This is a genomic window from Candidatus Nanopelagicales bacterium (assembly GCA_030700225.1).
Classification (GTDB): domain Bacteria; phylum Actinomycetota; class Actinomycetes; order S36-B12.
This window is the reverse complement of record JAUYJT010000061.1, coordinates 57,672-108,049: the sequence shown is the minus strand read 5'-3', so window position 1 is coordinate 108,049 and position 50,378 is coordinate 57,672. Positions and strand designations below refer to the sequence as shown.

Annotated in this window: 46 protein-coding genes; 15 read left to right on the top strand and 31 right to left on the bottom strand. The window is 65.2% G+C overall.

Annotated features, from left to right (window positions below; translation table 11 throughout):
* Positions 1-769 (top strand): DUF222 domain-containing protein (locus tag Q8P38_09965; protein ID MDP4014928.1); only part of this gene is annotated, 769 nt, incomplete at its 5' end.
* Between the two features lie 98 nt (positions 770-867).
* Here the strand turns inward: Q8P38_09965 and smc are convergent.
* From smc to Q8P38_09900, 13 genes are all read right to left on the bottom strand, one after another.
* Complete coding sequence (gene smc / locus Q8P38_09960; GenBank protein MDP4014927.1) at positions 868-4,416, bottom strand: chromosome segregation protein SMC; 3,549 nt, start codon at positions 4,414-4,416, stop codon at positions 868-870.
* A gap of 97 nt (positions 4,417-4,513) precedes the next feature.
* Positions 4,514-4,687, bottom strand: coding sequence for a hypothetical protein (locus tag Q8P38_09955; GenBank protein ID MDP4014926.1), 174 nt, complete (start codon positions 4,685-4,687; stop codon positions 4,514-4,516).
* Between the two features lie 98 nt (positions 4,688-4,785).
* Positions 4,786-5,556 (bottom strand): ribonuclease III, encoded by a 771-nt coding sequence (gene rnc / locus Q8P38_09950; GenBank protein MDP4014925.1) that lies wholly within the window; start codon positions 5,554-5,556, stop codon positions 4,786-4,788.
* Positions 5,508-5,681 carry a 50S ribosomal protein L32 gene (gene rpmF, locus Q8P38_09945; GenBank protein MDP4014924.1) on the bottom strand — a complete coding sequence of 58 codons (174 nt, stop codon included), beginning with the start codon at positions 5,679-5,681 and terminating at the stop codon, positions 5,508-5,510. Before rpmF ends, rnc begins: the two co-directional genes overlap by 49 nt.
* Before the next feature lies 1 nt (position 5,682).
* Entirely contained in the window at positions 5,683-6,273 is a 591-nt protein-coding gene (locus tag Q8P38_09940; protein MDP4014923.1) for a DUF177 domain-containing protein, read from the bottom strand.
* Entirely contained in the window at positions 6,273-6,770 is a 498-nt protein-coding gene (locus Q8P38_09935; protein ID MDP4014922.1) for a hypothetical protein, read from the bottom strand. The genes Q8P38_09940 and Q8P38_09935 overlap by 1 nt, the downstream gene beginning before the upstream one ends.
* A 9-nt stretch (positions 6,771-6,779) precedes the next feature.
* Positions 6,780-7,265 (bottom strand): pantetheine-phosphate adenylyltransferase, encoded by a 486-nt coding sequence (gene coaD, locus Q8P38_09930; GenBank protein ID MDP4014921.1) that lies wholly within the window; start codon positions 7,263-7,265, stop codon positions 6,780-6,782.
* Positions 7,259-7,852 carry a 16S rRNA (guanine(966)-N(2))-methyltransferase RsmD gene (rsmD, locus tag Q8P38_09925; GenBank protein ID MDP4014920.1) on the bottom strand — a complete coding sequence of 198 codons (594 nt, stop codon included), beginning with the start codon at positions 7,850-7,852 and terminating at the stop codon, positions 7,259-7,261. The genes coaD and rsmD overlap by 7 nt, the downstream gene beginning before the upstream one ends.
* Positions 7,849-10,047: an ATP-dependent DNA helicase RecG gene (locus tag Q8P38_09920; protein ID MDP4014919.1), complete on the bottom strand. Its 2,199-nt coding sequence runs from the start codon at positions 10,045-10,047 to the stop codon at positions 7,849-7,851. The genes rsmD and Q8P38_09920 overlap by 4 nt, the downstream gene beginning before the upstream one ends.
* Positions 10,048-10,162: 115 nt before the next feature.
* Complete coding sequence (locus tag Q8P38_09915) at positions 10,163-13,147, bottom strand: DEAD/DEAH box helicase family protein (protein MDP4014918.1); 2,985 nt, start codon at positions 13,145-13,147, stop codon at positions 10,163-10,165.
* A gap of 19 nt (positions 13,148-13,166) precedes the next feature.
* Positions 13,167-14,351 carry a DNA methyltransferase gene (locus Q8P38_09910; GenBank protein MDP4014917.1) on the bottom strand — a complete coding sequence of 395 codons (1,185 nt, stop codon included), beginning with the start codon at positions 14,349-14,351 and terminating at the stop codon, positions 13,167-13,169.
* 15 nt (positions 14,352-14,366) lie between these two features.
* On the bottom strand, positions 14,367-15,152 hold the full coding sequence (locus tag Q8P38_09905) for a site-specific DNA-methyltransferase (protein MDP4014916.1): 786 nt from the start codon (positions 15,150-15,152) through the stop codon (positions 14,367-14,369).
* Positions 15,153-15,264: 112 nt separating this feature from the next.
* A complete protein-coding gene (locus Q8P38_09900; protein MDP4014915.1) occupies positions 15,265-16,881 on the bottom strand; it encodes a DAK2 domain-containing protein in 1,617 nt (538 codons plus the stop codon).
* Between the two features lie 150 nt (positions 16,882-17,031).
* Between Q8P38_09900 and rpmB the strand changes: the two genes are divergently transcribed.
* Complete coding sequence (gene rpmB, locus Q8P38_09895; protein MDP4014914.1) at positions 17,032-17,220, top strand: 50S ribosomal protein L28; 189 nt, start codon at positions 17,032-17,034, stop codon at positions 17,218-17,220.
* 46 nt (positions 17,221-17,266) lie between these two features.
* Here rpmB and Q8P38_09890 read toward each other — a convergent pair whose 3' ends face one another.
* From Q8P38_09890 to Q8P38_09870, 5 genes are all read right to left on the bottom strand, one after another.
* Positions 17,267-18,223, bottom strand: coding sequence for a thiamine-phosphate kinase (locus Q8P38_09890; protein ID MDP4014913.1), 957 nt, complete (start codon positions 18,221-18,223; stop codon positions 17,267-17,269).
* 81 nt (positions 18,224-18,304) lie between these two features.
* Entirely contained in the window at positions 18,305-19,411 is a 1,107-nt protein-coding gene (locus Q8P38_09885; protein MDP4014912.1) for a D-alanine--D-alanine ligase family protein, read from the bottom strand.
* A 21-nt stretch (positions 19,412-19,432) separates the two neighbouring features.
* Positions 19,433-20,119, bottom strand: coding sequence for a histidine phosphatase family protein (locus Q8P38_09880; GenBank protein MDP4014911.1), 687 nt, complete (start codon positions 20,117-20,119; stop codon positions 19,433-19,435).
* Positions 20,120-20,144: 25 nt separating this feature from the next.
* Positions 20,145-21,155 carry an NAD(P)H-dependent glycerol-3-phosphate dehydrogenase gene (locus tag Q8P38_09875; protein ID MDP4014910.1) on the bottom strand — a complete coding sequence of 337 codons (1,011 nt, stop codon included), beginning with the start codon at positions 21,153-21,155 and terminating at the stop codon, positions 20,145-20,147.
* A 29-nt stretch (positions 21,156-21,184) separates the two neighbouring features.
* Positions 21,185-22,072, bottom strand: a complete 888-nt coding sequence (locus Q8P38_09870) for a lysophospholipid acyltransferase family protein (protein ID MDP4014909.1) — start codon at positions 22,070-22,072, stop codon at positions 21,185-21,187.
* A 119-nt stretch (positions 22,073-22,191) separates the two neighbouring features.
* Between Q8P38_09870 and cofC the strand changes: the two genes are divergently transcribed.
* Positions 22,192-22,842, top strand: coding sequence for a 2-phospho-L-lactate guanylyltransferase (gene cofC, locus Q8P38_09865; GenBank protein MDP4014908.1), 651 nt, complete (start codon positions 22,192-22,194; stop codon positions 22,840-22,842).
* Between the two features lie 7 nt (positions 22,843-22,849).
* Here cofC and Q8P38_09860 read toward each other — a convergent pair whose 3' ends face one another.
* The 3 genes from Q8P38_09860 to leuC are packed head-to-tail and all read right to left on the bottom strand — an operon-like array spanning position 22,850 to position 25,301.
* Complete coding sequence (locus Q8P38_09860) at positions 22,850-23,242, bottom strand: HU family DNA-binding protein (protein MDP4014907.1); 393 nt, start codon at positions 23,240-23,242, stop codon at positions 22,850-22,852.
* A gap of 21 nt (positions 23,243-23,263) precedes the next feature.
* Positions 23,264-23,884, bottom strand: a complete 621-nt coding sequence (gene leuD, locus Q8P38_09855) for a 3-isopropylmalate dehydratase small subunit (GenBank protein MDP4014906.1) — start codon at positions 23,882-23,884, stop codon at positions 23,264-23,266.
* Positions 23,885-23,894: 10 nt separating this feature from the next.
* On the bottom strand, positions 23,895-25,301 hold the full coding sequence (gene leuC / locus Q8P38_09850; GenBank protein MDP4014905.1) for a 3-isopropylmalate dehydratase large subunit: 1,407 nt from the start codon (positions 25,299-25,301) through the stop codon (positions 23,895-23,897).
* Positions 25,302-25,402: 101 nt separating this feature from the next.
* On the opposite strand from leuC, the gene Q8P38_09845 reads away from it, so the two are divergent.
* From Q8P38_09845 to Q8P38_09835, 3 genes are all read left to right on the top strand, one after another.
* Positions 25,403-26,113: an IclR family transcriptional regulator gene (locus Q8P38_09845; protein ID MDP4014904.1), complete on the top strand. Its 711-nt coding sequence runs from the start codon at positions 25,403-25,405 to the stop codon at positions 26,111-26,113.
* 96 nt (positions 26,114-26,209) lie between these two features.
* Entirely contained in the window at positions 26,210-27,148 is a 939-nt protein-coding gene (locus tag Q8P38_09840) for a WecB/TagA/CpsF family glycosyltransferase (protein MDP4014903.1), read from the top strand.
* A gap of 38 nt (positions 27,149-27,186) precedes the next feature.
* Positions 27,187-28,419, top strand: a complete 1,233-nt coding sequence (locus tag Q8P38_09835) for a hypothetical protein (GenBank protein MDP4014902.1) — start codon at positions 27,187-27,189, stop codon at positions 28,417-28,419.
* Here Q8P38_09835 and Q8P38_09830 read toward each other — a convergent pair.
* Positions 28,352-29,779, bottom strand: coding sequence for an O-antigen ligase family protein (locus Q8P38_09830; GenBank protein ID MDP4014901.1), 1,428 nt, complete (start codon positions 29,777-29,779; stop codon positions 28,352-28,354). The genes Q8P38_09835 and Q8P38_09830 overlap by 68 nt on opposite strands.
* Positions 29,780-30,150: 371 nt before the next feature.
* Between Q8P38_09830 and Q8P38_09825 the strand changes: the two genes are divergently transcribed.
* From Q8P38_09825 to Q8P38_09815, 3 genes are read left to right on the top strand one after another with little or no spacing between them, the layout of a single operon-like run.
* The gene (locus Q8P38_09825; protein MDP4014900.1) at positions 30,151-30,807 is read left to right on the top strand and encodes a hypothetical protein; all 657 of its coding nucleotides are present in this window, start codon (positions 30,151-30,153) and stop codon (positions 30,805-30,807) included.
* Positions 30,804-32,966 (top strand): cysteine peptidase family C39 domain-containing protein, encoded by a 2,163-nt coding sequence (locus tag Q8P38_09820; GenBank protein MDP4014899.1) that lies wholly within the window; start codon positions 30,804-30,806, stop codon positions 32,964-32,966. Before Q8P38_09825 ends, Q8P38_09820 begins: the two co-directional genes overlap by 4 nt.
* Entirely contained in the window at positions 32,963-35,464 is a 2,502-nt protein-coding gene (locus Q8P38_09815; GenBank protein MDP4014898.1) for an ATP-binding cassette domain-containing protein, read from the top strand. Before Q8P38_09820 ends, Q8P38_09815 begins: the two co-directional genes overlap by 4 nt.
* A 6-nt stretch (positions 35,465-35,470) precedes the next feature.
* On the opposite strand, the gene lanM is transcribed toward Q8P38_09815, so the two are convergent.
* The 5 genes from lanM to gcvT form a co-directional block, all read right to left on the bottom strand.
* Entirely contained in the window at positions 35,471-38,743 is a 3,273-nt protein-coding gene (gene lanM / locus Q8P38_09810) for a type 2 lanthipeptide synthetase LanM (GenBank protein MDP4014897.1), read from the bottom strand.
* On the bottom strand, positions 38,740-39,030 hold the full coding sequence (locus Q8P38_09805; protein MDP4014896.1) for a Nif11-like leader peptide family RiPP precursor: 291 nt from the start codon (positions 39,028-39,030) through the stop codon (positions 38,740-38,742). Before Q8P38_09805 ends, lanM begins: the two co-directional genes overlap by 4 nt.
* 211 nt (positions 39,031-39,241) lie before the next feature.
* A complete protein-coding gene (locus tag Q8P38_09800; GenBank protein ID MDP4014895.1) occupies positions 39,242-39,400 on the bottom strand; it encodes a hypothetical protein in 159 nt (52 codons plus the stop codon).
* A gap of 58 nt (positions 39,401-39,458) precedes the next feature.
* Positions 39,459-39,737: a Nif11-like leader peptide family RiPP precursor gene (locus tag Q8P38_09795; protein MDP4014894.1), complete on the bottom strand. Its 279-nt coding sequence runs from the start codon at positions 39,735-39,737 to the stop codon at positions 39,459-39,461.
* Between the two features lie 123 nt (positions 39,738-39,860).
* Positions 39,861-40,967 (bottom strand): glycine cleavage system aminomethyltransferase GcvT, encoded by a 1,107-nt coding sequence (gene gcvT / locus Q8P38_09790; protein MDP4014893.1) that lies wholly within the window; start codon positions 40,965-40,967, stop codon positions 39,861-39,863.
* An 83-nt stretch (positions 40,968-41,050) separates the two neighbouring features.
* Between gcvT and Q8P38_09785 the strand changes: the two genes are divergently transcribed.
* From Q8P38_09785 to Q8P38_09760, 6 genes are all read left to right on the top strand, one after another.
* Complete coding sequence (locus Q8P38_09785; protein ID MDP4014892.1) at positions 41,051-42,535, top strand: leucyl aminopeptidase; 1,485 nt, start codon at positions 41,051-41,053, stop codon at positions 42,533-42,535.
* A gap of 104 nt (positions 42,536-42,639) precedes the next feature.
* Entirely contained in the window at positions 42,640-44,037 is a 1,398-nt protein-coding gene (gene lpdA, locus Q8P38_09780; protein MDP4014891.1) for a dihydrolipoyl dehydrogenase, read from the top strand.
* A 107-nt stretch (positions 44,038-44,144) separates the two neighbouring features.
* Positions 44,145-45,803: a 2-oxoglutarate dehydrogenase, E2 component, dihydrolipoamide succinyltransferase gene (gene sucB / locus Q8P38_09775; GenBank protein ID MDP4014890.1), complete on the top strand. Its 1,659-nt coding sequence runs from the start codon at positions 44,145-44,147 to the stop codon at positions 45,801-45,803.
* A complete protein-coding gene (gene lipB, locus Q8P38_09770; GenBank protein MDP4014889.1) occupies positions 45,800-46,537 on the top strand; it encodes a lipoyl(octanoyl) transferase LipB in 738 nt (245 codons plus the stop codon). Before sucB ends, lipB begins: the two co-directional genes overlap by 4 nt.
* An 8-nt stretch (positions 46,538-46,545) precedes the next feature.
* Entirely contained in the window at positions 46,546-47,481 is a 936-nt protein-coding gene (gene lipA, locus Q8P38_09765) for a lipoyl synthase (protein ID MDP4014888.1), read from the top strand.
* A complete protein-coding gene (locus Q8P38_09760; protein ID MDP4014887.1) occupies positions 47,465-48,157 on the top strand; it encodes a DUF4191 domain-containing protein in 693 nt (230 codons plus the stop codon). The genes lipA and Q8P38_09760 overlap by 17 nt, the downstream gene beginning before the upstream one ends.
* 78 nt (positions 48,158-48,235) lie before the next feature.
* Here the strand turns inward: Q8P38_09760 and Q8P38_09755 are convergent, their stop codons facing one another.
* The 4 genes from Q8P38_09755 to Q8P38_09740 form a co-directional block, all read right to left on the bottom strand.
* Positions 48,236-48,385, bottom strand: coding sequence for a hypothetical protein (locus Q8P38_09755; GenBank protein ID MDP4014886.1), 150 nt, complete (start codon positions 48,383-48,385; stop codon positions 48,236-48,238).
* Positions 48,382-49,500: a nucleotidyltransferase domain-containing protein gene (locus Q8P38_09750; protein ID MDP4014885.1), complete on the bottom strand. Its 1,119-nt coding sequence runs from the start codon at positions 49,498-49,500 to the stop codon at positions 48,382-48,384. Before Q8P38_09750 ends, Q8P38_09755 begins: the two co-directional genes overlap by 4 nt.
* 182 nt (positions 49,501-49,682) lie before the next feature.
* Positions 49,683-49,997 carry a putative addiction module antidote protein gene (locus tag Q8P38_09745; GenBank protein ID MDP4014884.1) on the bottom strand — a complete coding sequence of 105 codons (315 nt, stop codon included), beginning with the start codon at positions 49,995-49,997 and terminating at the stop codon, positions 49,683-49,685.
* Positions 49,981-50,319 carry a type II toxin-antitoxin system RelE/ParE family toxin gene (locus Q8P38_09740; GenBank protein ID MDP4014883.1) on the bottom strand — a complete coding sequence of 113 codons (339 nt, stop codon included), beginning with the start codon at positions 50,317-50,319 and terminating at the stop codon, positions 49,981-49,983. Before Q8P38_09740 ends, Q8P38_09745 begins: the two co-directional genes overlap by 17 nt.
* Positions 50,320-50,378: the final 59 nt, after the last annotated feature.

Below are 50,378 nucleotides of genomic sequence, written 5' to 3'. Positions count from 1 at the left end.
CCGCCGCGTGGAGTTACGAGACGAACAAGACGGCATGTGTGAACTACTCGCCCTACTACCCCAGGAAGAAGGCGGCAGGATCTGGCGGCGCCTAACCGCGATCGCCAAAGGCATGTCCAGTGACGGCACAGGGCGTCGCATCGACCAAATCCGCGCCGACACCCTCACCGACCTAATCCTGAACAACCCCACGGGCTCCGCCGCTGGTTCCGCCGCTGCCGCTGGTTCCGCCGCTGCCGCTGGTTCCGCCGCCGCCACCGGTGTTGAGGTGAACGTCGTCGTTGGTTTGGACACGCTGCTGGGACTGGCCGAGGACCCTGGCGAGGTCACTGGTTTGGGTCCGGTCCCGGCCACCGTGGCTCGTGAGCTGGCCGCCGACGGAACGTGGAGGGCCTGGGTCAGGGATGCGGCGTCGTCGACGGTGACGGCGACTGGTTCTCGCACCTATACCCCGGGTGCGGCGTTGGCTCGGTTGGTTCGGGCCCGTGAACCGTATTGCCGCCATCCTGGCTGTCGCCGCCAGTCCCAGGTTTGCGATCTTGATCACGCCATCGCGTGGCCCAAGGGGGCTACCACAGCGCGGAACCTGGGGCCGTTGTGTCGGAGGCATCACGGCTTGAAGACCCACCACGGATGGGACCTCGACCCAGGCCTCGACCCAGACTCCAAGATAGGGCAAGACGGCAACGAGGCAGCGGTCGGCTGGACATGGCGAACACCAGCCGGAATCACCATCACCGACAAACCCCCGCCGCTACTACTGGAGTAGCGCCACTACGGGAGTAGCCGGGGTGGGTGCCCGAGGCCGCGCCCCTCCCCCTTCCCGCTTCGCGGGTGGGGGGACCCCCACCCAAATCCGAAGGGCCGCTAGAGCAGAACCTTCTCGCGCAGGCGCTGGGAGATCACCTGGCTGACTCCGTCATCCCGCATGGCCACTCCGTACAACGCGTCCGCCGCCTCCATCGTGCGACGCTGGTGGGTGACGACGATCAACTGACTGTCCTGCCGCAACTCGTCGATCACGTCGAGTAGTCGGCCCAGATTCACGTCATCAAGAGCAGCCTCGACTTCGTCCAACACATAGAACGGGCTCGGGCGAGCCTTGAACAGCGCGATCAGAAAGGCAACCGCTGTCAGGGACCGCTCGCCACCGGACAACAGAGACAGGCGCTTGACTCTCTTCCCCGCGGGACGGGCCTCAACCTCGACGCCAGTGGCGAGCATGTCGTCTGGGTCCGACAGAATCAGCCGCCCTTCACCGCCGGGGAACAGCCGGGAAAAGACGCGCTCGAACTCCCGGGCAGTGTCCGCGAATGCCTCGGCGAACACCTGCTGCACCCGATCATCGACGTCCTTGACGATCGTCAGCAGGTCTCTGCGTGAACTCCGCAGATCATCGAGCTGATCCGACAGGAATTGCTGTCGCTCCTCCAGGGCGGCGAATTCCTCCAGCGCGAGCGGATTCACCCGACCCAGCAACGCCAGTGACCGCTCCGCCGAAGCAAGTCGGCGCTCCTGCTCGGCCCGGACGTACCTGTAGGCCTCTGGCGGGGGACGATCATCCGCGGCTGGGCCTGGCTCAGGAAGACTGGGTGAAACAAGCACGTCGGGCCCGTATTCGCCCAGCAGAACATCGGTCGGAACGCCGAAATCCTCCATCGACTTGTCGCCGATCTGCTGAATTCGGATTCGCTGCTCGGCGCGCACCATCTCATCGCGGTGGACTGAATCTGTTAGCCGCTCCAGCTCGGCGGCGGCCTCTCTGATCCGCCTGCGCAGCTCGGCAAGAGTCTTGTCCCGCTCCAAACGACCCTGCTCGGCTCGAGTGCGCTCCGCGGCCGCCACGCCCACGAGACCGTCGGCCAGGTCGGCACCGATCTCAGCGGCAGCGAGCACCGCCTGGGCAATCTCGGCTTGCCTCATGCGGCGAAGGCCACGCACCTCGGCCTCGCGCCGGGCCTCGCGCTCACGTTGGGCCGATGCCCGTAGTCGTTCAACTTGGGCTCGCAGCGCACGAACGCGCTCTTCCCCCATCCTCAAGGCGAGCCGGGCGTCCGTCTCGGCAGAACGGGCAGTGGCCAAGGCTGCGGCCATCTCATCCCGATCGCCGATCGGCAAGTCAACATCCGGCACGGCGGATCGCAGTTCCTCCAGCCTCTGTGAGATCTCAGACAGCTTCACTCGGTCGTGCTCCAAAGCCCGTTCGATTGTGGAACTCGACTCGCTCAACCTCGCCTCATCAGCTCGGGCCGCCTTCACCTGGCCAGCCAGCGCCGCCAACCGGTCCGCGGCGGCAGCCATCGCCGCATCGGACGCGTTGAGCTCCGCCAGGGCCGAGTCCAGGTCCCGCTGGGCCTCCGCCGCCTTGTCCTCTGCTGCCTCGGTCTTGAATCGCAACCGGTGAACCTGGGCCTCGAGATCAGCCGCGACCTTCTCAGCCTCATCCCGCTGAGCGACGAGCTGGATGACGGACGTTTCCCCAGGCGCTCCCGACCTCAGCTGATCTCTGGACACCAGGTCCCCGGCGGCGGTCGCGGCGCGAACGACGGTGCCTCGGCTGACGAGTTCGACGGCCTGGTCCAGTGTCTCGGCGAACGCCGTGTCCCGAAGCAGACCCCCCAAGGCCGCGCGCGCGGGCTCGGCGATGTCAACGAAATCTGTCAGCCACCCAGCGCCACTGCCCAAGTCCCCCGCGGAACCGCCGCCTGCTACCAAATCCTCGCCTGGCACCAGGAACTTCACCGCCGAGTCCGGCGTGGCCGCGGCGATCCGCGCCGCTATCTGAAGTGTGTCGGCCAATACACCGCCAGCAAGGTCCCCCAGTGCCGCCGCCAGAGCTCGTTCGTAACCTGGCCGCGGGCGGATCAGATCCGACAGGGACCCATGAACGCCCGAATCATCGAACACCCAATCCGGCGTCGCATCAGATGAGCGGACGGCGGCGCCCAGGGCCTCCACGCGGGCAGCGGCCGCAGCGCGCAACCGCACGATCTCGGCTTCCTCCGCTCGCAGATCAGACAGTTCGCGATCGGCCTTGTCCCGGTTCACGGCAGCTGCCTCGTACCTCGCGTCCAGCCCCACTTCGCCGTCACTAAGACCAACGACCTCTTGCTCCAGGCGCGCGAACTTGGCCGAAGCCTCCTCAGCCAGCCCACCCGCCTCCAGAACAGCGGGACGGGCCAGGGCGAGTTCCGACTCGCGGGCCTCCAGCCTTGGGCGGATCGCGCCGACTTCCCCGGCAACTCGCGCCAGCTTCTCGCGACGGTCGGACTCGGCTACGCGCGAGGAGTCCAGGCGCCGCTCCAATTCCGCCATCTCCGCTTCGCAGCGCAGCCGGACGGCCGAGCGCTCGGCGAGTTCCTCGACGTGCCGACGAACGCTCGACTCCATGTCCGCGTCCTCGCGTTCAAGTTCACCAGCCTCAGCCTCCATCGCTTCTGGATCGGTACCACCCCGCAAGGCGCTGCCGTCCACCAAGTTCCGGGACCTCTCCCGCGCGACGGACGCAACAGAACGGAAGCGTTCCGCGGTTCCAGACAGCCCGAACCACAATTCCTGTACGTCTGACAGCTCGCGTGCCACAGCTTCGGCTCCCGACTCCAGCTCGGCCTCGCGCGCCTGGTCCGCCAGGAGCAGCGCCTCGATCTCCCCTCGGCGCTCACGAACCACTGCCTCGTCGGCCTGTTCCAGCTCCAGCTGGGACCGCATCTGGTGCAGGTCGTCGGCGAGCAGCCGCAGCCGGGCGTCCCTGGCATCGGCCTGCACAACCACAGCGCGCCGCGCCACCTCAGCCTGTCGGCCCAGGGGCTTGAGCTGCCGTCTCAGTTCGGCTGTGAGATCCGCCAAGCGGTTCATCTTGTCGTTCAAAGCGTCAAGCTTGCGAAGCGCCTTATCCTTGCGGCGCCGGTGCTTGATGACGCCGGCAGCCTCCTCGATGAAGCCCCTCCGGTCCTCGGCAGTGGCGTGAAGAATCGCGTCGAGTTGACCCTGCCCCACCACGACGTGCATCCCGCGGCCGATTCCGGAGTCGGACAGCAACTCCTGAACGTCCAGCAACCGGCACGGGGAACCGTTGATCGAGTACTCCGACCCGCCCGACCGGAACATGATCCGGGAGATGGTCACTTCGGCGTAGTCGATCGGCAACGCCCCGTCGCAGTTGTCGATGGTGAGGCTGACCTCCGCACGTCCAAGCGGAGCCCTGCCAGAGGTGCCGGCGAAGATGACGTCTTCCATCTTCCCGCCGCGCAGGCTCTTCGGACCCTGCTCGCCCATTACCCATGACAGCGCGTCGACGACGTTCGACTTACCTGAACCGTTCGGCCCGACCACGCACGTCACGCCGGGCTCAAGCACCAGGGTCGTTGGCGGCGCGAAGGACTTGAAGCCCTTCATCGTCAGGCTCTTCAGATGCAAGCTGAACTCCTCGGACAGGAATCATCGCCGATCACGGGTGACGGCAGCAGGCTAACCCGCGGTGTCCGCTTGCCGCGTTCGGCGCGCCAGCAGAAGCTCAGGCAACTACGACTTCGCGCAGCTCTGACTCAAGATCATCGAACCGGACTTCATCAGCTCTGAGCCGCGCCACTTCCGACTCCAGCTCACGCACGCGACGTCGAAGGCTCGCGATTTCCGCCGCGAGACGAGTTTCAGATCTTCCCATATGCCCGAAGAGAGCCTTGGCCATGTGTCATCCCCTCCGTCCCCGACGGAATACAGAACGTCAGAACCCCAGATGGAGAGTCTCTCACTTCCTGGTGCCGACGTGAAGCCCCCGCGCGCTACTCAATCGCCGTCGCCCGAAGTCCCAGCCCCAGAAAGTTCGGAAAACGTCAGCCGGGCCGCCTGCTGCTCCGCGTCCTTCTTCGTGCGCCCCTCGCCATGGCCATGCAGACCATCGGCGAGTTGGACCTGCGCCGAGAAGAGCTTGTCGTGATCTGGGCCCTCCGCCCGCAGCACGTATTCCGGAGCTCCAAGGCCGAGTCGCGCCGCCAACTCCTGCAGACTCGTCTTCCAGTCCAGCGCGGCTCCAAGCGCCTCTGTCTCTTCCATCATCGGGTCGATTAGGCGGCGGATCATCGCGGCCGCGACTTCCAGGCCCTGATCGATGTAGACGGCCCCCATGACGGCCTCCATGGTGTCCGCGAGAATCGACGTCTTGGCGGCGCCGCCCGTCGCCGACTCTCCCTTGCCAAGCAAGATGAATTCGCCGAGTTGGAGGCTCTCGGCGAGGCAGGCCAGGGCCTTGGCGTTCACCAAAGCTGATCTCATCTTGGCGAGCCGTCCTTCGGGAGCCTCGGGGTTGCGGCGGTACAGCGCGTCCGTCACCACGATGCTCAGCACAGCGTCTCCGAGGAACTCCAACCTCTCGTTGGGCCGCAAACCCCCGCGTTCATACGCGTAGGAGCGGTGAGTGAGCGCCTCGTTCAGGACCTCGGGCGCGATATTCACACCGAGCCGGTCGCACAGCTCGGAAGTGTTCGAACCCGGCTGTACGCCCACGCCGATCACACGTTCAGGACTGGACGCTTCTTGTACGTACCGCAGGTCGGACATGCGGTGTGAGGGAGCTTGGCCGAGCCACAACGGTCACACGCTGTCAAAGTCACCGGCGCGGCCTTCCACTGCGAGCGCCGGGCATGCGTGTTCGCGCGGGACTGTCTCCTCTTAGGTACGGCCACGTCAGTCACTCTCCTTCACCTGGGAGCCAGCCTCCGGCAACCCAGCCAGCGCCGACCACCTTGGATCGATCTTGGTGTGTCGGTGCTGCGGGTCATCCGCGAGCTTGAAACCGCACTCGGCGCAGAGCCCAGCGCAGTCCGGCCGACACAACGGAGTCAAGGGTAGTGCCAGCACTACCGCATCGTGAAACGCTGGTCGAACGTCCATCAAGTCACCGTGCATCTCGGCGACGTCTTCGGCCTCGTCGTCACCGGCGCCATCGCCGACGCCGGGGTAAGTGAAGAACTGCCTGAACGAGATCTCCTGGTCCCATTTCAAGGGCTCCAGGCATCGAACACACTCCCCGCGCGCCCCAACTACGCCGTCGGCCGTGACGAGGATTCCGTCCAGGACCGACTCCAGCAGTATCCTCAGCCGGGCCAGCGCGCCAGGCTCAACCCAAGCGACGTCGTTGCCCACCTTCTCCGGCACTGGGAATTCCGCTGTGCGCACGTCCGAAGAGCCGGGTTGACGCGTCAGGCTCCTGCTGTCGATCACCAAGGGGTCGTTGGCATCGGCCTCGGTGCGCTGCCTCACCGTCCGGCCCGCCACTAGCGTTCTCCAGATTCCGCTCGATCGGCCAACCGACGGCGCCCATGGGCGATCGCCTCAAGAGTCTGGCTCAGGGTCGCCTCGAACGCGGCCAGCTTCCCATCCACGTAGGCGTCCACTTCGGCCCGCTTGTTCGCGGATTCGCGGCTCGCCGCGGCGAGGATCTCATCAGCCTTCTGATGGGCGACAAGCGTGACCTCGTGCTCGGCGAGCAGCCGATCGCGCTCGTCGCGCGCAGCGGCCAGGATCGTCTTGCCTTCATCCGCAGCGGCCGCGATGATCTCGTCCCGGCGGGACACTACGTCCTTGGCCGCCCGAATCGCATCGGGAATAGCCGCCCGTGCGGCCAGAATCAGCTCCGAGGCCCGGGCCCTGTCGATGATCACGCCTCCACCCAGGGCCCTGGGTCGAGCGGAGCTGATGAACTCGGCTAGAGAGTCCATCTGCTCAAGGATGCCCGGTGCTGTTGAATCGGGACCGTCCGATGCTGTGCTCATCTGTCACCCCTAGGTCGTATCGGCTCGCAGCTTCCCCAGCAGCTGGGGCAGCACAGAATCGGGGATGAGTCCGCTGACGTCACCACCATGATTGGCCACCTCCTTCACCAGGCTCGACGAAAGGTACCCGTAGACAGGGTTCGTCGACAGGAACAGGGTCTCAACCCCGGACAGTCTGTAGTTCATCTGGGCCATCTGTAGCTCGTAGTCGAAGTCAGACACCGCTCGCAGGCCCTTGACGATGATCGAGATGTCGTGTTCCAGGCAGTACTCGACCAACAGCCCGTGAAAGCAGTCGACCTTCACGTTGTGGAACGGCTCAAGACAGTCGGTCAGCATCTCGATCCGCTCCTGCACCGTGAACAGTCCGGCCTTCGTCTTGTTGATCAAGACGGCGACTGTGACTTCTTCGAACAGGGCTGAGGCTCGCGCGAACACGTCCATGTGCCCATTGGTCACCGGATCGAACGAGCCTGGGCAAACAGCCGTCACCATGTGGGCTCAGCCCCTTCCTGGACCTGCGGCGTTCCCGTTAGACCGTACCAAACCCGCGTCTGCCCGTACCGGCGTTCACGCAGCGGCCGCACAGACGATGGCCACGACCAGTCGGCCCAGCGCGCCGAGCCTTCAACGACGACAAGACACGGCGTGTTCAGCCATCCGCCCAGCGCGAGCCGACCGATCTGGGCCGACAGTTCGGCTGGATCGGTCTCGTACGGCGGATCGGCGAAGACCAGGTCCACTGGCTCGCCGACGGCCATGCCTGTGAGCTTGTCCACGCGCATCACACAGACACTTCCACCGGTCAGCCTCAGGTTTCTCAGGTTCTCGCCAAGCACCCTGGCGCACGCGCGGTCCGACTCGACGAACAAGGCGCTGGCCGCGCCTCGGCTCAGCGCCTCGATCCCGAGGGCACCTGTGCCGGCGAACAGGTCCAGAACTCGCCGCCCTGAAACGGAACCCATCTGGCTCTCCACGGCGCTGAGCATCGCCTCGCGGACGCGATCGGAAGTCGGCCTGGTCCCGCTGGGCGGTACCTTCAATCTGCGACCCTTCGCCGATCCGGCGATGACGCGAGTCACGTCTTGTCCAGGTACTCTGCTCGATCCTCTGACTGGAAGCGGCTGATCGCGGCAAGGAGGGCCTGGTGGGCCGCCAGGTCAGGGGATTTCTGTAGCACTTCGCTCGCGTCCCGCCGGGCGTCCTGAATCACGTCTTCGTCCCGCAGAACCGACAGCAACCGCAGTGAGGAACGCAAACCCGACTGGGCTGTTCCGAGGACGTCGCCCTCCCGCCTCTGCTGCAGATCGATGCGGGCGAGCTCGAACCCGTCGCTCGTCGCAGCTACGGCCTCCAGGCGCTCGCGCGCGGGAGACCCCGGCTCGGACCGCGTCACAAGCAGACACAGCCCCGGTTGCCCGCGCCTGCCAACTCGTCCGCGTAGCTGATGCAACTGCGAAACCCCGAAGCGGTCCGCGTCCATGATCACCATTGTTGAAGCTTGGGCTATGTCAACGCCGACTTCGATCACGGTCGTGGCCACGACAACGTCAAGAGCGTCCGCCGCACCGCGCTCAGCCCCAAAGCGACGCATGACGGCATCCTTCTCATCGGAGGGCAGGCGGCCGTGAAGGGCGGCGATACGGCAACCTGACAGCGGGCCATCCTTCAGCGCCGCCAGGGTTTCGACCACGGTTCTCAGCGACGGGCGTTCCGCATCCGGATCGCCTTCCTCGTCCTGGAGATCCTCAGCCTGCCCAGTGTCATCAATGCGCGGACACACCACGAATACACGCTGACCGGACCGGACTTCCTCGGCCGCCCTTAGCCAAACACGCTCAAGGTGCGACGGCTGGTCGATCTCGCCAACGACGTGCGTCTCGATGACCTGAAGTCCCGCGGGTCGCTCGCGCAGCGTGCTCGTCTCGAGGTCTCCGAACACGGTCATTGCGACCGTGCGAGGAATCGGAGTCGCGGTCATGACAAGGAGGTGTGGCCGTTCCCCCGAGACTCGGTCTAGCAGCGCGGAACGTTGCTCGACTCCGAACCTGTGCTGCTCGTCCACGACTATCAGTCCGAGGTCGGCGAACTGAACCTTGTCCTGAAGCAACGCGTGAGTGCCGACCGCGATCCCCGCGGCACCGGACGCGATGTCCAACAGAGCTTGCTTCCTGGCAGCCGCCGACAGCGAGCCCGTCAGCAAGGCCACGCACGTCGCCTTGTCGCTACCACCGAGCATGCCGCCGCCCGCGAGTGGCCCGAGGAAGTTGAGAAGTGAGCGGTAGTGCTGCTGCGCCAAGACCTCCGTCGGCGCCAACATCGCTGCCTGGCCGCCGTCATCGACGACCTGGAGCATCGCCCGTAGAGCCACAACCGTCTTGCCCGACCCGACATCGCCTTGGAGTAGCCGGTGCATCGGGTAGAAGCACGCGAGGCCGCGACGAACAACGTCTCCCACCTCGAGCTGCCCCGCAGTCAGCTCGAACGGCAACTTAGCGTCGAAGGCGGCCAGCAGGCCATCCTCCGTCGCCGGACGCGGCGTCGCGGACAGGCTCTCTGTGTGAAGCCGTCTCTGCGCGAGCACCGCCTGAAGCACGAACGCCTCGTCGTACTTCAACCTGCGCCGGGCGGCGGCGACTTCGGCGTCTGTGTATGGCTTGTGGATCCCCTCCAGAGCTTCGCGAAGCGGTAGCAGCCCATGTTTGGCGCGTATGGCGTCCGGCACCGGATCCGGCACGTCGCCGAGCCCGGCCAGGACAAGGTCGACCGTCCGCATGATGGTCAGACTCGACACTCGGGCAGTTGCCGGATAGACGGCGACTAGCGAGCCAGCGAACATCCGCGCGATGTCACCCGTGTCACCATCTGCCGGCAGGAGCAGGTAGTCCGGATGAGCCAACTGACGCTTCCCACGGAAAGTGCCCACCTTCCCGGTGAACAGGGCGCGCCGACCGGGTACGAGGTCCTTCACGCGCCACGGCTGATTGAAGAAGGTCAGATTGAGCTTGGCGGTCCCGTCCGTAACGACGGCCTCGATGCGCGTGCGATTCCGACTCCCGCGGAACGGAATCAGCTTCACTCCGTCGATCTGCGCCATGACGGTGACGTGCTCATCCACGCGCAGACTGTCCAGGTCCGTCAGCTCTCCCCTGCGGACATATCGCCGGGGGATGTGATCTAGCAGATCCGCGACGGTCTTCATCCCGAATGATTCCGACAGGGCTTTGGCCGTGCGGCCCCCAACGACCGACGTCAACCGATCATTGATATCCGCCACGTGTCCAAGCCTCTCACCCGACCCTGATGCCCTGTCGGCAACGCCGCACGCTCCGGCTTCTGGGTCCGCACCGGGCCCGGGCTGCCTGAGGTCAGTGGTCCAGGCGCGGTACCGCTCATGGCCAGATGTCACCCAGCGTTTTCGCTTGCCGGTACGAAGCGGCCGGCGGCGTAGATGTTGTGGCCGCCAACTCGTCGAAGTGGGCCTTCGCTGAGCCGATCTTGCCTCTCTCAGTCGTGCGCAGGTCCAGAACGTCCATGGACCCCTTCGTCTCGACCACGAAGTACACGCGTTCCCCTTCATCGTTCAGGATCAGCACGGCCCAGTCCGGGTTGTAGGGCCCCAAAGGAGTCGGGACCTTGAACCAGCCCGGGAGCTTCGCGTACACCTTGACGGCGCTAACGGTTTCGAGCTCGGCCGCGGATCTCCGCTCGATGCCGGAGTCCAGCACTAGCTGTTCGTAGACCGCCTTGGTGGCCGGGATCAGGCCCTTGACGTAGCCCCGCAGTTCCTCGGTGCGGAACAACGTCTGGTGGTAGTACTCGTCGGCGCCGAGCCGTTCGTACTTGATGCCGTCCACGAGGACGAGCCGCTTGCACCGGTTGATCGCATCGGCTGCTACAGAGATGAACTCCTGCGGGTTCAGGCGGAAATCGCTGAGCCGACCGGAGCCGGTCAGGATCTGGGCGATGGTACGTCGGGTCAGATGGGTGCGGTCTTGAAGTTCGGTAACAAGATCCGGCAAAGCATCGGGGGCCTCCTTCAAGCGCACCGTCTGAGCGCCTTCGACCTCGGCGGTGTCAATGCCCGCCCGGTCTTGTCCAACAGTGGCCTTCCGCCAACGCAGCGTGGAGACGCTCGCCTCAGGAGCGTCGCGCAGTGCCGCTACGCACTCGGCGATGAGCTTGTCGTTGTCGAACTTCACGCGGTAGGCCGTCTTGTGTTTGATGCGCTCCCACAGCGCCTGGAACTCTTCACTGTCCAGGACCTGCGCATGCGGCTTGACCTGTTGCCGTTCATCGGCATCCTTCACGGTCAACCGCCCTGCCAGCTTCTTCAGGACCTCGGCGATCGCGTCACGCTGGCCCGCGAAGTCCCGCGGAACCGCGAGAGTGTCGTCCCGGAGTGCCTCGCGCAAGGAGGCTTTGATCCTGCCATCAGCGGTAACGTAATCCTCCTCGCGGAGGTAGCCGTATAGCTTGATTGATTTCTCGTAGCCGAGTGAGGTCACGGCTCCGGCTGGATCCACGACGGCGATGCCGGCGAAAGCGTGTGCTTCGACCACGCCGAACCGGATTCCGGTGTCATCCTCGATCTCGCGTTGAAGGTTCGCCGCGAAGTCCTCGTAGCTCTCGGTAGCGATGACAGTGAGTGTGTTGGTGTCGAAACCGCGTAGGCGGTCACCGTTCTGATCCACGCACAACCGCAGTCCCCGGCCGATGGTCTGGCGGCGCTGGATCTCGCTGCTCATGTCCCGGAGCGAACAGATCTGGAACACGTTGGGGTTGTCCCAGCCCTCCTTGAGGGCTGAGTGGCTGAAGATGAACTGCAGCGGGGTGTCCAGGGAAAGCAGCTTCTCCTTGTCCTTCATGATCAGGTCGTAGGCACGTCCTGCCGCTTCGCGTCCTGTCTCGTTGCTCTCCGCGGTGTCGGTCCACCGGGCGGACCTGTCCATGGAGAAGTACCCGTTGTGGACCTTCTCAACGGTCTCAGCGAGGTCTTCGGCATCGTCGAACAGGCCCTTGTAGTCCGGGTGCTTGGCCAGCCGGAGGTACTCCTCCTCGAATATCAGGGCGTACGGGCCCTTCACTGGCCCCTCGTCCGTGTACTCCCGGTACAGGGCAACGTGGGGCACGAAGAACAGGCTCAAGACCTTGACTCCACGGTCGCGCAGGCGTAACTGCTTGTCCAGGTGTTCACGGATCGTGCGGCGGATCATCTCTCGATGGAGTAGGGCGGGGTCCACATCGCCAATGGACTCGCCGACCGCCAGCCAGCGAGCGTCACCCGGAGCTAGCACCTCAATGGTCTGTCTCCCCCGGCCGACCTTGATCTCGCCGATGGAAATGTCGGCGTACACGTCACGTCTCGTGGTTTGCCGCAGGTCGTCCCCATCGCGCACAGTGACTGCTCTCCGGGATACCTTCCCGCCCGCCGCGACCACGTCCAGTTCCACCGACGCCGTGATGGTAGCGCCGCGCCCGCTCGTGGACAGTAGCTTGATGTAGGGCCGGTTGTGCGCTGCCTGGATCGTCGCCGAGGCGACTTCGATCTGCTTGACCAGTTCCTGCTCGTATGCGTCCACCGCGTCGAGGCGGTAGACCATGGCGTGCTTGTCGACGTGGGTCGCGGAGTAGCGCAGCGTGCACAGGGGGTTCATGCCGTCGAGGGCTTTCCTCCCGGCGCCCTTCAAGCCCCCATCGACGCTCTGGGGCTCGTCAACGATGACGATGGGGTTGGTCGCCCGGATCAGGTCGATCGGCTTGTCTCCGCCTGTCTTCTCGGTGTCCTTGTAGAGGTTGTTGGTGTCCTTCTTGTTGATGGCGCCGACCGTCATCACCATGATCTGGATCTGGGAACTGGTAGCGAAGTTGCGGACGTTGCCGAGCTTTGCCGAGTCGTACAGGAAGTAGTCGTAGGGGATACCGGAGTACAGCGCCCTGAAGTGGTCCCGGGTGATCTGAAGCGTCTTGTACACACCCGCTTTGATGGCGATCGACGGCACGACGATGACGAACTTGGTGAAGCCGTAGCGCTTGTTGAGTTCGAACACAGTCCGCAAGTAGACGTACGTTTTGCCGGTGCCGGTCTCCATCTCGACCGTGAAGTCCCGGGCTGGGAGTTCCTCGCTCGGGGCCAAGCTGTGGCGAGCCTGGACTACGTTGAGATTGGCGAGCAACTGCCCATCCCCCAAAGCCAGCCGGTTCCCGATTCCCAGGCCCGTGTCCACTTGATCCGGACCAAGGACCGCCTGCCCGCCGAGGGCCGCGCTGGTCACCGTGAACTCCGTCCGGCAGATCTCCTGGCCCGTGAACAGGCCGCACACGGCGTCGATGGCGTCGGCCTGATACTCCAGGTCGGCCTCGAAGCGGAGCTTCATGGTCGCCATTACCAGTGCCCTAGACGCTGCGCACGTTGGTCAGGTCGTTCTGCTTGAGGATCTCGGCCATGTTCGTCTTGGCCACGTCGTCGACGAAGGCACTGTCCCGGAACACGATGGCCATGTCGCTTGACGTCTCTAGCTCGCGGCGCCAGGTCACGATCGCCTTCGCCACGGCCTCGACATCGGACCCAGTCAACTCCTCAGCGAGGCAAACCATGAGCACTCCACCGCCGATCGAGTGGACATTCTTGCCACCGATCTCGCGCGTCTCAATCGGAACGCACAGGTCCAGCCCCCGCTTCAGCAGCACCTCGTACAGCAGATCCTGCTCCGTGCGGCCCTCTACTACGTGCTCGACGCTCAGCCTCAGGGCCTCCTCAAGGTCGGCCGGGTCCGGGTCCCAAGCCCGAATGTTCGAGGAGTCGAGCTTGAAGACCCGGAATCCGAACAACTCCGGCGGCCCGCTGGTTGCACCGGCCGTGACCTTCCGAGCCGCACGGCGCAATCTCTCCTTCGTAATCTCGGCTATGTTGAGCGGCTTCCCAAGTTTCGAAAGGACCGCTGCCGCCTGGGAATTGGTTGCTGTCTCGTCCAGCGATTCGTCTAGTTGGACCAGGAAGAATCGAAGATTGTGTTCCCCGGAGACATTCATGTTCATCACAGCATGTGCAGTACTTCCCGAGCCAGCAAAGAAATCCAGGACGATGTCGTCATCATGGAGCACGAAGGAGAAGATTGATTTCAGCAGTCGAACTGGTTTCGGGTTCGTGAAGGCTTTCGATACCTCGGGGAACAGGTCACGAAGGTCGTAGGCTCCCAGGCGGCCGTCCAAGGTCAGGACGCTGGGCAGTTTGTCCGTGTAGTCCCGGGCATAGACCTTCAGCTCGATAATCTTGGATTCGTCATCGCCGAACAGGATCTTGTCGGCGTCCAGCAGTTCGCACATCGTCGTCTCGGGAAAGCGGTAGCCCATCAGTGGCTGCTTGCATGGACGCCCAGTGATTGGGTGGATGACGTCGTAGCGGTACCCCTCCTTGCCTGGGTTGTGCACGCTCTGACTGCCGATGTATATGCCGTCAGAGTCGATGTACTTGTATCGATCCATCGGTCGCAGCTCTCTCTTGTGTTCGGAGAACCACGTCCTGTACTCGGCCCCCAACTCATCCAGGTCGTCAAACCGATCGAGCAGGTCCCGTTCCACTTCAAGCAGGACTTCCTATACATCCGACGCGGACGTCTTCCACTCAGGAGACAGGGACGACTTGCTTCTTGAGTAAGCCACGATGTAGTCATGGTCCGAGCTGAACCACTTGGCATCGTTTGCGGGCGATACTCGCTTCAGCCAAGTGACCGTGGCCACGGCATTCTCCGCACCAATAACGGCGTCCAGAGAGAGCTTGAGATTGGCCAACTCCCCGCCGTTAATGCTGACGAAGAGCACTCCGTCGTCCCGCAACAGATTCCTGGCGAGCATGAGCCGCGGGTACATCATGTTGAGCCAGTCGGTGTGGAACCGGCCGGAGGTCTCGGGGTTGCTGGTGAGGCGGCCCTGTGTGACGTCGAGGTAGTGGCCGATGGGGTTGCGGAAGTCGTCCTTGTAGACGAAGTCGTTGCCGGTGTTGTACGGCGGGTCGATGTAGATGAGCTTGACGCGGCCGGAGTAGGACTTCTGCAGAAGCTTCAGAACCTCAAGGTTGTCGCCTTCGATCATGAGGTTGCCTGTGGTGTCCCAGTCGAGGCTGTCCTCGGGTGCCGGTCGCAGTGTCCCCGTGCTGGGAGTGAGTGCCGCTTTGCGGGCGTTGCGCTTGCCGTGCCATGTCAGTCCGTACTTCTCATCACTGTCGGCGATGTCGTCCCCAAGAAGCTGCCGCAGCACGTCAAAGTCGACGCCGTCCTCAGTGAAGGCGTCGGGGAGGATGGTCCGGAGTGTGTCAATGTTGGCGCTGACAATGTCGGCCGAGTGGCTCTCGGGATCGTCAGCTTCGATCGGCTCAATGGTCATGGCACCCCCCCTGCGCTATCTGGCCGGTTGCGCCTGAGCCTAGCCGCTGGGGCCGACACTAGGCCGGTACCGCTCGCCGCTGTGGACAGCCCGTGTCGCTGGATCGCGGGTCCTACTCAACGCCGAAGATGAGCGGCCAGTACGGCTGTAGGCCTTCGAATACTTCGACCTCTACCCCAGGGTGAGACTCACAGATGGAGCGCTTCAGCTCATCGACGGCGGACTCCTCGGCATCGGCTCCGGTAACGATTGTCACCAGCTCGCCGCCAGCCGACATCAGGCGCTCAATGGTGTTCACGGCCACATCAAACACATCGGAGCCGACCTCGATGATGTCCCCGTCCACGACGCCCAGGATGTCGCCGGTATTGCACAGGCCGGCTGAAGTCATGGCGTCACGAGATGAGACGGTCACGGCGCCGTACCGGGTCGCGCCGGAGGCCCGTGACATCGACACGACGTCATCATCAAAGGCCAGCCCCGGGTCGTGAACCGCTATCGCGGACAACGACTGCACGATCGACCGGGTAGGAACGACAGCCACCCGCGTGCCCTGCTGGCGAGCGGTCACCGCCGCTGCCTCCGCTGCTGGTCTTGTGTCCTTGTCGCTGGGCAAGATCACGACCTCGCCGGCTCCGCATTTGGCCACGGCGGCGAGGATCTCACCCGTCGAGGGAGCGATCCTCGGCTGTGACGGCACTGGCTCAACGCCCAACTTCTCCAGGAGAGCCACCACTCCTGGGCCGTGAGCCACCGCGACGACCCCGCGTCCCTCCAATCCACGCTGCCGTACGGCTGCCCCCGTGTCGGTCAGCCAGGTGACCCTCAGCCGGTAGGGACGACCGCACGCCATCCCGGCCTCGATGGCCGCGCCAGCGTCGTCGACGTGCACGTGGATGTTCCATAGCCGATCACCCCCGACCACGACCAGCGATTCGCCCAGCGAATCCAGATCCCGCTTCAGGTCAGGCACGCGGTCATCGTCGGCTTCCAGCAGGTACATGACCTCGTATCTAGGTCCTTCGTATCCGTCCGCTGGCATGATCACGGTCGGCAGTTTCGCGTGCTCGAGCGAACGGGGTTTGCGGACTCCAGTCACAACCTCCGCGAGGGCGTCCAGGATCACGCAGACACCCTTGCCGCCAGCATCGACGACGCCGGCCTGCTCCAGGACCGGCAGCATCTCCGGTGTCGCCGCCAACGCTCGCGAGGCTCCATCCGCGGCCGCGATCACGACGTCAGCCACTTCGGACGATTCGCAGGACGCGGCCGATTCCGCCGCGGCCCGCACAACCGTCAGCATCGTGCCCTCCACGGGCCTGGCCACCGACGAGTAGGCGAGTGTGGAAGCCTCATCGAGCCCAGTCCTAATCGCGTCCGCCGCGTCTCGCAGATGCCCGCCTGTCACAGGATCCATGCGAACCATCCCGCGCAGAATCTGCGACAGAATCACTCCAGAGTTTCCACGGGCACCGAGCAACGCGCCCCTGGTCAGTGCTGCCGCCAGCCCAGTCATGGTGCGTGCTTCGCCCACGGGCGGTAGGTGCTCATCAACCTCGGCCATGGCCAACTCGGCGGCTTCCATGGTCAAGTACATGTTGGTCCCGGTGTCCCCGTCCGGAACCGGGAACACGTTCAGGGCGTCAATCTCCGCACGAGACTCCCCCAACGCGGTAACGGCCGCACTCACCCAGGAACGCAGCAGTCCGGCACCGACGACCTCTGACATCGCACAGCCTTCCTCTGGCAGACCCGCGGACAGACATCACGCTACTGTGAGCGATCTGACCATGGCGATTTCGCCCCGCCGTTGCGCTCGGATACCCTGGATCGTTCCCCTAGCCAGGATGCCTGGCTGAGCATGGATGGAGTGTGCCAAGTGGCAGCCAAGTGTGACGTGTGTGGCAAAGGCCCTGGATTCGGTCACGCCATCTCCCACTCCCACCGCCGGACCAAGCGACGGTGGAACCCGAACATCCAGACGGTACGTACGAAGGTGAAAGGCGCGGTCACGCGGGTCCGCGTGTGCACTTCTTGTCTGAAGGCCGGGAAGGTCACGCCCAGCTAGAGGGGCGCACCCTGCGGCCCCTACGGGCTGCGGGCGTCCAGAGGCGTCAGCGGAAGTGGTCGTAACCTCCGCCTTGCCCGCTCCAGAGCCGTCCGTCAACCGACACCCCTGCCGGCCCGCCAGCCAGGTCGACGACCCGTCCGATTCGCGTGAACATCTCCGGCAATCGGGCGCCTGAGGGGAACGTTGCTACTAGCGAATGATCGTCGCCACCGCCGAGCACCCAGGTGAGGGGATCAACGTTGAAAGCTGACGAGGTTTCGCTGAGCTGATCAGCCAGCGGAATCAGACCCGACTCCAGATCTACCAGCACCTTCGACTCCACCGCGATGTGTCGCAGGTCTGCCAGGAGTCCGTCGCTGACGTCGATCATTGACGTCGCCCCGGCTTCCATGGCCCCTGGCCCGCTGGAGTAAGGAGGATTTGGGCGCTGATAGGCCTGCACGAGTGCCCGAGGCGATCGGAATCCTCGGGACAGGACCGTGAGCCCGGCCGCAGCCCAACCCTGCCTGCCCGCGATAGCTGCGACGTCGCCGGGCCGCGCACCAGAGCGAGTAACCGCCCGTCCAGGAGCCACGCCCCCGACTGCCGCCACTGAGACAACGACCGTGTCGCAGCGAGCCAGGTCGCCACCCACTAGCGATGCCCCGGTTTCCGCGGCCTCATCGGACATGCCGTCGACGAGCTCCATGACCCAGTCAACCGACGCGTCAGCGGGAAGGCAGAGTGACACGACCAGCGCCCGTGGCCTGGCTCCCATAGCGGCGATGTCAGACATGCTCGCGGCGGCGGCACGGTGACCGACGTCAGCGGCCGAGCACCAATCGAGCTTGAAGTGCTTGCCCTCAACGAGCGCGTCTGTGCACAGCACCGTCTCCCCCGGCATGGCCAGGACCGCGGCGTCGTCGCCCACACCGACGGAAACTCCCGGGGACCCGGACAGCCTCTCCCGGATCCGATCGATGAGCCCGAACTCGCCTACCTCCGCCACGGTTTCGCCCACTGCTGCACCTCTCGCTTAGGCCGGTTCACGCCGGTTCCACGGTAGTGGAGAGCGCAGCGCGGGCCGCCACGCGGCCAGCAGTCACCGAAGACCCGGCGAACGGGACAGTGCCTCCTGGATCAGGGTGTCGATCAGATCCGCGTATTCGACGCCGCTGGCAGCCCACATCCTGGGATACATCGAGATCGGCGTGAAGCCGGGCATCGTGTTGAGTTCGTTCAACACCACCCGCCCGTCTGCCCCCACGAAGAAGTCGACCCGGGCCAGTCCTTCGCATCCCATTACCGCGAACGCCTGAAGTGCCAGGTCCTGCACCGTCTTCTCGACCTGACCCGGCAACCGCGCGGGGACGATCAACTCCGCTGAGTCGTCCAGGTACTTGGCGCCGAAGTCATAGAACTCGTGGCCTTCCCTGACGCGGATCTCAGCGCAGACACTGGCTCTGGCCACACCATCTGGCCCGACCAGCACACCGCACTCGATCTCCCGTGCGCCCTCGACCGCTGCCTCAACGATCACACGCGGATCGTGCCGCAGGGCAAGCTCGATCGCGGACACCAGCTCCTGCTGGTCGTGAGCCTTCGACACCCCGACGCTCGACCCGGCGCGCGATGGCTTGACGAACAACGGCATGCCCAGCTGCGAGATGCGATCGAGCATCTGCTCCGGTGCGACGGCCCAGCTTCTGGCATGAAACGCGTACCAGCTTCCTACCGGGATCCCCTGGCTGGCGAGCAGCGGCTTGGCATGCCCCTTGTCCATGCATGCCGCCGAGGCGAAGACCCCAGAGCCAACGTATGGAAGCCCGGCTATCTCGAAGACACCCTGAATCGTCCCGTCCTCGCCATTCGCGCCATGCAGCACGGGGAACACGACGTCCACGGCCTCGAACTGGCGCTCTCCCCCGGGCGTCTCGAACCAGATTCCGCGAGTGCTGTGGTCAAGGGACAAGATGGCCCGATGCCCGTCTGGGGCTACGCTCGGCAGCACGCCATCGATGATGGCCAACCGATCGGCGTTGTCGGATTCGCGGACCCACTGGCCGCTCGGGGTGATACCGATCGGAACGACGTCGTAGATAGTGCGGTCGATCGCCTTCAGGATTCCGCCAGCACTCACGCAGGAGATCGCGTGCTCACTGCTGCGCCCCCCGAACAAGACCGCGACGCGCGCTCGTGGTGTCCGCACACTCGGACCATACAGACTCAACTACATGTGGGGATGAGGCGCGCCCGACCTGGGGGTACCGCCCGCTCCCCCATGAAGTGGGGGAGGAGGGGGAGACGACCCGGACGGCCTGTCTGGCCTGGCGTTGAGCGAGAGGATCACTTCTTGTTGATTCTCGAAACCCAGACGCGACAGTGATCCAGCGTCCAGAGTGAACAGCCGTCCGCCGATCGCGGGCATGCCCAGCCAGGTGGCTGTCAGTATCCGCAGAAAGTGACCGTGAGCCACCAGGGCGCAATCTTCGCCCGACTCCAGAACCGGAGTGCAACGACCCAGCACCCGTCGGGCCCTAGTCGCGACGTCTTCGCACTGCTCCCCGGGCGTCGCGCCTGGCGGGATCGGTCGGTTCCAAATCGTCCACGAGGGATCCTTCAGGTCACCGCGAATGTCTGCGCTCGTCCTGCCCTCCCACGCGCCGTAATCCCACTCGAGCAGGTCAGCGTCTGTCTGGCCGGACAGGCCGGCCATCCGCGCCGTGTCGCGCGCCCGCCGCAGTGGACTGATCAAGACCAGGCCAAAGTCACAACGCCTTAGGACGGGACGAAGCGCGGCCGCATCCGCCGCGCCCGCTGGAGTCAACGGCATGTCGGTGCGCCCTGTGTGCTGACCGCTCAGGCTCCACTCCGTCTGCCCATGGCGGATCAGGACAATGCACCCGCGAGATTCCATCGTGTCTCCCTCGCGCTTGGAGCCACTACGAGGACTGGCCCTGTTCCGCGCGAACGGGCCGCGACATCAGGTTGTAGAGCATGTCGCGCGGCTTCATACCGTGATGAACCACCTCAACGACCTGCTGAGTGATCGGCATCTCCACGCCGGCGTCCTGGCCCATCTCGAGAATCGGTTGGCAGCTCTTGACCCCTTCACACGTCTGCTTCGTGACGGCGACGGTCTCTTCTACCGTCAGGCCCTTTCCGAGATTCTCCCCAAACGTTCGGTTGCGCGAGAGAGGCGAATTGCACGTGGCCAGCAGGTCACCGACGCCCGCCAAGCCGATGAAGGTGAGCTGATTCGCTGACATGGCCACACCCAGTCGAACCATCTCGGCCAGCCCTCGAGTAACCAGCGCGGCCTGGGAGTTCTCACCGAAGCCCTGCCCGACGGCCATTCCGTTCGCCAGGGCGATCACGTTCTTCACCGATCCGCCCAGTTCCACACCAACGACGTCGGTCGTGAAGTATGGGCGGAAGTACCCCGTACTGGCCGCTTCCTGCAGTTTCTGGGCAGCACCCTTGTCCACACAGGCAACGGTCGTCGCCGCCGGTTGCCGCTGGATGATCTCCCGGGCCAGGTTCGGCCCTGACACAACGGCGACACGTTCCGCCGGTACATCGGCGACCTCCGCGATCACCTGGGTCATGCGCATCTTGGTGCCCTGCTCTATGCCCTTGATCAGCGTGACGAGCAAGGCGTCGGCCGGGATCACATCGCGCCATAGCTCCAAATTCGAACGGAGGACTTGAGCTGGCAAAGCCAGGACGACGATCTCAGCCCTGCTCATGACCTCCTCAGCGTCGTTACTGCACCACAGGGGGCGAGGCAGGTCGAATCCTGGATGGAACATCTCGTTCCGGTGGTTGCGGTTGATGTCCTCCGCGACCTCCGTCTCGCGCGCCCAAAGGCCAACTTCTCCCCCGGCGTCTGACATGATCATGCCGAAGCACGTGCCCATCGAGCCGGCTCCCATTACCGCGATACGTGTCATGCTCACTCCCTAACTTGCGACAACTGGCGTCAACTAGCGTCTGCGGCGGCCGAGTGTGGTTTGCGACTCGGGCCGGTACTCGTTCTAGGTCTCGGAGGGGATGCGTCGTTCCTGCGTGGGGCCTTCTTGCTTCCCTGGTTCGCGACCGTCTTGGGCGGCGGACTCTTCGCCTTGCCCAGGCCCCTGTGAACGGGCACACGCTTTCCGAGTCGCCTGCTCCAGCGCTCGGTCGGCGGGCGTTCGTTCCGTAGGTCGGCCAGCAGATCCGTGATCGCGTCAACGATCCTCGTCGTCGCTTCCTCCACGACCTCCGTGGTCATAGGAAGACCACGCAGGTCATCGAGATCCACCGGAGGCCCAGCCGCAACGCGCATGGTCTTGGGAGGTAGCACCCGGAGTTCCTTCTTGTACGGGCGCATCACATCCTGAGCCCCCCAATGCGCGACTGGAATCACAGGACACCCACTCAGCAATGAGATCCGGGCCGCACCTGTCTTCCCCGTCATGGGCCAAAGATCGGGATCTCGGGTGAGGGTGCCATCGGGGTACACGAGGACCGCCTCGCCCTGTTCGACCGCATCGACCGCCGCCCGAACAGCGTCCGAGGCGTTGTCAGTGGCGCGATAGACGGGGATCTGGCCCGAGTTACCCACGATCGAACCAACCACGGGCATCTCGAAGATCCTGTCCTTGGCGAGGAAACGCGGGGCGCGATTGTTGTCATTGAGGAAGTGCGCCACAACGATGGGGTCGAACCAAGACAGGTGATTGGCAGCCACCACGCATCCTTCGCCTGGCTTACCCAGATGCTCCGCCCCGCGCCAGTCCCGGCGGGTCAGGCCCATCATGGGCGGCCACAGGACGCAAACAGCGAACCTGTACCAGGGGCCCAGTGCCTGGCCCTTGGGGAATAACATCGCAAACGCCTTTCCCTGTGCTGTGCGCCTATCCTCGCCCTAGCGACGCCGGGTGTCGACGCGATTGACCACTATCTTGATCATCAAGACCGCTGGAAACGGAGAATCCACGAAACGAAATGCCACCAGACTCCGCTTCCGAGGCCGCGCAGCGGTCTGCAGTTATACCCGTCAAGACATTCGCGCGGGCCAAGACCCGGCTCCAAGCACCGCCGTCAGTACGCGCCGATCTGGCTAGAGCCCTGCTGTTGGATGTCCTGGCCGCCTGTCGAGAATCCTGTCTGATCGGCGAAGTGGTAGTCGTCTCCGCAGAGACCATGCTGTCGGATCTTCTGGACAACAAGATCAAGCTGATCCTGCAAGACGACGATCGCGGAGTGAACCAAGCCATCACGTCGGCGATCAAGCAAGCCGGGCTGTGCGGCCCGGTGGCAGTGATGGTGGCGGACATTCCATGCGCCAGCGGAGAACAACTCGATGCCATCCTGAATCGGGCAGGCGACCAGGAGCGCTGGTTCGTGCCGGACGCTGACTCGATTGGGACCGTGATGCTGGGATCCCGAAACCCCGCAGGACTGAGACCCAGCATGGGCCGCCGCTCGCGCGCAACGCACGCAGACACGGGCGCCATTGAACTCGTTGATGACCGATGGCAACGTTTGCGCCGCGACGTCGACACCCTTGCGCACCTGCGCGCCGCAGTCGTCAGCGGCGCAGGAACACAGACCTCAGCCTTTGCGCGCGCGCTGGGACTTGTCGACCCCAGCTGACGCCAGATCAGGCCTTCTTCGCCGGGGCCTTCTTCGCCGCCGCGATCCGATCCGCGACTGCCTTCTGCGCGCTCGCCACGAGCGCCTTGAAATCCGCGCCCGGCCTGAACTTCAGAATCTCCTGAGCCTTGAGCTTCACAGCCTCCCCCGTCTGGGGGTCGCGAGCTGTACGGGCGAGGTTCTCGAAAACCCCGAAACCGCCAAGCGAAACCTTCTCGCCGGCAGCTACAGCCTTCTTGATCTCATCTAGTACTGCGTCAAGCGTCTCTGACGCTTCCTTGCGGCCTTTCTCTAGACGCTCGGCCAGCGCGTCGATCAACTCAGCCCTGTTCACAGGATCCCTCCCTTGTGAGCGGCGGTAGTCCGCTTCAGCGAACCCTAGTGGAGAGTGCGGGCCAATGCGAACGCCACGCCGATTTGCTCAAGTCGCCAGGGTCGTCGTCGGCATGAACTCAGGCCTAGTTGACTCGAACTCACTGATCGAAGCCCCCAGCTCCAACGTCGCGGCGATGTCGTCCAGGCCGCTCAGGAGGCGCTGCCGAATGTCGGCGTCCACCTGGAATTCGATGACCTCTCCCCCACTTCGCTGGGGGTCCCCCACCCCAGCGCGAATCGTCCGCGCGTCGAGGTCGACCTCGATCTCAAGCAGCGGATCCGCCTCGATCAGCTGCCACAGGCGCTCGACCGCGTCAGCTTCGACGATCGCCGGTAGCAGTCCGTTCTTCCCGGCGTTGCCCCTGAAGATGTCAGCGAACCGGGAAGAGATCACGACCCGGAAACCGTAATCCTGAAGTGCCCACACAGCGTGCTCACGTGAAGACCCAGTGCCGAAGTCCGAACCAGCGACGAGGATCGTCGCTGCCGCGAATTCCGGCTTGTTCAGCACGAAGTCCGGATCTAGCCGCCAGGCCGCGAAGAGCCCGTCGGCGAATCCGGTCTTGGTGATCCTCTTCAGATACTCCGCCGGAATGATCTGGTCGGTATCGACATAGCTGCGCCTCAACGGCGCGCCGGTCCCGACGTGGACGGTGAATTCATCCATCGCTTGCTCCCTAGTCCCGTACCAGATCCTCGGGTGATGCGAACGTCCCCTTGACAGCCGTGGCAGCGGCGACTTGCGGTGACACTAGGTGGGTCCGCCCACCGGGACCCTGTCGGCCCTCGAAGTTCCGGTTGGACGTCGATGCGCATCGTTGGCCGGGAGCCAGCTTGTCCGGGTTCATGGCCAGGCACATCGAACAACCAGCTTCCCTCCATTCGGCGCCCGCCGCGATGAACACCTCCCCCAGTCCTTCGGCTTCGGCGAGCTGTTTCACGCGCACCGAACCCGGCACAACCAGCATGCGCACTCCGGGGGCAACTTCGCGGCCGCGCATCACGTTGGCAGCGGCCCTAAGATCCTCTATTCGCCCGTTCGTGCATGACCCAACGAAGACGACGTCGACGCCGATCTGACGAAGTGGAGTGCCAGGGGCCAGACCCATGTAGTCCAACGCCCGCTCAGTCGCCATCCTCTCGCCCTCGTCATCGAAGTCGAATGGATCCGGAACGCGTCCCGACAGCGGCAGTCCCTGACCTGGGTTCGTGCCCCACGTGACGAACGGCTCGAGACGCGAGGCGTCGACGACGACTTCGGTGTCGAACTGAGCATCGTCATCGCTTGCCAGAGATCGCCAGTACTCAACCGCCTTGTCCCACTGATCCCCCGTGGGCGCGCGGGGCCGGCCCTTGAGGTAGTCGAAGGTCGTTTCGTCCGGGGCGATCATCCCCGCGCGAGCCCCGGCCTCGATCGACATATTGCACACGGTCATCCGCTCTTCCATCGTCAGAGAACGGATCGCCGGGCCGCGATACTCGATGACGTGGCCCTGTGCCCCGCCAGTACCGATCTGAGCGATCGTGGCCAGGATCAGGTCCTTGGCGGTGACGCCTTGCGGCAACTCCTCCCTTACGGTGATCGACATCGTCTTGAAGGGCTTCAGCGACAGAGTCTGCGTCGCCAGTACGTGCTCAACCTCGCTGGTTCCGATGCCCAACGCCAGCGCGCCGAACGCTCCGTGCGTGGAAGTGTGCGAGTCGCCGCAGACTACGGTCATGCCCGGCTGGGTCAGGCCAAGCTGGGGGCCGACAACGTGCACGATGCCTTGCTCGACGTCGCCGAGGGAGTACAGGGGGACACCGAACTCAGCGCAGTTCGCCCGTAGCGCTTCGACTTGCGCACGGCTGACGGGGTCGGCGATCGGTTTGTCGATGTCGCTGGTTGGGACGTTGTGGTCCTCGGTGGCCACGGTGAGGTCCGGCCGTCGGACTCGACGCCCTGCCATGCGAAGCCCGTCAAAGGCCTGCGGACTGGTGACCTCGTGGACCAGGTGCAGGTCGATGTACAGAAGATCCGGGCCGCCAGAGCGCTCCCCCACGACGTGGGAGTCCCACACCTTCTCCGCCAGAGTTCGTCCCATGCTCTGCCTCCTAGCCGTGCCGCCGGAGTCCAACCCGCCGTCTTCTGATGACGCCTGACTCATTCCGGCGATCTCACATGGTGAGATGCTATGCTCACATCGTGGACCATGCTAGCAGAGTCGGCGTGCTGGACAAGACGCAGCGGATCCTGGACGCCCTTGAACTTGGCCCTCACGACTTGTCGGACCTTACGCACGAAACGGGGCTGACCCGCCCCACCGCGCACAGGCTCGCAGTGGCGCTGGAGTCCCACGGGATGGCCGGGCGCGACTCCGACGGCAGATTCATCCTGGGGGCGCGCATCAGCCAACTCGCGGCCTCAGCCGTCGCGGACCGCCTGGTCGCTGTGGCTCGGCCTGTCCTCGAAGGGCTGCGGGACACTACTGGCGAGAGCGCACAGCTCTACCGGCGCCGCGCGGGGAGACGCCTCTGCGTCGCCGTCGCCGACCTGCCGTCCGGGCTGAGGGACACCGTTCCGCTGGGCGCGTCGATGACGTTGCTCGCTGGGTCCGCAGCTCAGGTCCTACTGGCCTGGGAATCCGCGAGTGTCCAGGAACGGTTTCTGGCGGACGCGGCCTTCAACTTCGACGCCCTGGCCCAGGTCCGCGAACGCGGGTGGGCGCAGAGTGTGGCCGAGCGCGAGCAAGGTGTCGCATCGGTGTCCGCGCCGGTGTTCGGCCCTGCGGGCCGCGTACTCGCCGCGATCAGCGTTTCCGGCCCGATCGAGCGCATCGGGCGCTCGCCCGGCAAGCGCTGGGGGCCGGCTACTGTCGCTGCGGCCAAGCAGCTCTCCGCCAGACTCGAGGAGTGACCGGGACAGCACGACTCTCGCGCGCTGATCGTAGAATCCCGGGAGGGACCGGAACTCTTTGATGGCGTCCCGCGATGAATGATGACTTGGGGCGAAGTGGCAACTGAGCGAGCGGACCAGGCGCCGGACCCCGTTCTGTCACTCGTCCGGGACGACCTCCTCGACGTTGTCTGGGACGGCCCCGAGACTGGATCGGACGAAATCTCGGTGAAGTACCCGGAGATCCTCCTGAGCGTCCCGCGTCACAGTGTCCCGACGGTCCCGGTTTTCGGCATCGAACTCAGCGACGAAGCGCCCACGGATCTCGTCACCAGGGCCCTCGCGGACTTCGAGGAGCGTCGAGAGTGCCGGACAGTGCTTGCCATGCACATCACCGCGCTGAACTCGATCGAACAACCCGGCGTGCGAGCCGCGCTCGCGGAAGCTGACTACCTGCACGCTGACGGGGTCTCAGTCGCGATCATCGCCAAGCTCGCTGGAGCGCGAGCGATCGCGCCCATGCCAACCACCGATCTCGCTCCGAAGCTCCTCGAAGCCTTCGCCGAGCGCTGGGGCCGTCCGCCCCGTGTCGCCCTCATTGGTGGTCCTCCAGGCAGCGCTGAGGCGGGGGTGGAGGCCCTGGTCAGTTCCCACTGTGTATGCCCGGTCTTCACCGCACATGGATTCCACGACGACTGGACATCTGTGCTTCAGGAGTTGTGCCGCGCGGAACCGGATCTGGTCTTTGTCGGATTGGGCATGCCCTTGGAGGCGTTCTGGGCGCAACGCTGGCGCGACGAACTTCCCCCAGCCCTTGTGATCAGCTGCGGGGGTTGGTTCCGCCTGCTCTCTGGCGAGCAGAGTCGCGCACCTAGGTGGCTGCTGCGAATCCACCTGGAATTCTTGTGGAGGTGGGCCACTGACTTCCGTCGAACGAATGAGCGCTATTCGCGCGGGATCTTGACGGTTGCTAGGGGCTGCGTCGCAGCCGTCCGGGAACGCTTCCGGAGTAGGTCCTGGGTCCGTAGCCTGGCGGGGGCGAACCGCACGGACTAGCGGCGCGAACGACTGCGGGAGCGGGAGAAAGGGTCGCTGTGCGGATGACGTGGTACGCGGCAAGCCTCGGCGCCGGCGGCGTGACGCGCGGCATGCCTTTTCTGGCTTTGCTTCTTTTCGCTAGCCAGATCGGTCCCGGCGAGTTCGCCCAGGTGGCGATGCTGGCGGTCGCGAGTGCCTGGCTGACTCTGCTGTCGAGCGGCGGACTGGAGTTCACCGCGATCTACGAGGAACGCAGGCGCCTGGACGGGCGCCCGCCCAGGCCCTTGGCCCCCGCCTGGTTCGTCGCGTTGCCGGTGGCGGCACTGGCCGGGCTGTGCTTCGCCGGATTCGCGATCCTGGTTGGTTTCCCCTTCTGGCAGTGGGCTGTGATGATCGGTTCCGCGGTAGTTCTGGGGCTGTGCCAGATGCCAGTGCTGGGCCGGGCGCGAATCAGACACGACAAGAGGGCGTTGATCGAGTTCGTGTTCATTCCCTTCCTCGCCGCCGGCCTACTGCGCATCGCGGCCCTGATCGTTGTCGGTTCGGGGTCGTCGCTGGATGTCTTGTGGCTGTGGGTCTCGGGTGACGTGGCTCAGGCCGCGATCGTGATCATCTTCGCGATCCGCCGCATCGGTCTCGCGGGACTGCGCGTTCCCTCTCGCCAGACAGTCAGGGATGGAGTCGCGACCACGCGGAGGTCCGGGCCGTGGGTTTTGACCGCTGGGCTGCAGGGCGCCTTGGCGAACCTCGACAAGTTCCTCCTGTACGGACTGGTCTCATCCGAGACATTCGGCGTCTACGCGCTCAGCTATCAGCTCGCGAACATCGCGAACATCCTGGTTTCGGAGTACAACAAGGCCCGCTATGGCCGGATCATTCGCCAGTCCGTGTCCGGCGCCGTGGCGAGGCTGGCGGCAGAGTCGGGCCGCTACCTGCTGGTTCTCCTGTCAGGCGGCGCGGTCTCCGTGCTTGGTGCGTTGCTCCTGTTCAGACCGACCTACCCTGACATCGGCTGGATGACCGCGATCCTTGTCGCCAGCTTGCTGCCGATCCCGTTGTATGTGCCGCTGGAGAACCAAGTCGCGGTGCTCGACGGGCGGACCGCGGAAGTGGCCATGGCTTCGCTGGCCGGTGTGATCACTGGCGCAGCCGTATTGCTGGCCCTGGTCGGAAACCTGGGCGTGATCGCGGGAGCCATCGGGACCTTCTTTGGCTACGCGGTCACGACGGCTGTCCTGGGAGCCTTCTACGCGCGGGCCGCCCGACGTCGTGCGGTGCGTTCCGGCTGACGGGCGCGTCCTGATTGTCCTTCCCATCCCCGCGACGCGAGACGAGCGCCAGTGACGAGGCGATCAACCCCAGCGCCAGGATCATTGGGGTGAAGACCTCCCTCAGCCCAACGGCCTGAGCTTGCGCTAGAGGAATCAGGGTCTCCAGGCTGCCAATGAGCGCGTAGACGACGATGATCGCCGCCGCGACTCCCCCGTCGCGTTGGTGCACCTTCCATGCCGCCACCGCGAGGACGACGGCCATAGCGGTGAACGAAATGGCCCCAATCATTCCGGTGCGGCCCAGCATCTCCATGAGCTGGTTGTGGGCCCCGAATAGGTCGGGGAACGTCGGCTTGTCGCGCCAGTAGCCGTCCCTGCCCATGAACGCTGAGCCGTAGCCGAAGAGTGGATTCGCGCGGAAGTCCGCGAACGCGTAGGTCCACATCTCCACGCGGCCGGTGAAGGTCGTGATGCCGACCAAACCAACCGCGAGCGGGCCGAGTGCGAGCACCGCGAGGAGCCCAGCCCAGGCGAACGCCCAAGTCCGGCCTGCCAGGCGACGCAGCGGGAGTGAGACAACGATCAAGCCAAGGACGGCGGCCGCGAGCGACGTCCGGCTCTGGGACCACAGGAGCGCGATCGCGGTCGCGACCGGGCCGAGCGCTACCAGCAGAAGCGTTCGAGGTTCGGCACGCAGGCGGCGGCGGATCACTGACTTGCCGTCCGCGATAACCCACTGGACCGGCAGAGCGATGGCCGCGATGAATCCCAACGTGTTCTGATGTCCCGTGATGCCGGACAGGACCGGAAGTCCCAGGTACTCGCTGTATCTGGGGTAGTAGTGGTTGCGGAACGCGGCCTCGCCCCCGAAGAGCAGGTTCGCGACAGCCAACGCCAGGCTCACCCAGATGATCGCGGCCAGAGTCCAGAACGCGACCGAGCGGATTGTGCCGGGCTTCGCCGCACCCGCGCAGAGAACTGCGCCTGAGGCGGCGAGGCTTAGAGCGATGGCCTGTGGCAAGACGCGCTCGGAGTGCGCCATGGCCGACACCACCGGCGCGATCGTCGTGCCGAAGGCCGTCGCTGCGATCGCCAGATGCCACCTGCCGAGGCGGCGAGTCAGGGCGACCGCGATACCAGCCCCGGCGACGAGGCCGGCCACTGCCAGGGTCAGGCCGCTACCGAGCAGATCCAGATCTCCGGCGAATCCAAACGCGAGCTGATTTGCCAGTCCGATCCCGACGGCGAAACAAAACCCGACAAGACCCAGGATGTTCGCTCGGCTCTCAAGCCAAGCCCGCTGGCGGTTCAGCCATGCCGACTCGATGCCCGGCTCGGAGGGCTGGAGCCCCTGAGATTCCTCCGCGCCGACAGCCACGGCGGACTGTAACACGGGAGGCTAGGAAGTCGTCCAACCCGTGCGTACGCGAGTCCGCTTCCATCCTCGACCTGGGAAGACTCCGCTCTACTTCGGGGACGAGTCGACGAAAGGCGGCCGCACAAGCAGCCCGGCTACGGCCTTGCCGCGGATGTCGACTCCCAGCCATTGCCGACATGATCGCGTTACTGTGGGCGAGGATAGCCAAGCCAGCCAGAGGGAGGTTTCTCATCACGAATCAGCCGGCTGATCAGACAGCCCCTTCGCCGCAATCGCGAACATCGCCATCGTCGTCTCCACTCGCGGTTAGTTACCGAACCGCAGCGCTGGAGGCGAATGAGTCCAGCAACCGACTCGACCAGCTGCTGCCGGTGACGTCTCTGCGCATCTGGCTGCTTGTTGTTTCGGCTGTCATCCTGATCGGCGCCGCCATCGCCTACACGGCGATCACCCCGCGCAACGTCACCGTGTCGGGTTCGGGTCGGGTCGTCGGACTCAACGGCATCGGCCTTGTCACCTCCAGCGCGAAGGGGCAGTTCGGCAGTTTCGCCGTCAAGCCTGGTGAGCGCGTCACCGTCGGCCAGCGGGTTGCGGATGTCATCGCGGGCAAACGCGCCGTGCCCCAGTTTTCGCAAGTCGAAGGAACGCTGCTGGGCTACCTTTCGTCGCCCGGGGCTCCGATACATACCGGCGAATGGCTTGCGCAGGTGTCACTGAAGGTTGATGACGGCCGCGTCGGCCTGATCACCGTGCTGCCGGACGAGGCGGGAAAAGTGGTTGAGGGTCAGTCGGTGACCGTGTCCGTTAGCGGCGGGCCTGTGCTGGCCGGGCGGATCGGGCCCGATCGCAGTCCGGCGCTGTCACCCGCCCTAGTTCAGGAAGGCATGGGAACACTTGATCCCCCGCCAGGGCCGCGGGTTGTCATCGAAGTGCTGCTTGACGAGCCCGCTCCGTCCAGCGACGAGTTCGAGGGGGTCATCCTGGTCAGCGAGCGGAGCCTGTTGGAGCAGTTGCTGGGGAAGCAGTGAGTACCAGCACTGCTGCGGCGTCAAGGCGCCACCGTGAGAAGACGCCGGCACGCCTGCAGATGGAGGCCACCGAGTGCGGTGCGGCGTCGCTCGGCATCGTCTTGGCCCACTATGGAAAGTGGGTGCCGCTGGAGGAGCTGCGCGATGCGTGCGGTATCTCCCGAGACGGGAGCAACGCCCTCGCGGTCAAGATCGCCGCCCAGAAGTATGGGATGGAGGTTATGGCTCGCCGCAGCCAGCCCGAGACCCTGAAGACCCGCACGCTTCCCGCCATAGTCTTCTGGCGCTTTGACCATTTCCTCGTGGTGGAAGGGTGGTCACCGGATGGCTGGTATCTGAACGATCCGGCGCTCGGCCACCGCACCTGCAGCGACGAGGAATTCGACGAGTCGTTCACCGGGATCGTGTTGGAGATGACGCCCGGCCCCGAGTTCGTCAGGGGCGGTCGGCCTCCACGGCTGGTTTCGAGACTCGCCAGCTACCTCACAGGATCCCGCGACGGCGTTCTCCTCATCGCGCTGCTGGGGCTGCTGCTGGTTATTCCCCAGATTCTGGTGCCGGGGATCGCCCGGCTGTTCGTGGATTGGCTTCAGGGCGGCCCGGTGGTGCAGGTGCCGAGTCTGCTCGCAGCGCTAGCCTTCGCAGCCCTGATGCAGGCCGCTCTGATCGGACTGCAGGGCGCCGTCGGAATGCGTTTGGCTACGAAGTTGTCAGTGGTTCTGCAGTCCAAGCTGGTCGCTCGCCTGTTCCTCCTCCCGGCGAACTTCCACGCCATGCGAGGCGCTGGCGCCTTGGCGCAAAGAGCCCTCCAACCGGCTCGGGTGGCCGCGACCGTGTCCACCATGTTCTCCACGATGGTAGTTGGAGTCATCAGCAGCTCGACCGCGGTGGCGCTGATGGTCTTCGCCTACCCGCCGGCGGGGGCGGTTGCTGTCGCCGCCGTCGCATTCGTCGTCTTGGCGATGGCGTCAGCATCCAGAAGGCGACGCACTCTGGCCATGAGAATGGTCAGAGAACAGACCGAGGTCGCGACGATTGCCGTTACCTCCTTGAGTCAGCTCGAGGTAATCAAGGCGTCCGGTGCCGAAGACCACCTCGGCGCTCGATGGACGGCTGCCCATAACCGCTTTCTGGCGGCACTGCAGCAGTTGGGTGAGCGCACGGTCGGCATCGATCTGCTGCCCGTCTTCCTGATCACAGTTGCGGATGCGGCGGTAACGGTTGTCGGACTCCTCGGCGTCACGAAAGGGCAGCTAACGCTGGCCGGGTTCGTCGCTGTACAGACGCTGCTGGGATTGGCACTGGCACCCGCGGCCATGGTGGTCGCGCAGTTCCAGCAAGCCGAGATGCTATCCGGCGAACTCGATCAGATCGACGACGTTCTGCAAACCAAACTGCCTGACATTCAGGTCGATGCATCCGGCGAGCCCCGGCCGGCCTTTGTCGTGGGAGACCTGCGGCTGGATGGTTTGGTCTTTGGATACGACCGCAATCGGCCGCCTCTGTTGACCGATTTGGACCTACACATCGCCCCTGGTTCTCGCGTGGCGCTGGTTGGACCCAGCGGGTGCGGGAAGTCGACAGTGGCGCGGTTGGTGATCGGGCTGTATCAACCGTGGGAGGGGGCGGTGATGGTCGACGGCAAGCCGCGCCAGTGGTGGCCGGAGGAGGTCCTGCATCACGACATGGCAATAGTCGACCAAGATCCGGTGATCTTCGCTGGCACCTTCCGCGACAACATCACCCTGTGGGATCCCACCATCGATGACGCCGCCGTCGTTCAGGCAGTCAAGGACGCGGCCCTACACGACGAGATCGCGCGCCGCCCGGGTTCCTACGAGGCGCAACTGCGCGAGGGCGGCGGGGACCTGTCGGGTGGACAGCGGCAAAGGCTCGAGATCGCCCGCGCTCTGGTGCGCAACCCGGCCCTGCTGATCATGGATGAAGCCACCTCGGCGTTGGACGCGGCAACCGAGGCGCACATCGACGCCGCGATCCGACGAAGAGGCGCGTCGAGTCTCATCATTGCCCATCGGCTGTCCACGGTGCGCGACGCGGACGAGATCATCGTCCTCGACAAGGGTCAAGTCGTGCAGCGCGGGCGTCACGTCGACCTGGTCGCGGTGGACGGCCCGTACCGACGATTGGTGATGGCGTGAACACCGCTGACATCCGTCACACCCTCGACGCCACGGAGATCCTGCACTTGACCCCCGGCACGACAGTGCGGGTTGTGACGGGGACGGTTGTGGTGTTCGTTGTTCCCCGCACGGATGCCGGTCCGGGTCGGCGCATCCCGGTGTGCGAGGTCACTCCCCCTAGCCAACTGACTGGCGCGCAGGTGGAAGGGGCTGACCTGGTTGGCGTTGGGTTGCCGGGCACGCAAGTCGAGCCGGTCTCCGCCACGGACGATGCTGCCGAGCAGGCGATGGCCCGATCGGCTCGCGAGGCGCTCAGCGCGGCAAACGACCGAAACCTGTCGGCGGCTGACCTGCTGCGGTTGTCCGCGCGCCACGATGAGCGATTGATCGACGATGCCCTGCTGGGCCTGGCGGCGGCGGTTCCGGGCCAGAAGCCGGATTTGCTCACCTCCGGTGATCTTCCCGACGATGTCGCGGTAGTGGAATTCATGGCGCGACAGATTGGGCTGCGGCCGAATCCTTTGCTCCTTCGCCGGGCCGTCGCCGACGTTGAGATCACCGGCCGCGACACGATCACATCCCTGGCCGCCGCGTCCGGTGCGGCCGTGCGGCGGGTTGGACTGACGCCCGGTTGGTGGCGTCAGGAGGGGCCCCCGCTGTTGCTACAGGACCGCCACCGGGCGACTTACGGTGCGGCTGTCTGGCGCAGGGGTGCCTACCACGTGTGGGAGCCGACCCTAGGCCTGCACGCCGCCCTCGACGCGGCCACCGCTGCGCCGTGGTCGCGCGAGGCGATTCTTTTCGAGCCCCTGTTGGATCCGAATCGCCCGGCTCGGATCCGCGACCTGGTGCGCCTGGGTTTGCGAGGCAGCAAGAAGAGTCTGTGGCTGGTCGCGATGCTGACAGCGATCGTGGGAGTGCTGGCCGCCGTCATCCCGATTGTGGCCGGACAGCTCACCTCGACCGTGGCTAGCCAGACCGGGTCGACGCTCCTGGTCGTCGGCGTTGCCCTGGTGGCTTTCGCCGCTGGCGATATGGCGCTTCGGGCCGTGCGGTTGTACGCCATGTTGCGCATTCGTGGCCGCGGAGTGGCCGTGACGGCGACCGCGGTTTGGGATCGGTTGATACGCCTTCCAATGTCGTGGCAGAACCAGCGCACCGTTGCCTCGCGCATGACCGACGCCAACGCTGTTGACACGGCCTCGATGAGCATGTCGAACTCGGTCATTACCTCCCTGCTGGACATCTCCGCCGTGGTGGGCGCCATGCTTGGTGTGGCAACGACGAGTTTGTCGCTGGCGACCGCACTGCTGGCGTTCCTGGTTGTACGAGCCGTCGTCGAGCTGCTGCTCGTGCGCCGCGCGGCGCGACTGACCCGGGAAGTCCTCGACGCGAGCACGGAAAGCCAGTCAGTCACGCTCGGCCTGATCGCCGGGGTTAGCCGCCTGCGGGTGTCAGGCGCGACCGGGCGCGCCTTCGCCCTGTGGGCCACTTCCCAGACCCGCACAACGGCGACCGAAGTGCGCCAGCGTCGACTCACTGTGGCCCAACAGATGACCGGAGCGCTGTGGCCTTCGGCGGGGCTAGCTGTCCTGCTCGCAGTCACGGCTGCGGCAGGGACAAGTGTGGGCAGCCTGGTCACCGCCCAGACTGCCTTGACGGCGGCGACATCTGCGGTTGCTGCTGCGGTCGCATCGGTCGGCGCGGGTCTGAGCGCACGGGCCGTGCTTGAGCGTGCCCGGTCCGTGCTGCGCGCTGAGCCCGAGTCCGGCACTGGCCAGGAGGTCGCGCAACTGGCTGGTTCGATCGACCTGCGCGACCTGGTGTTCTCCTACCGGCCCGACACTCCGCCGGTGCTGCGGGGTGTCAGCTTCGCCATTCCAGCAGGGGCGCACGTGGCGATCGTCGGACCGTCCGGTTGCGGCAAGAGCACACTGCTGCGCCTCGTGCTGGGGTTGGAGAATCCGGAGTCAGGAATCGTGTCCTTCGACGGACGCGACCTGTCGGCTCTCGATCGCTCGTCCGTGCGTCGCCAGATCGGATCGGTGATGCAGTCCTCGGCCCTCATGCCCGGCAGCATCAGAGAGAACGTCGACCTGGGCCGGGGCTTGTCGGCGGCACAAATCTGGCAGGCCCTAGCGGACGCGGCAGTGGCTGAAGATGTGCGCGCCATGCCGATGGGACTGGCGACCGTCGTAGTGGAAGGCACCGGTGCGGTATCAGGTGGCCAGCGCCAGCGAATCCTGCTGGCGCGCGCGCTGGCGGGCAAGCCCCGGATCCTGATTCTCGACGAGGCTACGTCTGCGCTGGACAACGTCAGCCAGGCTGCGGTCGTAGCCAACCTGGACCGACTGAACATCACCCGCGTGGTTGTGGCACACCGCTTGTCCACTATCGAACAAGCCGATCTGGTGGTCATGCTCACAGACGGAGTCGTCGTTGCCGAAGGCAAGTTCGCCGAACTCATGGCTAGACCCGGACCGTTCCACGACCTCATCGAACGCCAACAGCTGTAGGAGCAGTCAAAGCAGCAGAGTGGACAGATCACCGTCACTCATCATGCTCGCCAAGTGCGCCCCCACTCCTGCGACCCCTGTCATCAGGCCCGGTGCGGTTGTCGCGGCCGTGCGTGGATCGTCGAGCTGCAGCGTGAAGCGGCCCCTGACGCGTGCCCGTGCGATCACGTCGAAGGTCAACTCATCTGCGGCGCCCACCCATTCTGGCTCTCGAGCCCAACGCCCAGCGACCCGTAGCACGGCCGCGCGTCCCATGGATCCGCAGCAAAGGTGGTCCATCATTCCGATCGGACTGCGCACCGTCGTATCCATGGCCAGGCGCAACTCCTCGTCCCACGCACTGGCCTGCGGATGTTCGGGGAGCAGTTGCAGCGCGCGCATGCGAGCCAGCCCGATGCCCGGAGCACCGTGACACCACGCCACCATGAAAGACGAGTCGCCTGGTTCCCGACCCGGGTGCTCGCGGAAATCGGGCCAGTTACCGACGCCGACATCGAAGACGCTGCGTTCATAGGTGAACGCCCGGGTGCCAGCTTCGACAATCCGATCGTCGTCCAATACCGTCCCCGCTTCCAGCAGTGCCATACCCATGCCGCTAGCGCCGTGCGCGAGTCCAGTGAGCGGTGCTCTGGCGTCAGCGACCGGCCAGCCCCCATCACCACTCTGCTCCGACATCAGGTGCTCCGCTGCTGCCCGCAGGATGGAGGCCGTCCGCTCAGTGGGGGTCCGGCGATGAATCCGGGCGATCGGACCTATCAGCCCGGCGACGCCCGCCAGCAGGTCGCGGTGGAGGTCCCGCCCGATCAGGTCCGCGGACACCTGGCAGACCAAGCGACTCACTGCCTCGGGGGCACCGAACATGTCGCCCGGAGCACTGCTGCGCATACGCAGGTCGAACAGTCGGAGCAACCCACCCAGACCTGCCCAGCCGAGGCCGAAATCGCGAAGGCAACGGAATCGCGTGTACTGATCGGGGTCGTCCAGCCGCCGGAGCACCGGCGCCACAGTGGACTCTGCATCGGCCCGAACTGCCCCATCGCGACCGAGATCTGCCATCAGGAATTGAAACGCGGCCACCCCGGCACGGCCGTCATACAGCCCATCACCGATCAGGCCTAGCCTGACTTTGTCCGCGCCCGGGATCAGAGACAATGTGAGCCACGAGCGGTCCGAAGCGCCGTCGTCGATCATTGACTCCGCCAGACCAGTCAGAAGTCCGTCAGCCACCGCACCGACAGTCATGGCACTCGAATCGCCCGGCGCGGTGACATCCACTATCGGCGGCTGCTCTTCGACGCGATTGATGGCGTGGTAGCGAGCCCGAATCGAACCGCGGATCAGTCGCACCTGCCATGCCCTATCGGTGTCCGACAGATTGTTGATGCGTTCGATCGCTTCGCTGATCTCGTTGCCTGCGAGTAAGCCGGGAATCGCCCCAGTCGACGAGATCACCTCATCGGAACCCAACGGATACTCGAAGTACGGGATGTCTAGGTTCTCCATGTCGAAGAGCTCCGACAGGAACACCTGCCACTGAGCGCGCTTCGAATCGGTCAACAGACTGTTGCGCGACAGTTTCTCCAGCGCGAATGCCCGACAGTTGGCATCGGCGAGCGCCTCGGCGCTCAAGGCGCTCTCCTGCACCTTGGCGTACACGCGGGTAGCTCGCAGCACGATCCGGCGCGTAACCCCGGTGAACGCCGCGACTGAGGCAACCAGACTCTCGCGATACTCGGGCACCATGGCCAGTCGGTACACCTGCTCGAAGCCCGCAGTCACATCGTCCACATGTGAGGCCAAGGGGTTCGAAACGCCCGCCGGAACAGGCAGCGATCCAGGTTGGTCGGGAAGGTAATCGACTCTCGCCCAGACCATGTCGTCGGTGTTGACGTGCGCCCAGCCCAGGATTGACATCGGACCTTCCACGGATTTGATGCCCAGCGCGCTGACGTCGTAGGCCCGCATTGGGCTGCCGCCGAGTAGCCAGCACGGGAGCAGCCCTACCCGAAGGACTGAGGCGGCCAACACGCTCTCTGGCGGGTCTGCCGATGCCGGGTTGAGTTCGATCGGATCAACCATCCCGCCCTGGAACAAGGTCTCCGCGTCGATCAAGTGCAGTGAGGTCCCGTCGGCGATCAGGTTCTCGAAGTGGGCGTCCGTTGCCCCGAGCAGGTGAAGCAGGGCAAGTAGCCGACCGGTGTTTCGATAGAACATCGCCAACTCGTCGTCGTTGGCGCAGTGCCGGTGCTCCGCGAGCGCCGCGTACCCGTACTCCGTTCCACGGGCCACAACCGCAAGTGACTTCCAGTCGGGGTCGTCAAGCCAGTTCCCGACTTGTCTGACGAGCTGCTGGAACCGTTCCTCAATGCGCATGTCCTTGGGCTTGTACACAATGCTTCGCCGCTGCGCACCGACTCCGAAGTGAACGATGGCGACGCTTCGACCACGTCGATGGGGATCGCTGAGCCCCCACTTCACTTGGGATATCGGCTCCTGCCCGGGGATGCCGAAATGCGCTTGCAGCAGTTCTCGATCGCCGTCCACCCGTTGCATCATGGCGACCAAGTTCGAGCTCCACTGAGCGCAAGAAACCGAGACCAGGCGACCCAGCACCGGAAAGCGACCGAGCATGCGGGTGAGGCCGTCAGCGAGGTGGCGACGACACCATTCGTCATAGACGGCTGTGGGATGCTCCTGGCCCACGGGGAGCGAACCCAGCTTGAGCAAGAGTGTGGCGCCCATCGGTCGGGTGTCCTCGAAGTCAGCGGCGAGCGCCTGTGAGCACAGCGAGGACAGCCCTTGCAGCAACGCCCTTCGGGCCGATTCCTGCGCGCCGATGGCCAGGCCGCGCAGTTCAGGACTACGCTGGCGAGCTTTGGTCCAGTTCCACCGCACTAGTGGATCCAGGAGCGCCGCGAACGGGATGCCCGGATCCACCGGATCGACGCGGTTCGAACCGCCGGCTGATTGCTGCGATCGGCGGCAAGCGTCGCGCATGGCTTCCAGATCGGCCCACCAGTCGGTCGCGTCCGCCCGAGGAGCGGCATCCAAGACCAGCAGCGGCGCCACATCGCGGCTGCTCAACCCTGCCCAAGCCAGTCGTTTAGCGAACAATCCGGCGTTGTCTGGATCGACCGAAGCCCGCCATTGCGCGACCACCTCAGGTTGTTCGGCATCGTCGCGAGGGTCCGCCTGCGTCGATACAGCGGATCGCCCAGCGCGCTCCAAACGCTCGTGCCAAGGCCAGCCGTGAGTACCGATGGCCGCATCAACCGTCACGGATGATATTGATATGAGCAAACCACGGGGATGGTGCACAGAATCGACCCGGGAAGGCAGGTGTCGGGTCCAGTACGTCCGCCGGAGGCAGCCTCCAGTTCGGCGTCTGAGACGTCCTCGCTCGCCTGAGGGATCAACGTCAGAAACTCGTCAGCGCTGACTTCGATTCCAGCTTCCGAGGCGATTCGCTGCGCGTCGGCCACGTCGGTCGCGACGGCGAGCGCCGCGGCGAAGGCCTCATCTTCCTTCAGCCTGGTGACAAGCACTGCGATCTGTTCCTGAGACATGATCGGCCCATCCCTTCCACTTGACGTCCACTTAGCAGCTTCAAGCTACTCACGAAAACTCCAAGGACGCAACCGCCACGCGAGGGTCTCTGATGAGCCCATGGATCCCTCTTCCCCGGGGGGTCCCCCCGCGTGCGAGGGACGGATACCCCTAGCGTGCGGGGGAATACAGCGGCCCGTCATCTGTGTGGATCAAGGTCACATCCCCGCCCTAGACCTCGTCAGCGGTGTCGGCCACGAAGCACAGCGTCGACACACCCAACAAAACCAGGGACACCGGACCGATCGACACATGTGCCAATCGCCCAGCGCGCTCCAAACGCTCGTGCCAAGGCCAGCCGTGAGTACCGATAGCCGCATCAACCGTCACTGGCGGCCACCCCGGAAACGCCGTCGTGTCACTAGACAGTGGCGGTGGCGCGGATCCGCTATCCGCAAATCCAGCCGAAGGTGCACAGCTGCGTTGGCGGGCAGACGTCGAGGGTGGAGAAACGACGTCCGCCGGAGGCAGCCTCAAGTTCGGCGTCCGAGACGTCCTCGCTCGCCTGAGCTTTCAACGTCAGAAGCTCCTCGGCGCTGACTTCGATTCCAGCTTCCGAGGCGATCCGCTGCGCATCCTGCGCGTCGGTCGCGACGGCAAGCGCCGCGGCGAAGACCTCATCTTCCTTCACCCTGGTGACAAGCACTGCGATCTGTTCCTGAGACATGATCGGCCCATCCCTTCCACTTGACGTCCACTTAGCAGCTTCAAGCTACTCCCGGAGTTGGCAGCAGACAACCGCTGCGCGGCGGTGCATCGGATCGGGGAGCAGCCGCCCCAAGACCCCGCTCTACTTCGGAGACGAGTCGACGAAAGGCGGCCGCACGAGCAGCCCAGCTACGGACTTGCCGCGGATGTCGACATCGACTTCGCTGTCCAGCGGAACATCCGGCTCCACCAGAGCCAGACCAATACCAGTACCGAGCGTGGGCGAGAACGTGCCGCTGGTCAGCAATCCGATATCCCGTCCGCCCTCCCGCACGACCATGCCCGGCCTGGGCACGCCCCGCCCCGTCACGCGAACGCCACGCAGCCGCCGCTTCGGCCCCTCGGCCCGCTGCCGCCGAAGCTCAGCGTCCCCGATGAAATGCGGCTTGTCCCACGCGACGGCCCACGCCAGGCCAGCCTCAACCGGCCCGATGGATGCCGACAGCTCGTGTCCATGCAGCGGGTACCCCATCTCGGTGCGCAAGGTGTCGCGAGCACCAAGCCCAGCCGGGGTCACTGCGGGAACCTGGATCAGGCTTTCCCAAAGCCTCGCTGCCGCTGCCACCGGAACGAAGATCTCGAATCCGACTTCGCCGGTGTAGCCAGTCCTGGAGACGATCACCGGGACGCCCTCGAACTTGGCCGTCTCCACCGTCAAGTACCTGTGCCGCGAGGGCAGTCCAAGACTCTCAAGAACGCCCGGGGATGCGGGACCTTGGACCGCCAGAATCGCGGCAACGTCACCCTCGTCCACCACGGCCTCGTCGCCAAGAGCCTCGCGCAGCACAGCCAGTACAGCGGCGGTGTTGGAGGCATTTGGCACAAGCAACACTTCATCGGCACGCATGCGCGTCGCGAGCATGTCGTCGACAACGCCGCCGTTCTCGTCGCACAGCAACGTGTACTGCACTTGTCCGTCATCCAGAACAGCCAAGTCGTTCGTGAGGGTCTCGTTGAGCCGGGCAACGGCCGGCCCCCCCGAGATCCGCACGGTTCCCATGTGCGAGACGTCGAACAGTCCGCAGCCTGAGCGCACCGCGCGATGCTCGGAGATCGTGCCGGCCGGGTACTCAATCGGCATCGCCCATCCGGCGAAATCGGCCATCTTGGCTCCGGCCGCCCGGTTCCATGCGGTGATCGGCGTTTCCTTCAGTTCCTGCCGCCGACTGTCACGCCGATCTTCGGTCATGGCATGAAGCTACCGCCCGCCCGGTAGCCTGCGATCAACCTGGTGCCACGACTGGGGGAGTCATCCGACTCGAAAGGAAACGCATGACCGCGCTACGGCTCAGCATTGAGGCCCCTGCGGATGTCGACGCCCTCGTCGTGTTCGCCATCAGGTCTGACGGGCGAATGGACCTGCTTGTGCCGCCCAAGACGCTGGGACGCGCGGCTGAACGACTGATCGCACAGGCGGCCTCCGACCTAGCGCCCACTGGCGCCGACACGGGGCCGATCCGGATCCCGAGCTCTCAGCGCGGCCCCGGCCGGGTGACCATCTTGACCACGATCGCAGCCCAGCCTTCATCGGAGGATCTCCGCGATGCCGTCGGCGGCACCCTGCGCGACACATGGGGGCTAGCGCGGATCGCGGTCCTCGCGCCTGACTCCGATCCGGTCACCGTGGCCTGTGTGGCGGAGGGTGCCTTGCTGGGCGCATACAGGTTCGACGCCTACCGAGGCGACAGCTCCGACCCTGACGGCCCCGCACCGTCCGAGATCATCCTCGTGGTCCCCACAGCCGACGACTCTCCGGTCAAGGAAGCTGTCGCCGAAGCCACGACAGTCGCGGCGGCCGTGAACTTGGGCCGCGATCTTGTGAACACCCCGGCGAACAACCTCAACCCCGCCGCCCTGGCCAGCCAGGCCGACAAGCTGTTCAAGCACACCGACGTCGGCGTCGAGATCCTCGACCAGCACGACCTGCGGCGCGGGGAGTTCGGCGGGATCCTGGCAGTCGGTCAAGGCTCCCACGACGGCCCGCGCCTGATCCAGCTCCAGCACCGCCATCCGAAGGCCCGGCTCCACACCGCGCTGGTGGGCAAGGGCATCACGTTCGACTCCGGGGGCCTTTCGCTCAAGCCCGCCAAGTCGATGGAGACCATGAAGCACGACATGGCCGGCGCGGCCTGCGTGCTCGCGACGGTGTCGGCCGTCTCCAAGCTCGGCCTGCCGATCAACGTCACCGGATGGCTGGCGGCAGCGGAGAACATGCCCGGCGGCAGCGCCCAAAGGCCAGGAGACGTAATCAAGATTCGGGGCGGCAAGACCGTCGAAGTCCTCAACACTGACGCCGAGGGGCGGCTTGTCCTGGCCGACGCGCTGGCCAGAGCCTGCGAAGACTCCCCCGACTCGATAATCGACGTAGCTACTCTGACGGGCGCGGCGATGATCGCTCTTGGCATGAGGACCGCAGCCGTTATGGCCAACGACGACGGTCTGCGGTCACGCGTGGTGGCGGCCGCCGATGCCGCGGGCGAGGACATGTGGGCGATGCCGATGCCCGAACACCTGCGAGCCGGGCTGAAATCATCGGTCGCCGACCTGACGAACACCGGCGACCGCAACGGCGGGATGCTGGCGGCCGGGATCTTCCTGCGCGAGTTCATTCCCCGGGGCACCGCGTGGGCACACCTCGACATCGCCGGACCGGCCTTCAATCCCGAGAGCCGCTATGGGTACACGCCAAAGGGCGGCACCGGCTTCGGGGTCCGGTCGCTCGTGGAACTACTCAGGCGCCAGTCGCTCCAGGACTGAACTGGGGCGGCTCGTCGCCTGCCTCCGCCGAATGCCAGGATTCCAATGGCAGCCCATCCCCCGCAGGGCAGGGGGACCCCCATGGGGCGAAGAGGAGCGGGGCAATGACTGACGAAACCGGCGAGGCGGCGGGCGAGTTGTTCGATGTCGTCATCCTGGGCGGTGGCAGCGGCGGGTACGCGTGTGCGCTTCGGGCCTCCGAGCTGGGACTGTCGGTGGCGCTGATTGAGAAGGACAAGCTGGGCGGAACTTGTCTGCACCGCGGCTGCATCCCGACCAAGGCGCTCCTGCATGCCGCGGAAGTCGCCGATACCGCGCGCGGCTCGGCGGCCTTCGGAGTGTCGGCGACCTTCGACGGGATCGACTTGCCGGGCGTCAACCGTTACAAGGACTCCGTAGTCGCGCGGCTGTACAAGGGCCTGCGGGGATTGGTGGAAAGCAAGGCCATCACTTACGTCGCGGGCACGGGCGCCCTGACCGGACCCGATGAGATCACGGTCGGTGGAGTCGGCTATCGGGGGCGGAATCTGGTCCTGGCTTCAGGCTCGGTGCCCCGCACTCTCCCCGGCCTCGAGATCGGCGGTCGCATCATCACCAGCGACGAGGCTCTGGAGCTGGACTGGATTCCAGATTCGGTGATCGTGCTTGGAGGCGGGGTCATCGGCGTTGAATTCGCCAGCGTCTGGCGGTCCTTCGGCGCCGACGTGACCATCGTCGAAGCCCTACCGAATCTCGTAGCGGCTGAGGACGAGGCGTGCTCCAAGGCTCTTGAACGCGCTTTCCGCAAGCGCCGGATCGCGTTCAAGACCGGCGTCGCGCTCACCTCTGCGACTCAGGACGAATCCAGCGTGACCGTGACTCTGGCCGATGGAGCGACACTCACCGCTGACCTGTTGCTCGTCGCTGTGGGCCGAGGCCCCAACACGTCGGGGATGGGTTACGAAGCCAGTGGCCTGGCGATGGACCGTGGGTGGGTCATCACAGATGAGCGTCTGCGCACGAATCTGCCGAACGTGTTCGCTGTCGGGGACATCGTGCCTGGGCCGCAGTTGGCGCATCGCGGGTTCGCGCAAGGGGTATTCGTCGCCGAGGAGATCGCCGGTCTGCGACCCGAACCGATCGTTGAGACCGCCATTCCGCGCGTCACTTACTGCGACCCCGAAGTGGCCTCGGTGGGGCTGACGGAAGCTCAGGCGCGCGACAAGTTCGGGCATGATTCGGTGAGCACATACGAGTACGACCTGGCCGGGAACGGCAAGAGTCAGATCCTGGGAACTCGGGGCTTCGTCAAGCTCGTGCAGCTGACCGACGGCCCGGTCGTGGGTATCCACATGGTCGGCAGTCGAATGGGCGAGCAGATCGGAGAGGCCCAGTTGATCTGCGGCTGGGAAGCCATCCCGGGGGACGTCGCGACCCTGATCCACGCGCATCCGACGCAGAACGAGGCCCTCGGCGAGGCCCACCTCGCGCTAGCCGGGAAGCCCCTGCACGCGCACGGATAGCGCGCCGAGAAGACGCGCCGCCCACATGCCACGAACCGGTAGCTGACAGAAGGCCCGACTCAGGGGAAGATGAGCTGGCCACTAGCCACGGATTGGAGTGGATACGCGTGTCGGTCAACGTCACCATGCCGCAACTCGGCGAGAACGTCACAGAAGGCACAGTCACCCGCTGGCTCAAGCAGGTGGGAGACATGGTCGCAGACGGAGAACCCATCGTCGAAGTTGCCACAGACAAGGTGGATACCGAGATCCCCGCCCCAGCGTCCGGCGTCCTCGTGTCGATCGCTGCGGCGGAGGACGACGTCGTGGCGGTTGGAGCTGAACTCGCGGTGATAGGCGCGGCAGATCAGATGTCGGCTCAGCCCCCCGCGCCAGCATCCGCTGCGCCAGCCTCCGATGCACCGACCGTGATCACGCTGCCCGAACTTGGGGAGTCCGTCACCGAAGGCACCGTTATCCGTTGGCTGAAGTCAGTGGGCGACACCGTTGAGGTCGACGAGCCGCTCGTGGAGATCTCGACCGACAAAGTTGATACCGAAATCCCCAGCCCCGTCGCCGGGACTCTTCTTCAGATCGTCGCCGCGCAGGACGAGGTTGTGGAGGTAGGTGGCGCGATTGGCGTCGTCGGATCAGCCAGCGCGCTTCAATCCCCCGCCTCGGTCCCGGTGTCGGGTGCCGGGGTCGGAGCCAGCGGCGTGAGGCTTGAAGCCGCTGGGCCGACCAAGGGACCCGGCACCGGGACCGCCGGGGGACCGCCGCCCGCGGGCTCAGCCCCGGACGCCGGACCCGCCACCGACACCAGTCCCGCCTATGTCACGCCGCTGGTCCGTAAGCTCGCCGCCGACCACGGCGTGGACCTGGGTTCTGTAGTCGGCACGGGAATCGGCGGGCGAATCCGCCGTCAGGATGTCCTGGCAGCGGCGGGAGTTGGCAGCCAACAACCGACAACGGCCAGTCCTGGCCAGACGGGGGCGCGCGTCCAGCGGCCGCCGTCCCGTCCAGCGCCGACCACGCCAGACGCCCCGAAGCCCACGGCGGCCGACTTGCGCGGCAGAACCGAGAAGATGTCGAACTTGCGACGTCTCATCGCCGAGCGAATGGTGGAATCGCTCCAGGTTTCCGCGCAACTGACGACCGTGTCAGAGGTGGACCTGTCCCGCATCGCCGCTCTGCGCAGCCGGGTCAAGGAACGCTTCGAGTCCCACGAAGGCGTCAAGCTCTCATACCTTCCGTTCTTCGCCAAGGCCGCTGTCGAAGCCCTGAAGTCCCATCCGTCCCTGAACGCCTCGGTTGACATGGCGGAGGGCGAGATCACTTACCACGACTTCGAGCATCTGGGCATCGCGGTCGACACCAAGCGCGGTCTGCTCGCACCCGTGATCCGCGACGCGGGCGACCTCAACATCGCTGGCCTCGCCCGGCACATCGCGAATCTCGCCGAGCGCACGCGAACGAACCGCGTCTCACCTGACGAGTTGTCCGGCGCGACATTCACGCTGACAAACACCGGCAGCCGGGGATCCCTGATCGACACCCCAATAATCAACCAGCCACAGGTCGCCATCCTGGCCACGGGAGCGGTCGTCAAGCGGCCGGTTGTCGTCCAGGGTTCGGACGGCGGGGATCTCATGGCGATCAGGTCAATGGCCTATCTGGCACTGACCTACGACCATCGGGTCATAGACGGAGCGGACGCCGCGCGGTTCATGTCAGCCATCAAACGGCGGCTTGAGGAAGGAGAGTTCGAGGGGGAGCTGGGACTTTGACTTCCGCGGGTACTGCCGTCGTCGAGACGGCTCACTACAAGCGTCCAAGGGCGCCAGTTGCCGACGGCGGCGCCAGGGCACGGCCGCTCGACATCGTGGAGCTTGAGCTGGGCTCGCGTCTCATCCCCTATCCGGAGGCCTGGCGGCTTCAGCGATCCATCCACGCGCGGGTGGCCGATGGCTCCCGGCCCGACACGTTGCTCCTGCTGGAGCACGCGCCGATCTTCACGGCGGGAACCCGGACGCGCCCTACGGACCGCCCCGTCGACGGGTCACCCGTGATCGACGTCGACCGGGGTGGCCGGATCACGTGGCACGGCCCTGGGCAGCTCGTCGGCTACCCAATCGTCCGCCTGCCACACCCTCTCGACGTAGTGGCACATGTGCGGCGCATGGAGTCGCTGCTCCTGGCTGTCTGCGACAGCTTCGGGGTCCGGGCCGGGCGCCGCGAAGGTCGCTCTGGAGTTTGGACGCACGATGCAGCGGGCAGGGACGCGAAGATCGCAGCCGTCGGCGTTCGGGTCGCTCGGGGCGTGACCATGCACGGTTTCGCGCTCAACTGCGACTGCGACCTCACCTGGGCGGACCGGATAGTGCCTTGCGGCATTCCGGACGCGGGCGTGACTTCGCTGACGCGAGTCCTCGGATCCGCGGTCACAGCGCGTGATGCCGCTGCGGCACTGACGCGACGACTCGGCGGCCAGTGGCCCGTTAGCGGCCCGGCCACCGCTTAGGCTCGCGTGTGGCCACATCGGATCTGCCCCTGCGCCGGATAGAGCGCCACAACGCCGAGACGCCGATCGAACGCAAGCCAGAGTGGATCAAGACCAAGCTGTCGACGGGTCCCACCTACTTGGAGATTCAAGAGCTCGTCCGACACGACTCGCTCCACACCGTTTGCCAGGAAGCTCGCTGCCCGAACATCTTCGAGTGCTGGGAAGATCGTGAGGCGACGTTCCTAGTCGGTGGATCACGATGCACGAGGCGCTGCGACTTCTGCCAAATCGACACCGGAAGGCCGGATGCTCTGGACCTCGCTGAGCCGGAGCGCGTGGCCGCGGCAGTGCTGAAGATGGGCCTGGAGTATGCGACTGTCACGGGAGTGGCCCGCGACGATCTGCCTGATCAGGGTGCCTGGCTCTACTCCGAGACCGTGCGGCAGATCCACTCCGCCGTCCCCAACGTCGGCGTTGAAGTTCTCATCCCCGACTTCTCCGGCAAGTCCGATCTGCTCGATGAGGTTATCGACGCTGGTCCTCAGGTGCTGGCCCACAATGTCGAGACCGTGCCCCGGCTCATGCGCGAGGTACGGCCCGCGTTCAGCTTCGAGCGATCGCTCTCGGTGATCACGCATGCCAAGGGACTCGGCGCCATCACGAAGTCGAACCTGATCCTCGGGCTTGGCGAAACGGACGAAGACGTCGTAGCGACGATTTTGGATCTGCGCGCCGCGGGTTGCGACTTGCTCACGATCACTCAGTATCTGCGTCCCAGTGCTCGCCACCACCCGGTAGCCCGCTGGGTTCCGCCCGAGGATTTCGAAGCTTGGCGCGCTTTCGCGCTGTCTGCCGGATTCCGGGGGGTCATGAGCGGTCCGCTAGTGCGTTCGTCGTACAGAGCTGGCCGCCTGTACCGCTCGGCCGTGACCTATCCTGGGGACCATGCCACCAGCCCCTGAACCGAAGAAGAAGCGTTTCGCTTGGGTTTCCCAGTTGCGGGCCAACTTCAAGATGACTCGCCAGGTCTATCCGAGCGTGGGATGGATCATGCTCGGTCTGTTCTGCGTCGTGCTGGCCGTGTTCATCCTCGCCGGGGCCCTGATTGGGAACCCGGCGACGCTGATCATCATGGGCGTCCCGCTTGGCCTACTGGCGGCGATGTTCTACTTCAGTCGCAAAGCCATGAGCGCCGCCTACCGTCAAGTGGAGGACCAGCCTGGCGGTGCGGCCGCCGTCGCGAAGGCGATGCGTGGCAACTGGACTACGACCCCAGGAGTTTGCGTCACTCGCAACCAGGACATCGTTCACCGAGTCGTCGGCAGACCCGGCGTGATTCTGGTCTCCGAGGGCCCGTCGGCGCGTGTTGAGCACGTCCTGACAAGCGAGAAGAAGCGCACCCAGCGGTATGTCCCCGAAACCCCGATACACGAGATCCAGGTCGGCACCGAGGATGGACAGGTACCGATCGCGAAACTCCAACGCCGACTCTCGAGACTCCCGAAGGCGTTGAGGCCGGCGGAAGTCACTGCTGTGCGACGGCGCCTGGACGCTGTGACCAAGCAGCCAGCCCCGATCCCCAAGGGCCCCATGCCGAAGAGCGCGAAGGCCGCCCGGGCGCAGATGCGCGGTCGCTGAGCGCCAGCGACTCACGCAGCCTGTGCTATCAAGGCGATTCGGGAGGAGATCGAGCGAGGGCACCTGGCGATGCAAGCCTCATATCTCGGGCGGCAGGATGCCCTTCATGCGTTCGATGGCGTCAGCGAGAGGCGCCAGGCGGTTGTCGACGGTGAGCTGGAGGTGAGAGCGGATCGACGTGATGGCTGTCGCGATGTCATCGAGTCGGTCGGCGTCGGAGCGGCTCACAGTGGTAGCAGATCCTTCGCGGCGCGTGAGCGCAGGCGCTCCTTGAGGCCGTTGCGTGGCACCAAGTCGACGGGCACACCGAGCACGTCTTCCAGTTCCCGCTTGATGCCGATGACGTCGATGATGTCGGTCCCGGGTGCGAAATCGACAAGCAGGTCGACGTCGCTGTCTTCGCGATCGTCGCCCCGTGCGGCGCTGCCGAAGATCTCTGGGTTCGTGACGCCGTGACGGCGCAGCACATCGAGAAGCTCCCCACGGTGGGCGGCCACACGGCGACCCGTGGGGCCGCTGAGCGGCTTCCGGGCAGGCGCTGCGATATCGGCCACGCCTCCATCGTATCGGCGACCCGACACGTCGGCTTTGGTCATGGTGCCGACGAAGGCATCAACATTCCCGACGAGTTTGGCCACCTCCGCCAGCGAGCCGTAAGTCGGCGACCGGGCCAGGACCCGAGCCAGCGAATCGACATCAAGGCCGGCGAGCTCCATGAGGTGCCGGAGCAGTCCGGCGCCGTCGCTCTTGCGGAAACCGTTGCGGGCGGCGTACGGGGCCAGCAGCTCTTCAATCTTCGCGAAGTCGAGACGACGTCTTCCCGCTGCATCACGAAGGGCGTCGGCGATGTGGCGCAGATCGGCCTCAACGTTGAAGAGATCGGCGACCGTCGCCTCCATCGTCAGCGTGGGGAGTCCTTCGACGATGGTGACGTCGCGCGAGTCCAGCCTGCACTGGCGATAGCGAATCTCGGCCCGCTGGCTCTGTCGGCGCGTCGACGCCATGAAGTCGTGGTGTCGATCCCAGAGGTCACCGATGCCGTGTAGACGGGCAGCAGACCCGCCCGCGAAGACGGCGTCGCCTGCGAGGTTCTTGCTGCGCTCGTAGGCGAGACGCTTCGGGTCGGTGCTCAGCCATGCGGCCCGCATGTCGTCGAACTGATCGCCGGGAGCACCGGCATCCTTGTAGACGCCGTGAGCGAGTCGCTCCAGGAGCCCGTCGGCGGCGAGTCGCGAAAGGTCCAGTCGGGTGATGCCGTGGATGCTGGCTTGAGCCGACGTCACCATGCCCCACTGGTAGGCGGTGACCTCGGCAAGCACGCGGAGGGCATCCTTCGCTTTCATACTTGGAGCGTATCGTCAGTTGATACATTCCCAGTTTCTGTTCTAATGATCATAGGCTTGGCGACGGGCCGGACTCCGCCTTGCCCCGGCCATGACCACCCTCGGCACGTAGGCCACCTCTGACCCGACAGCGAAGACGCCTATCACGGGCAGCAGTCGCCGCCGGATGTGCCGCGAAACCGTCAGGCCACGTCGTGCGCAGCAGCGTGCAGCTCGAAACGCAGTCCTAGCGCGTTGGTCACCTTGAGAATCGTCGACCAGGTCGGGTTGCCCTCCTCGGAGAGCGCCTTGTAGAGCCCGTCACGGCTCATGCCGACTCTGCGAGCGAGCTCGCTCATGTTCTGCGAACGCGCGATGACGCCGAGAGCGCGGGGAACTGCGGTCGGGTCCTCGGCGGACTCTCCGAGGGCAAGTTCGAGGTAGCCGGCGACGTCATTGAGGTCGTCAAGGTAGTCGGCCACGTCGAACGGCTTGAACTTCTCACTCTTCTTGGTCATCGTCTTCCTCCTTGTCTTTGTCCTTCTGTGCTCGCCACTCATCGGCGAGCTCGCGCGCCTTCTCGATGTCCTTCCGTTGCGTTGACTTGTCTCCGCCGCAGAGCAGGAGGACCAGCGCGTCACCGTCTTGCAGGCAGTAGACCCGGTATCCCGGTCCCACATCGAGCCGCAGCTCCGACAGGCCCTTGCCGATCGGACCGACATCGCCAGGATTGCCGTTTGCCAGCCGGTCGATGCGCTTGAGGATGCGGAGCTTGCCCTGCTTGTCCTTGAGCTTCCGGATCCAGCCATCGAAGTCGTCGGTGCGGACAACCACGATCACATGTCGACTATATCTGACACTCGCGCGAATTGGCTGCTCGAGAGCAAACGAAAGCGGCC

Bases quoted from the DNA above. Each gene is read 5' to 3' on its own strand.
- Q8P38_09955 (MDP4014926.1), bottom strand. From the start codon at position 4,687: ATGGCCAAGGCTCTCTTCGGGCATATGGGAAGATCTGAAACTCGTCTC.
- rnc (MDP4014925.1), bottom strand. From the start codon at position 5,556: ATGTCCGACCTGCGGTACGTACAAGAAGCGTCCAGTCCTGAACGTGTG.
- Q8P38_09935 (MDP4014922.1), bottom strand. From the start codon at position 6,770: ATGAGCACAGCATCGGACGGTCCCGATTCAACAGCACCGGGCATCCTT.
- coaD (MDP4014921.1), bottom strand. From the start codon at position 7,265: ATGGTGACGGCTGTTTGCCCAGGCTCGTTCGATCCGGTGACCAATGGG.
- Q8P38_09915 (MDP4014918.1), bottom strand. From the start codon at position 13,147: ATGAAGCTCCGCTTCGAGGCCGACCTGGAGTATCAGGCCGACGCCATC.
- Q8P38_09905 (MDP4014916.1), bottom strand. From the start codon at position 15,152: ATGACCATTGAGCCGATCGAAGCTGACGATCCCGAGAGCCACTCGGCC.
- Q8P38_09900 (MDP4014915.1), bottom strand. From the start codon at position 16,881: ATGTCAGAGGTCGTCGGTGCCGGACTGCTGCGTTCCTGGGTGAGTGCG.
- Q8P38_09880 (MDP4014911.1), bottom strand. From the start codon at position 20,119: ATGGAATCTCGCGGGTGCATTGTCCTGATCCGCCATGGGCAGACGGAG.
- Q8P38_09875 (MDP4014910.1), bottom strand. From the start codon at position 21,155: ATGACACGTATCGCGGTAATGGGAGCCGGCTCGATGGGCACGTGCTTC.
- Q8P38_09870 (MDP4014909.1), bottom strand. From the start codon at position 22,072: ATGTTATTCCCCAAGGGCCAGGCACTGGGCCCCTGGTACAGGTTCGCT.
- cofC (MDP4014908.1), top strand. From the start codon at position 22,192: ATGCCACCAGACTCCGCTTCCGAGGCCGCGCAGCGGTCTGCAGTTATA.
- leuD (MDP4014906.1), bottom strand. From the start codon at position 23,884: ATGGATGAATTCACCGTCCACGTCGGGACCGGCGCGCCGTTGAGGCGC.
- leuC (MDP4014905.1), bottom strand. From the start codon at position 25,301: ATGGGACGAACTCTGGCGGAGAAGGTGTGGGACTCCCACGTCGTGGGG.
- Q8P38_09805 (MDP4014896.1), bottom strand. From the start codon at position 39,030: ATGTCTCAGGAACAGATCGCAGTGCTTGTCACCAGGCTGAAGGAAGAT.
- Q8P38_09795 (MDP4014894.1), bottom strand. From the start codon at position 39,737: ATGTCTCAGGAACAGATCGCAGTGCTTGTCACCAGGGTGAAGGAAGAT.
- gcvT (MDP4014893.1), bottom strand. From the start codon at position 40,967: ATGACCGAAGATCGGCGTGACAGTCGGCGGCAGGAACTGAAGGAAACG.
- Q8P38_09785 (MDP4014892.1), top strand. From the start codon at position 41,051: ATGACCGCGCTACGGCTCAGCATTGAGGCCCCTGCGGATGTCGACGCC.
- lpdA (MDP4014891.1), top strand. From the start codon at position 42,640: ATGACTGACGAAACCGGCGAGGCGGCGGGCGAGTTGTTCGATGTCGTC.
- Q8P38_09760 (MDP4014887.1), top strand. From the start codon at position 47,465: ATGCCACCAGCCCCTGAACCGAAGAAGAAGCGTTTCGCTTGGGTTTCC.
- Q8P38_09750 (MDP4014885.1), bottom strand. From the start codon at position 49,500: ATGAAAGCGAAGGATGCCCTCCGCGTGCTTGCCGAGGTCACCGCCTAC.
- Q8P38_09745 (MDP4014884.1), bottom strand. From the start codon at position 49,997: ATGACCAAGAAGAGTGAGAAGTTCAAGCCGTTCGACGTGGCCGACTAC.